Origin of the sequence: Komagataeibacter europaeus (genome assembly GCF_002173515.1) — a bacterium.
In the GTDB taxonomy this organism is placed as follows: Bacteria; Pseudomonadota; Alphaproteobacteria; order Acetobacterales; family Acetobacteraceae; genus Komagataeibacter; species Komagataeibacter europaeus.
Window position 1 is genome coordinate 2,875,001 of the sequence record NZ_CP021467.1, and the last position, 57,671, is coordinate 2,932,671.

40 protein-coding genes, 1 tRNA gene, 2 rRNA genes and 6 pseudogenes (1 of these 49 cut by a window edge) are annotated in these 57,671 nt (G+C 61.1%); 24 read left to right on the forward strand and 25 right to left on the reverse strand.

The genetic code is table 11. The annotated features are described in order from the left end of the window. The first annotated feature begins 265 nt into the window (after positions 1-265). From S101446_RS13315 to S101446_RS13330, 4 genes are all read left to right on the forward strand, one after another. Positions 266-3,004: ribosomal RNA gene (locus S101446_RS13315) — 23S ribosomal RNA — on the forward strand. A 114-nt stretch (positions 3,005-3,118) separates the two neighbouring features. Next, a 5S ribosomal RNA gene (rrf, locus tag S101446_RS13320) occupies positions 3,119-3,234 on the forward strand. Between the two features lie 21 nt (positions 3,235-3,255). Continuing rightward, positions 3,256-3,332 (forward strand) — tRNA-Met (locus tag S101446_RS13325). Between the two features lie 178 nt (positions 3,333-3,510). After that, a complete protein-coding gene (locus tag S101446_RS13330; protein WP_010511523.1) occupies positions 3,511-4,023 on the forward strand; it encodes a hypothetical protein in 513 nt (170 codons plus the stop codon). Here S101446_RS13330 and S101446_RS13335 read toward each other — a convergent pair. Next, a complete protein-coding gene (locus tag S101446_RS13335) occupies positions 4,020-4,643 on the reverse strand; it encodes a TetR/AcrR family transcriptional regulator (protein WP_010511521.1) in 624 nt (207 codons plus the stop codon). The genes S101446_RS13330 and S101446_RS13335 overlap by 4 nt on opposite strands. Positions 4,644-4,919: 276 nt before the next feature. Between S101446_RS13335 and S101446_RS13340 the strand changes: the two genes are divergently transcribed. The 4 genes from S101446_RS13340 to S101446_RS13355 all read left to right on the forward strand — a co-directional run bounded on the left by S101446_RS13340 (position 4,920) and on the right by S101446_RS13355 (position 11,746). Then, a complete protein-coding gene (locus S101446_RS13340) occupies positions 4,920-6,062 on the forward strand; it encodes an efflux RND transporter periplasmic adaptor subunit (RefSeq protein WP_087608556.1) in 1,143 nt (380 codons plus the stop codon). A gap of 6 nt (positions 6,063-6,068) precedes the next feature. Continuing rightward, on the forward strand, positions 6,069-9,194 hold the full coding sequence (locus S101446_RS13345; RefSeq protein ID WP_087608557.1) for an efflux RND transporter permease subunit: 3,126 nt from the start codon (positions 6,069-6,071) through the stop codon (positions 9,192-9,194). Then, positions 9,194-10,696, forward strand: coding sequence for an efflux transporter outer membrane subunit (locus S101446_RS13350; protein WP_087608558.1), 1,503 nt, complete (start codon positions 9,194-9,196; stop codon positions 10,694-10,696). The genes S101446_RS13345 and S101446_RS13350 overlap by 1 nt, the downstream gene beginning before the upstream one ends. Before the next feature lie 384 nt (positions 10,697-11,080). Beyond that, complete coding sequence (locus S101446_RS13355) at positions 11,081-11,746, forward strand: HAD family hydrolase (RefSeq protein WP_010511514.1); 666 nt, start codon at positions 11,081-11,083, stop codon at positions 11,744-11,746. A 140-nt stretch (positions 11,747-11,886) separates the two neighbouring features. Here S101446_RS13355 and arfB read toward each other — a convergent pair whose 3' ends face one another. Then, positions 11,887-12,294, reverse strand: coding sequence for an alternative ribosome rescue aminoacyl-tRNA hydrolase ArfB (gene arfB / locus S101446_RS13360; RefSeq protein ID WP_087608559.1), 408 nt, complete (start codon positions 12,292-12,294; stop codon positions 11,887-11,889). Positions 12,295-12,427: 133 nt separating this feature from the next. Here arfB and S101446_RS13365 point away from each other — a divergent pair, with 133 nt between their 5' ends. Genes S101446_RS13365 through S101446_RS13370 form a run of 3 tightly spaced genes read left to right on the forward strand, consistent with a single transcriptional unit; the run spans position 12,428 to position 13,163 of the window. Then, positions 12,428-12,712 (forward strand): hypothetical protein, encoded by a 285-nt coding sequence (locus tag S101446_RS13365; protein WP_010512245.1) that lies wholly within the window; start codon positions 12,428-12,430, stop codon positions 12,710-12,712. Between the two features lie 20 nt (positions 12,713-12,732). Next, positions 12,733-12,888 carry a hypothetical protein gene (locus S101446_RS18080; RefSeq protein WP_167376441.1) on the forward strand — a complete coding sequence of 52 codons (156 nt, stop codon included), beginning with the start codon at positions 12,733-12,735 and terminating at the stop codon, positions 12,886-12,888. Positions 12,889-12,917: 29 nt separating this feature from the next. Next, positions 12,918-13,163, forward strand: a complete 246-nt coding sequence (locus S101446_RS13370; protein ID WP_010512242.1) for a hypothetical protein — start codon at positions 12,918-12,920, stop codon at positions 13,161-13,163. Between the two features lie 123 nt (positions 13,164-13,286). Here the strand turns inward: S101446_RS13370 and S101446_RS13375 are convergent, their stop codons facing one another. The 4 genes from S101446_RS13375 to S101446_RS13390 form a co-directional block, all read right to left on the reverse strand. Then, on the reverse strand, positions 13,287-14,252 hold the full coding sequence (locus tag S101446_RS13375; protein ID WP_087608560.1) for a glycosyltransferase family protein: 966 nt from the start codon (positions 14,250-14,252) through the stop codon (positions 13,287-13,289). A 180-nt stretch (positions 14,253-14,432) separates the two neighbouring features. Next, entirely contained in the window at positions 14,433-15,233 is an 801-nt protein-coding gene (locus S101446_RS13380) for a glycosyltransferase family 2 protein (protein WP_019086658.1), read from the reverse strand. Further along, on the reverse strand, positions 15,230-16,798 hold the full coding sequence (locus S101446_RS13385) for a CgeB family protein (RefSeq protein WP_026018762.1): 1,569 nt from the start codon (positions 16,796-16,798) through the stop codon (positions 15,230-15,232). The genes S101446_RS13380 and S101446_RS13385 overlap by 4 nt, the downstream gene beginning before the upstream one ends. Positions 16,799-17,085: 287 nt before the next feature. Next, positions 17,086-17,805, reverse strand: coding sequence for a helix-turn-helix transcriptional regulator (locus tag S101446_RS13390; RefSeq protein ID WP_087608561.1), 720 nt, complete (start codon positions 17,803-17,805; stop codon positions 17,086-17,088). A 212-nt stretch (positions 17,806-18,017) separates the two neighbouring features. Here S101446_RS13390 and S101446_RS13395 point away from each other — a divergent pair, with 212 nt between their 5' ends. Then, positions 18,018-18,989, forward strand: a complete 972-nt coding sequence (locus tag S101446_RS13395) for a glycosyltransferase family 2 protein (protein WP_053323374.1) — start codon at positions 18,018-18,020, stop codon at positions 18,987-18,989. A gap of 10 nt (positions 18,990-18,999) precedes the next feature. Here S101446_RS13395 and S101446_RS18460 read toward each other — a convergent pair whose 3' ends face one another. Further along, on the reverse strand, positions 19,000-19,191 hold the full coding sequence (locus S101446_RS18460; protein ID WP_244184256.1) for a hypothetical protein: 192 nt from the start codon (positions 19,189-19,191) through the stop codon (positions 19,000-19,002). Between the two features lie 60 nt (positions 19,192-19,251). Here S101446_RS18460 and S101446_RS13400 point away from each other — a divergent pair, with 60 nt between their 5' ends. After that, a complete protein-coding gene (locus S101446_RS13400) occupies positions 19,252-20,196 on the forward strand; it encodes a hypothetical protein (protein ID WP_244184259.1) in 945 nt (314 codons plus the stop codon). Positions 20,197-21,506: 1,310 nt separating this feature from the next. Continuing rightward, on the forward strand, positions 21,507-22,709 hold the full coding sequence (locus tag S101446_RS13405; RefSeq protein WP_244184261.1) for a site-specific DNA-methyltransferase: 1,203 nt from the start codon (positions 21,507-21,509) through the stop codon (positions 22,707-22,709). Between the two features lie 147 nt (positions 22,710-22,856). Here the strand turns inward: S101446_RS13405 and S101446_RS13410 are convergent, their stop codons facing one another. Beyond that, positions 22,857-24,125 (reverse strand): histidine-type phosphatase, encoded by a 1,269-nt coding sequence (locus S101446_RS13410; RefSeq protein WP_244184264.1) that lies wholly within the window; start codon positions 24,123-24,125, stop codon positions 22,857-22,859. Positions 24,126-24,299: 174 nt separating this feature from the next. Here S101446_RS13410 and S101446_RS13415 point away from each other — a divergent pair, with 174 nt between their 5' ends. From S101446_RS13415 to S101446_RS13430, 4 genes and pseudogenes are all read left to right on the forward strand, one after another. After that, positions 24,300-24,977: a hypothetical protein gene (locus S101446_RS13415; protein ID WP_087608892.1), complete on the forward strand. Its 678-nt coding sequence runs from the start codon at positions 24,300-24,302 to the stop codon at positions 24,975-24,977. A 51-nt stretch (positions 24,978-25,028) separates the two neighbouring features. Further along, positions 25,029-26,486, forward strand: a complete 1,458-nt coding sequence (locus S101446_RS13420; protein ID WP_087608564.1) for a mannose-1-phosphate guanylyltransferase/mannose-6-phosphate isomerase — start codon at positions 25,029-25,031, stop codon at positions 26,484-26,486. Positions 26,487-26,727: 241 nt separating this feature from the next. Further along, complete coding sequence (pstS, locus tag S101446_RS13425; RefSeq protein ID WP_010507283.1) at positions 26,728-27,720, forward strand: phosphate ABC transporter substrate-binding protein PstS; 993 nt, start codon at positions 26,728-26,730, stop codon at positions 27,718-27,720. Between the two features lie 167 nt (positions 27,721-27,887). Continuing rightward, positions 27,888-29,590: pseudogene (locus S101446_RS13430) on the forward strand (OprO/OprP family phosphate-selective porin). 314 nt (positions 29,591-29,904) lie between these two features. Here the strand turns inward: S101446_RS13430 and S101446_RS13435 are convergent. The 6 genes and pseudogenes from S101446_RS13435 to S101446_RS13460 all read right to left on the reverse strand — a co-directional run bounded on the left by S101446_RS13435 (position 29,905) and on the right by S101446_RS13460 (position 39,053). Beyond that, complete coding sequence (locus tag S101446_RS13435; RefSeq protein WP_087608565.1) at positions 29,905-31,233, reverse strand: ATP-grasp domain-containing protein; 1,329 nt, start codon at positions 31,231-31,233, stop codon at positions 29,905-29,907. 53 nt (positions 31,234-31,286) lie between these two features. Then, positions 31,287-32,522, reverse strand: a complete 1,236-nt coding sequence (locus S101446_RS13440; protein WP_087608566.1) for an NAD(P)-binding domain-containing protein — start codon at positions 32,520-32,522, stop codon at positions 31,287-31,289. A 1,372-nt stretch (positions 32,523-33,894) separates the two neighbouring features. Continuing rightward, positions 33,895-34,913: pseudogene (gene holA, locus S101446_RS13445) on the reverse strand (DNA polymerase III subunit delta). A 5-nt stretch (positions 34,914-34,918) separates the two neighbouring features. Beyond that, entirely contained in the window at positions 34,919-35,776 is an 858-nt protein-coding gene (locus S101446_RS13450) for a hypothetical protein (RefSeq protein ID WP_087608567.1), read from the reverse strand. A 3-nt stretch (positions 35,777-35,779) separates the two neighbouring features. Next, positions 35,780-38,413 (reverse strand): leucine--tRNA ligase, encoded by a 2,634-nt coding sequence (gene leuS, locus S101446_RS13455; protein ID WP_087608568.1) that lies wholly within the window; start codon positions 38,411-38,413, stop codon positions 35,780-35,782. Positions 38,414-38,519: 106 nt separating this feature from the next. Next, the gene (locus S101446_RS13460; RefSeq protein WP_010507274.1) at positions 38,520-39,053 is read right to left on the reverse strand and encodes a DUF3576 domain-containing protein; all 534 of its coding nucleotides are present in this window, start codon (positions 39,051-39,053) and stop codon (positions 38,520-38,522) included. A 229-nt stretch (positions 39,054-39,282) separates the two neighbouring features. On the opposite strand from S101446_RS13460, the gene S101446_RS13465 reads away from it, so the two are divergent. After that, complete coding sequence (locus S101446_RS13465) at positions 39,283-41,310, forward strand: glycoside hydrolase family 3 protein (RefSeq protein ID WP_087608569.1); 2,028 nt, start codon at positions 39,283-39,285, stop codon at positions 41,308-41,310. 33 nt (positions 41,311-41,343) lie between these two features. Here the strand turns inward: S101446_RS13465 and S101446_RS13470 are convergent, their stop codons facing one another. The 6 genes and pseudogenes from S101446_RS13470 to S101446_RS13495 all read right to left on the reverse strand — a co-directional run bounded on the left by S101446_RS13470 (position 41,344) and on the right by S101446_RS13495 (position 48,204). Next, entirely contained in the window at positions 41,344-42,195 is an 852-nt protein-coding gene (locus S101446_RS13470) for a lytic transglycosylase domain-containing protein (protein ID WP_408884622.1), read from the reverse strand. Between the two features lie 241 nt (positions 42,196-42,436). Further along, complete coding sequence (locus S101446_RS13475) at positions 42,437-42,880, reverse strand: DUF1489 family protein (protein ID WP_087608570.1); 444 nt, start codon at positions 42,878-42,880, stop codon at positions 42,437-42,439. 19 nt (positions 42,881-42,899) lie between these two features. Continuing rightward, positions 42,900-43,967, reverse strand: a complete 1,068-nt coding sequence (locus S101446_RS13480) for a nucleoside hydrolase (RefSeq protein WP_087608571.1) — start codon at positions 43,965-43,967, stop codon at positions 42,900-42,902. Between the two features lie 109 nt (positions 43,968-44,076). After that, a complete protein-coding gene (hemW, locus tag S101446_RS13485) occupies positions 44,077-45,249 on the reverse strand; it encodes a radical SAM family heme chaperone HemW (protein WP_087608572.1) in 1,173 nt (390 codons plus the stop codon). 145 nt (positions 45,250-45,394) lie between these two features. After that, positions 45,395-47,394 (reverse strand): annotated as a pseudogene (locus tag S101446_RS13490) (potassium transporter Kup). 126 nt (positions 47,395-47,520) lie between these two features. Beyond that, positions 47,521-48,204 (reverse strand): YggS family pyridoxal phosphate-dependent enzyme, encoded by a 684-nt coding sequence (locus S101446_RS13495; RefSeq protein WP_087608573.1) that lies wholly within the window; start codon positions 48,202-48,204, stop codon positions 47,521-47,523. A gap of 70 nt (positions 48,205-48,274) precedes the next feature. Here S101446_RS13495 and S101446_RS13500 point away from each other — a divergent pair. The 4 genes and pseudogenes from S101446_RS13500 (at position 48,275) to S101446_RS13515 (ending at position 53,258) form a co-directional block, all read left to right on the forward strand. Continuing rightward, a pseudogene (locus S101446_RS13500) lies at positions 48,275-49,608 on the forward strand (RsmB/NOP family class I SAM-dependent RNA methyltransferase). Positions 49,609-49,668: 60 nt separating this feature from the next. Then, positions 49,669-50,346, forward strand: a complete 678-nt coding sequence (rpe, locus tag S101446_RS13505; RefSeq protein WP_053323381.1) for a ribulose-phosphate 3-epimerase — start codon at positions 49,669-49,671, stop codon at positions 50,344-50,346. 37 nt (positions 50,347-50,383) lie between these two features. Then, positions 50,384-52,056: pseudogene (locus S101446_RS13510) on the forward strand (heparinase II/III family protein). Then, positions 52,053-53,258 (forward strand): glycosyltransferase family 4 protein, encoded by a 1,206-nt coding sequence (locus S101446_RS13515; RefSeq protein ID WP_087608574.1) that lies wholly within the window; start codon positions 52,053-52,055, stop codon positions 53,256-53,258. Before S101446_RS13510 ends, S101446_RS13515 begins: the two are co-directional and overlap by 4 nt. A 60-nt stretch (positions 53,259-53,318) precedes the next feature. Here the strand turns inward: S101446_RS13515 and S101446_RS13520 are convergent, their stop codons facing one another. Both S101446_RS13520 and S101446_RS13525 read right to left on the reverse strand, forming a co-directional pair. Continuing rightward, positions 53,319-53,855, reverse strand: a complete 537-nt coding sequence (locus tag S101446_RS13520) for a hypothetical protein (protein ID WP_010507257.1) — start codon at positions 53,853-53,855, stop codon at positions 53,319-53,321. After that, positions 53,852-55,099: an aminopeptidase gene (locus S101446_RS13525; protein WP_010507255.1), complete on the reverse strand. Its 1,248-nt coding sequence runs from the start codon at positions 55,097-55,099 to the stop codon at positions 53,852-53,854. Before S101446_RS13525 ends, S101446_RS13520 begins: the two co-directional genes overlap by 4 nt. 121 nt (positions 55,100-55,220) lie before the next feature. Between S101446_RS13525 and S101446_RS13530 the strand changes: the two genes are divergently transcribed. Next, on the forward strand, positions 55,221-55,568 hold the full coding sequence (locus S101446_RS13530) for a Rieske (2Fe-2S) protein (RefSeq protein WP_235450371.1): 348 nt from the start codon (positions 55,221-55,223) through the stop codon (positions 55,566-55,568). Here S101446_RS13530 and S101446_RS13535 read toward each other — a convergent pair. The 3 genes and pseudogenes from S101446_RS13535 to S101446_RS13545 form a co-directional block, all read right to left on the reverse strand. Beyond that, positions 55,531-56,045, reverse strand: a pseudogene (locus tag S101446_RS13535) (DUF4186 domain-containing protein). The gene S101446_RS13530 and the pseudogene S101446_RS13535 sit on opposite strands and share 38 nt — an antisense overlap. Positions 56,046-56,056: 11 nt before the next feature. Continuing rightward, positions 56,057-57,304 (reverse strand): tyrosine--tRNA ligase, encoded by a 1,248-nt coding sequence (gene tyrS / locus S101446_RS13540; protein ID WP_167376461.1) that lies wholly within the window; start codon positions 57,302-57,304, stop codon positions 56,057-56,059. Between the two features lie 118 nt (positions 57,305-57,422). Then, positions 57,423-57,671, reverse strand: partial view of an alpha/beta hydrolase gene (locus tag S101446_RS13545; RefSeq protein ID WP_010507247.1) — the 3' portion only. It continues 417 nt past the right edge of the window; 249 of the gene's 666 nt are visible here — the last part of the coding sequence; its start codon lies off the right edge, out of view; its stop codon occupies positions 57,423-57,425.

The following is a 57,671-nucleotide window of genomic DNA, read 5'->3' on the forward strand; positions in this document are numbered from 1 at the left end:
TGCGGTCTGGTAAGTTTGCTCTTTGATAATGTGAATAGGTTGGTGCGTTCGTGGACGTGCCTTTGTCACGGGTTGGTCTGACCCGTGGATGGTCCGAGCAGTCGGGGTATCCATGCTAAGTGACGGAGGCGCATGCGTTCATGAACGAGTTAAGTGTTGAATTGTGCGATGCACTGCACTTTCTCTGTGCGGGTGTTGTTGCTCGATCTGCCGGCTGGTTATCTGGCTGGTGGCTTGAGTGGATGGCTCCTGTGCATGTGTGGGCAATGAGCGTGATAAGGGCATTCGGTGGATGCCTTGGCACCAGGAGGCGATGAAAGACGTGGCACGCTGCGAAAAGCCATGGGGAGCCGCGAGCAGGCTTTGATCCGTGGGTATCTGAATGGGGCAACCCACCCAGCGATGGGTATCATGTTCTGAATACATAGGGACATGAGGCGAACCCGGGGAACTGAAACATCTAAGTACCCGGAGGAAAAGACATCAATTGAGATTCTGCTAGTAGTGGCGAGCGAACGCGGAACAGGCCAGTGTTCATTTTTGAAGAAGCAGAACGGAATGGAAAGTCCGGCCATAGCGGGTGATAGCCCCGTATGCGTAGTGTCAGGAATGATCCTTGAGTAGGGCGGGACACGTGAAATCCTGTCTGAACATGGGGGGACCACCCTCCAAGCCTAAATACTCCCTGGTGACCGATAGTGAACAAGTACCGTGAGGGAAAGGTGAAAAGCACCCCGACGAGGGGAGTGAAATAGACCTGAAACCGAATGCCTACAAGCAGTCGGAGCCTCTTATGGGGTGACGGCGTACCTTTTGTATAATGGGTCAGCGAGTTTCTGTTTGCAGCAAGCTTAAGCCGTTAGGTGTAGGCGCAGCGAAAGCGAGTCTGAACAGGGCGACGAGTTGCTGGCAGAAGACCCGAAACCGAGTGATCTAGCCATGGCCAGGCTGAAGGTGCGGTAACACGCACTGGAGGGCCGAACCCACGCCTGTTGAAAAAGTCGGGGATGAGCTGTGGCTAGGGGTGAAAGGCCAATCAAACTCGGAAATAGCTGGTTCTCCGCGAAATCTATTGAGGTAGACCGTCGAGTATTACCCCGGGGGGTAGAGCACTGGATGGGCTAGGGGGGCCCAAAGCCTTACCAAACCTAACCAAACTCCGAATACCCGGAAGTATGAGCTCGGCAGACAGACAGTGGGTGCTAAGGTCCATTGTCGAGAGGGAAACAGCCCAGACCACCAGCTAAGGCCCCCAAATCGTGGCTAAGTGGGAAAGGATGTGGGGATTCCAAAACAACCAGGAGGTTGGCTTAGAAGCAGCCATCCTTTAAAGAAAGCGTAATAGCTCACTGGTCTAATAGAAACCCTGCGCCGAAAATGTAACGGGGCTCAAGCCACGTGCCGAAGCTGTGGGTGCATACTATGTATGCGCGGTAGCGGAGCGTTCCGTAGGTCTGTGAAGGAGACGGGGTGACCCTCTCTGGAGATATCGGAAGTGCGAATGCTGACATGAGTAGCGACAAACAGTGCGAGAAACACTGTCGCCGAAAGTCCAAGGGTTCCTGCGCAAGGTTAATCCGCGCAGGGTGAGCCGGCCCCTAAGGCGAGGGCGAAAGCCGTAGTCGATGGAAACCGGGCAAATATTCCCGGGCCTGCCAGAAGTGACGAATGCAATATGTTGTCGGGTCTTATCGGATTGATCCGGCTTTTGGCGCATTCCAGGAAATAGCTCTGGCATATAGACCGTACCCGAAACCGACACAGGTGGACTGGTAGAGAATACCAAGGCGCTTGAGAGAACGATGCTGAAGGAACTAGGCAAATTACTTGCGTAACTTCGGGATAAGCAAGACCCGTCAGTGGGCAACCATTGGCGGGTGGCACAGACCAGGGGGTAGCGACTGTTTAGTAAAAACACAGGGCTGTGCGAAGTCGAGAGACGACGTATACGGCCTGACGCCTGCCCGGTGCCGGAAGGTTAAGAGGAGGTGTGCAAGCACCGAATTGAAGCCCCGGTAAACGGCGGCCGTAACTATAACGGTCCTAAGGTAGCGAAATTCCTTGTCGGGTAAGTTCCGACCTGCACGAATGGCGTAACGACTTCCCCGCTGTCTCCAGCATCGGCTCAGCGAAATTGAATTCCCCGTGAAGATGCGGGGTACCCGCGGTCAGACGGAAAGACCCTATGAACCTTTACTGCAGCTTTGCAGTGGCATCAGAGACATTCTGTGTAGGATAGGTGGGAGGCTTTGAAACCGGGGCGCCAGTTCCGGTGGAGCCATCCTTGAAATACCACCCTGACTGTTTCTGATGTCTAACCGAGGCCTGTTAGCCAGGTCCGGGACCCTGCATGGTGGGCAGTTTGACTGGGGCGGTCGCCTCCCAAAGTGTAACGGAGGCGCGCGATGGTGGGCTCAGGTCGGTCGGAAACCGACTGTCGAGTGCAATGGCATAAGCCCGCCTGACTGTGAGAGTGACAGCTCGATCAGAGACGAAAGTCGGCCATAGTGATCCGGTGGTCCCGCGTGGAAGGGCCATCGCTCAACGGATAAAAGGTACTCTAGGGATAACAGGCTGATCTCCCCCAAGAGTCCACATCGACGGGGAGGTTTGGCACCTCGATGTCGGCTCATCACATCCTGGGGCTGGAGCAGGTCCCAAGGGTTCGGCTGTTCGCCGATTAAAGTGGTACGTGAGCTGGGTTTAGAACGTCGTGAGACAGTTCGGTCCCTATCTGCCGTGGGTGTTGGAGACTTGAGAGGATTTGTCCCTAGTACGAGAGGACCGGGATGAACATACCTCTGGTGCACCGGTTGTCGCGCCAGCGGCACAGCCGGGTAGCTAAGTGTGGACGGGATAACCGCTGAAAGCATCTAAGCGGGAAACCCACCTCAAAACAAGGTCTCCCCGAGGGCCGTGATAGACCATCACGTCAATAGGCCAGGTGTGGAAGCGCAGCAATGCGTGCAGCTAACTGGTCCTAATCGCCCAACAGGCTCATTCCATCGCCACATGACGTGGCAACATACATGCACAGCAGTCATCCACTCTTCAACACACCATAACAGCACCAACCCATCACATCCTCTCAGCCCCTCCCAAAGGGATGACTGGATGACCTGGTGGCCATGGCGGGGAATGATCCACCCGATCCCATCCCGAACTCGGCCGTGAAACACCCCAGCGCCCATGATACTGTGCCTCAAGGCACGGGAAAGTCGGTCGCCGCCAGGTCTTCCAGTCACCCCTCACCACCGCGGGGTGGAGCAGCCCGGTAGCTCGTCAGGCTCATAACCTGAAGGCCGCAGGTTCAAATCCTGCCCCCGCAACCAAGCATACGTGTCTGAAAAGACTAAGAAAAAGCCACCCAGAAGGGTGGCTTTTTTGCGTCAGGTTTAAAAAATACCGTATACGACCAAATGCAGCCCTGCCTAACGATTTTGCGATCTCCTGCTCTCCATTTCCTTACAGTATCCTAACGGCAGGTATGTGTGGGAAAGGGGAAGCCACATGAATCAGACATGGGGAGATTTTCAGGCGATCGTCCAGCTATCGGCTGGCCTGAACGTGGCGATTCTCAGCTTTGTGGATATCAGCCTGCCGGCCATAAAAGAGCGTCGGCGCGTCTTTGCCAAGGCGCAGCAGGAACTGGACATGCATCGTTCCGCCCCTGGCAAGCTGACCAGCGCGGCACAGCTGGAACATGATTGCCAGGTCGATGAAATGAACGAAAAACTATACATGCTGTGGAAGGAGTCATCCGACTTCAGCAATGAAGAAGACTCCCTTATTCATTCTACAGGCATTCTGGGTTTTCTGGGCGCTGTTCTTAGCATGTTCCTGCTGTGGTATTCAGCAGAATATTATGATGTCGTTATTGGCATGACGGGTAAAATAGTGATTTCCCTGTCATTCTGCTCGCTTATCGGGGCCTTCATCATCAATTTCATGACGGCATCACAAGCCAGCGTCTTTACCAAGAAATGCAACGCGATCCGTCAGGAAATGCGCCAGAACCTCTAGGGAACTGGGCTGTCGGACCGATTGCAGTCCTGCCGGAAACCAGCCAGGAAAATCCGTGCCGCATGGTGAAAGCGCGGCCGCATGTTTTCTTCAATCCATGTTGATTCGGATGCGCAGGCCAAGCTCTGCAGCATCAGGTCGCCTATGGTCATGCCGAACAGCATGTTGCTGTAAATACATATATCGCCTTCCACAACATAGTGGTTCTGGCGCACATAACGGTCCAGCCAGCTGGTCAGCACGTTTCCCTTTCCGCCGGCACGCAGGCTGGTCAGGATCTGCCGGATATCCGCTGATTCCTGTGATTCGGTAATCAATGCCCGGATCAGGCTGATACGGTCGGGCCGGAGAATGATCCGACCAAGGTTCATCAGCAGTTCGGTCAGTTCCTCCGCCGGGTTCTCTCGGTAGTGGCATTCGTCTGGCGTGACATTGAACAGCCTGCTGTTGATCAGGGTATGGAACAGGTCCTGCTTGGAATGGAACATCTGGTACAGCGTGCGCTTGGACATGGCGGAATGCTGCGCCACCTTGTCCATCGAGGCCGCATGGTAGCCGCATTGCTGCAGCACCTCGCTTGCGGCGTCCAGAATCCGTTCCCGCCGTTCGCATTCTTCCATTTCTGGCGGTCGGCCTGGCCCACGCCTGCGGCTGTCGCAATCGTGCGACGCAGATGCGGGGGCTCCATGTCCATTCTTGCTCATTCGTAATATGCTCCGACCGCTTTTGTACGGGTGTCCTGCTTGACCGGCTTATGGAGACGATATAGTTTTCTATTCATTGAAAACCAAATGGTTTCGTTATTTGGCTTTCTTATGGCGGCCATGTGCGGGAAACGGCACACCCGTGATTCAGAAACATTTTATATATAACGGCCTACAAGCCGGTTGGTGACCATGATGCATTATTCCCGTGTCGTAGCCCCGGCGGCTTTGATACTTGCCCTGGCGGCATGCCAGCGGCATGCGGCTTCCCCCAAGCTTCCGCCACAGCCGGTCAAGGTTGTGACGCTCAAGACGGCGCCGGTGGAAATCCACACGATGCTGCCGGGGCGTACCGAAGCCTTTGAAATCGCGCAGGTCCGCCCGCAGGTCAGTGGCGTCATCCAGCAGCGCCTGTTTGTCGAAGGCACTGATGTGCAGGCAGGGCAGCAGCTGTACCAGATCGATCCCCGTATCTATCAGGCGGCAGTGGACAGCGCGCAGGGCCAGCTGCTGCACGCACAGGGCAGCGAGGTCACCGCCCGCGCCAAGCTGAACCGCTACGGGCCATTGCTCAAGGCCCATGCCGTCAGCCAGCAGGAATATGATGACGCGCTGGCCGCCGAACGCGCGGCACAGGGTGATATCCTGACCGCCAGGGGACAGCTGGAACGCGCCACGGTTGATCTGGGCTATACCCACATGAATGCGCCGATCACCGGGCGCATTGGCCGTTCCATCCTGACCGTTGGTGCGCTGGTAACCGCCAACCAGACGAACAACGTCGCGATCGTCACCCGGCTTGACCCGATTTATGTGGACGTGAACCTGCCCGCGACCGAACTGCTGCGCTTCAAGCGTGAACTGGCGCAGGGACGGCTGACGCGTGCGGGTGATAACGCCGCCGCCATCACCATTTCACTGGAGGACGGCACCACGTACGAACATTCCGGCCGCATGGAATTTTCGGAAGTGAATGTTGACGAATCCACGGCCACGGTTGTGGTGCGTGCCGTCATGCCCAATCCCGATCGCCTGCTGCTGCCGGGCATGTATGTCCATGCCCAGCTGGCCGAGGGCACGGACCCCACCGCCCTGCTGGTTCCGCAGCAGGCGGTGCAGCGCAATTCCCATGGTGACCCGCAGGTATGGGTGGTTGATGCCGATAACAAGGTGAACCTGCGTGCCATCACCGTCAGCCAGGCTATCGGCACGGACTGGCTGGTGACGGGCGGGCTGAAGGGTGGTGACCGCGTGGTGGTCGAGGGCCTGCAGAAGATCCATCCCGGCGATACCGTGGCCCCGGCGGATGTGTCCGCCCCGCCCCAGGCAGGATAAGCCCCCATGTCTCTGTCACGCTTTTTTATTGACCGGCCCGTTTTTGCGTGGGTGATCGGGCTGATCATCATGCTGGTGGGCGGGGTTTCGATCTTTCGCCTGCCCATTGCCCAGTATCCCAGCATCGCCCCGCCACAGATCGCGATTTCGGTCACCTATCCCGGCGCGTCCGCGGATACGGTGAACGATACGGTCGTGCGTCCCATCCTGCAGCAGATGTTCGGGCTGGATCATCTGGAATATATTTCCTCGCAGTCCTACGCATCGGGACAGATGGAAATCGACCTGACCTTTGCTCAGGGAACCAATCCCGACATTGCGCAGGTGCAGGTGCAGAACAAGCTGCAGCTTGCGCAGCCCAAGCTGCCGCAGGAAGTGACGGCGCAGGGGCTGAGCATCACGAAGGCCGTCAAGAACTTCATGATGGTCATCGCCTTCATCTCGACCGATAACAGCATGAGTGGTGCGGATATCGCCGATTACGTGGCGTCCAACATCTCCGATCCGCTCAGCCGCGTGACGGGTGTGGGCGACCATACGCTGTTCGGTTCGGAATATGCCATGCGCATCTGGCTCGACCCGTCCAAGCTGTACAAGTACGGCCTGACGGTGGGCGATGTGCAGACCGGCATCCAGACACAGAACATACAGGTCTCGTCCGGTGAGCTTGGTGGCGTGCCCGCGGTCAGGGGCGCGCGTCTGGACGCCACCATCATCGGGCCGACACGCTTGCGCTCGCCCGAGGAATTCGAGAAGATCCTGCTCAAGGTACAGCAGGACGGATCGCAGGTGCGCATCCGCGATGTCGCCCATGTGGAACTGGGACCGCAGACCTACAACACCCATTCCTTCTACAACAACATGCCCGCATCGGGCATGGCGCTGAAACTGGCGCCCGGGGCCAACCAGCTCCAGACCGAAACGGCAGTCCGCACCCAGATCAAGGAACTGGAACAGTTCTTCCCGCCCGGGCTGAAGACCGTCTATCCGCTGGATACGGAACCCTTCATCGTCCTGTCGATCAAGGACGTGATCATCACGCTGATCGAGGCGATCGCACTGGTGTTCCTGGTGATGCTGGTGTTCCTGCAGAACTTCCGCGCCACCCTGATTCCGACCATCGCGGTGCCGGTGGTGCTGCTGGGCACGTTTGGCATTCTGGCCGCCCTTGGGTTTTCCATCAATACGCTGACCATGCTGGCCATGGTGCTGGCGGTCGGCCTGCTGGTGGATGACGCCATCGTGGTGGTGGAAAACGTCGAGCGCGTCATGACCGAAAAGCAGCTTTCCCCCAAGGAAGCCGCCCGTCAGTCGATGGATGAAATTTCGGGCGCGCTGGTTGGCATCGTGCTGGTGCTGACGGCGGTATTCCTGCCCATGGCGGCCTTCAGCGGGTCAACCGGGGTGATCTACCGGCAGTTTTCCATCACCATCGTCGCGGCCATGTGGCTGTCGGTGCTGGTTGCCATGGTCATGACGCCCGCCCTGTGCGCCACCATGCTCAAACCCGGCAGTCATGAAAAGACCACGGGGTTCGCAGGCTGGTTCAACCGTCATTTCACGCGCCTGACCAAGGGCTACCAGAAGGGCGTGACCCGCGTGCTGGGGCATGCCGGTCTGTCCATGCTGGTGTTTGCGTTGATTACGGTGGGTGTCGGCTGGCTGTTCATGCGCCTGCCCGGCGGCTTCCTGCCCGATGAGGATCAGGGCCTGATCTTTGGCCAGGTGACCATGCCCGCCGGTTCCACGCTGGAGGAGACGGCAGCCGTCAACCGCAAGGTGGCCGACTACATCCTGAAGACCGAGGGCAGGAATGTCGAATCCGTCTATTCCATGAACGGGTTCAACTTCGCCGGGCAGGGGCAGAGTGCTGGCGCCTTCTTCATCCGGCTGAAGGACTGGGACGAACGCCCCGCCGCCAGCCAGACGTCGGCCGCGATCGCCATGCGCATCATGATGCATTTCTGGATGGACCCGGTGGCGCAGATCTTCGCCATCAACCCGCCCGCCGTTCTGGAACTAGGTAACGCCACCGGTTTTGACCTTGAACTGGAAGACCGTGGCCACCTTGGGCATTCCAAGCTGCTGGAAGCGCGCAACATGGTCCTGGGCATGGCGGCGAAGGACCATCGCCTGACGGCCGTGCGCCCCAACGGCATGGAAGACGCGCCGCAGTTCCACCTGAACATCGATCGTGAAAAGGCCAATGCGCTGGGTATCACCATCGCGGATATCAACACCACGATCGAAGGCGCGCTGGGGTCGATCTATGTCAACCAGTTCCTGCGCGATGACCGTGTGAAGCAGGTCTATATCCAGGGCGAGCCGGATGCCCGCATGATCCCTGATGACCTGAACAAGTGGTATATCCGCAACGCAACGGGCGGCATGGTGCCGTTCAACGCCTTCGTGTCCGGCGAGTGGATCATGGGACCGCAGAAGGTGGAGGACTATAACGGCCTCAACGCCTTCGAAATCCTTGGCCAGCCGGCAGCGGGCTACAGTTCGGGTGATTCCATCGCCGCGATGAAGGAAATCCTGGCCAAGCTGCCCAAGGGCGTCGGCTACGAATGGACGGGCCTGTCCTTTGAACAGATGGCGTCGGGATCGTCCACCGGGCCGCTTTATGCGCTGGCCATGATCGTCATCCTGTTCTGCCTTGCCGCCCTGTATGAAAGCTGGGCCATTCCCTTTGCCGTCCTGCTGGTCATCCCGCTGGGCGTACTTGGTGCGATTGTCGCAACGCTGGGGCGTGGGCTGGCCAACGACGTGTATTTTCAGGTCGGCCTTCTGACTACCGTGGGGCTGGCGGTCAAGAACGCCATCCTGATCGTGGAATTCGCCAAGGCGTTTTTCGAAAATGGCGCAACGCTGGAGGAATCCGTGCTGGAAGCCGGGCGTGAACGCCTGCGCCCCATCCTCATGACCTCCATTGCCTTCGTGGTGGGCGTGTTCCCGCTGGCGATCGCCACGGGGGCGGGGTCGGCGGCGCGTATTGCAATCGGCACGGCGGTTGTGGGCGGCATGGTGACGGCGACGTTGCTGGCCGTTTATTTCGTGCCGCTGTTCTTTGTGGTTGTGCTGCGCCTGTTCCGTGTGCGGCGCATGTCCGAACGGGCAAAGGGAGAATAATGCAGATGACCGTTCTCCCTACAATCCGGCGCGTGGCCACGGCAGGCATGGCGGCAGTGCTGCTGGCGGGATGTACGATGATCCCGCATTACAGGCGACCCACGCCCCCCCTGGCCAAGGCATGGCCGGCCTATGCCAATACCGGCGATCCGGTGCAGGAAAACCCGCTGGCGGCCAATCTGGGCTGGTCGGAATTCTTTACCGACCCCCGGCTGAAGGCGCTGATTGCCATCGCCATTCGCGAAAACCGTGACCTGCGGCAGGCGGCGGCCGATATCCGCCGTGCGCAGGGGCAGTACGATATCCAGCACGCCACCCTGTTTCCCGCCATCAGTGGCGGGGGCGAGGCAATGTATCAGGGACCGTCGGACGCCGCCGGTCTGAGCTTCGCGCCGGGCCTGGATACCGGCAACCCGCCCATGTTCAAATATTACCAGATGGGCATTGGCGTCTCATCCTACGAGATCGACCTGTTCGGACGTATCCGCAGCATGTCGCGGGAAGCCGCGGAACATGCGCTCATGCAGCGCGAAAACGCCCGTGCGATGCTGATCAGCATCATATCGCAGGTGGCCTCGACCTATATCTCCTGGCTGGGGGATCAGGCGCAGCTTCGCCTGTCGGATGAAACCATGGCGTCCCAGCAGCAGACACTGGACATGGTCAAGACCCGTTTCGCGCATGGTGAGACGGATGAAATGAATGTGCGCCAGACCGAAACGCAGGTTGCGCAGAGCGGCGCCTTCCGTGATGAGTCGCGCAGGCATGTGGCGCAGGATGAAAACCTGCTGACCCTGCTGATTGGCCAGCCCATTCCCGATAACCTGCCCCCCGCGCACCCGCTGGGGCAGCAGACCATCATGCAGGACCTGCCGCCCGGCCTGCCGGCGGATGTGCTGGAACATCGGCCCGACATCATGGCGGCCGAACATGACCTGCTGGCGGCCAATGCGGATATCGGCGCGGCCAAGGCGGCGTTCTACCCCCGCATTACGCTTACGGCGTCGGACGGGATCAGCAGCCTGCAGCCGCACAAGCTGTTTACCTCGGCCGCGACGACATGGGGTGTGTCACCCCAGTTGCAGGTTCCCCTGCTGAACTGGGGCCAGAACAGCGGCAACCTGAAGGCGTCGCGCGCCATGCGGGCGTCCAAGGCGGCGGCGTATGAAAAAACGGTGCAGTCCGCCTTCCGTGAAGTGGCGGATGCACTGGCCGCGCGTGATACCTACCGTGACGAAACCGGGCAGATGGACCGTTATGTCTCCACCACGGGGGATGCCTACCGGCTGGCCATGCTGCGATACAATGCAGGGACGGATTCCTACCTCACGTCGCTCGTCTCGCAGCGTAACTACCTGCAGGCGCAGCAGTGGCAGATATCCATTGCCGTGTCGCGTTACCAGAACCTTGTGACATTGTACCGTGCGCTGGGTGGCGGCTGGACCGAGCATACGCCCGTTCCCCAGCCAGCCAAGGGGCAGAAGGCCGCGCATAAGGGATAGGACGCGGTATTCAGGATGTGCATATTCCATTACGGCCCGGACATGTTGGATTCATGCCGGGCCGTAATGTTATTTAAGTAAAATAAAAAAATATTGAATATTGAAGTCATATTTACCGGTAATATAAAATAAAAATCTTAAATAAATTTAAAAAATAAACAAATAACATAAATATATTTTTGTTAAATTGATTACGAAAAAATGTAAATTTTGTTCTTCCAATATGAAAAATCATCCCATATCCTTAATTCATGGCTTCTGGCGCAATATGTTTTTGTTTCGGCGCACAAGAAGTGCATGAAAGGTAGGGTCTGAACTTTGAATTTACATAGCAAATCCGATAATCAACTGCCCGCAGCCGTGCGTCCCGATGGGAAGTTGCGCATGGTTATTTTCGATTGTGATGGCGTTCTGGTCGATGGGGAATACCTGTCCACCTGCATCATGGCGCAGGAAGCGCGGAAATATGGCTGGAACATTACGGACGAGCAGGCAAACAAACTGTTTACCGGCGGCGAACTGGCCAAGATCCGTGACCGTATCGCGCATGAAAGTGGCAAGACACTGCCCGATGACTGGGACATGCAGGTTCAGAACCGCATTGTCACCATGATGAAAACCGACGCCCAGACCGTTGACGGCGCGGAAGACATGCTGAAGGCCACACTTGATCTGGGGTTGCCGGTGCGTATCGGGTCCAATTCATCCATGGCGGAAATGGACGCAAAATTCAGCAGTACGGGTCTGGACCAGATGCTGGATGAAGACCGTATCCATTCCGGACGTGACTTGAACATGCCAAAGCCCCGCCCCGACCTGTATTTATATGCGGCCGAACAGGACAACATTCCGCCGGGCAACTGTATCGTGCTGGAAGATTCGGACGCCGGTGCCGAAGCCGCCCGCCGCGCGGGCATGGCCTGCGTGTTGCTGCGTGACCTGTCGCGGCCTGCGCCGCAGTGGCCGGGATTGATCCGTATCGGGCACCTGTCGGAATTCGTGCCGCTGCTCCAGCGCATCAGGGCGAAACAGAAGCAGGCAGTGGCATAAGGGCCTGTTTGAAAATAACGTCCGATAAAAACCATAAAAGTTTCTGGATGCCGCCTTTTTAAAAAGGCGGCGTTCTTTGAAGCTTTACCAAAAACATCTTTGCGTTTTGCGGAATACCTTTTTGTGCTGCTTATCCGTCTTCAATCCGTATAACGGCCGCTACGGCCCTGCTTGACGCGGCTGCGATGCTGTTTGTTGTCCATCCGTTTTTTGCGCTGCGTGCGGGAGGGACGGGTGGGCACGCGGTAAGCCTGCACCGCACTGGCCTGTGTGATCATGTCCTGCAGGCGGGCGACCGCGTCCTCGCGGTTGCGGGTCTGGCTGCGGAAACGCCGGGCCGTCAGCACGATCACGCCATCGGCTGTCATCCGGCTGCCCGCCACCTCGGCCAGCCGGTGCTTGACCCGGCCCGACAGGGTGGGGGAATTGCGGGCGTCAAAACGCAGCTGGGCCGCTGTCGCGACCTTGTTGACGTTCTGTCCGCCCGGTCCGGACGCCAGTATGTAGGTCACATGTAATTCATCATCGGGTATGATGGGGGATGACATGGCGGTTTACGGTCCTGTTGGGCGGAAGGTATATCGTAAGCTTATGGGCCGCCCTGCATGGGCAGCATTGCTGTGCTGGCCGTTTGCTATCACCATGCCTGCCGCATGATGACAAGAGCGGAGTAACACAATCATGAATGATGAGGCGGTCACGGACCAGTTGCGCAAGGCCCTTGCGCAGGCAGCAGGGGACGCGGCGCAGGCCAAGGTGATGCCCGTGGTCAAGATGATTGCGGCCCAGCAGCTTGTGGTCATGGATCTTATGCAGATGCTGGTCGATGCCAAGGTGCTGCATGCGGATGAAATTGCAGCACACATGCGTCATCATATCGATCATACGGATGCAAAGGACATGGCGGCGCGGACCCTGTTTGAACAGGTGCGCGCCCGGTTTGCGTCCGGTGTCAAACCCTCCTGATATCATAAGGAAGTGTGCAGATGGCTGATCATCCCCCTGCCCTGCGGGCAGAAATCGCGGCGCTGAAGACGGAACTGGCGCGTGTGCGTGACGAACTGGCCATGGCGCGCAAGACGATACAGGACCTGAACCTGAAACTGCGGCGTGAACAGACACGTCCCTCCACCGCGCGCTGACGCGGTGCGATGACAAGGTATTTGCCACCATGAACGAAGAACGCGATGCAGCCGGTCGGGCTGTGGTCTATCCTACCGTCAGTTGCGGGGCGGAAGCCGTGCAGGATTCCATCGTGGTCATGGACCTGTTCATGGCGACATCGCCCGAACACATGCCCAAGGGCAACAAGCGTGTGGTGACCGTGCTGCCGCCGGAACTGGCCCTTAACCTTGCCGAACAGCTACGCAGTGCGGCCGAGCGGGTGCAGGCGGCGCGCGCGGATAAAAAAGGCTGAAAGAACAATAAAGGTTTCTGGGTGTCGCCTTTATTTCAGAAAGGCGGCGTCCTTCGAAGCTTTTGAAAAAATCTGCGCCTAAAGCGTCCTAATGATAACGGGATGTTTCCCGGGCGGAGTTTTTCAAACAGTCTCTGACCTGTTGCGCTGGAACTGGCGCATGCCGGCATAACGCAGGTTGAGTGCAACCTGCCGACCCTGGACCGTGGGAATGGTCATGGTGTTTTCCAGCGCGCCGCGCATGGCCTTCTGGGACGCCATGTGCACGATCCCCACGGGCGGATGGGGAAAGAACAGGTTGGCCAGTTGCCCGGTGGTTTCATCCACCAGCCATGGGCCAAGGTAGTTATGGCCGTTATCAAGAAAGGTGACGGGCTGGCCATCAATATACACCGCCAGCGCCATGCATAGCTGGTCCTGTGTAAACGCCATGCCCCGCCGGGGTAGGATCAGCGCCTGCCATCGTCGCAGTACCGGCCAGATCGTGGCATTGCGATGCAGGCAGAACACGCCCGCGTTCAGCAGGGGTTTTGCGCCAATACGCTTGCGGATATGGAACGGCAGCCGGGCGCGACTGGCGTTCTTGTATAAAAAGGAACGGATCTGCATCCACCCCGGACAGATCCAGCGCACCCCCAGCAGGTTGGCGATCTTGGCGCCGATTTCCGGTACAATGGCCAGCGTGCCGCTTTCGCCCGCGGCAAACACCTGTTCCATCGCCCGCCCGTCCTGCACCCATGTATCGGCATCCAGCCACATGATCAGGTCGAATTCCGGCAGCATCTGGTCCAGCCACAGCTTGCTTATGTTTATGGCAAGGCTGGGTCGATTCCGGATGGCGCGTCCGGGGGCATAATCAGGGATATAGGGGGTGATGATCCGTATGCCCTGTGCCTGCAGCCGTCCCGCCTGTTCCGGCGTCATGCCGCAATCGATGACCCCGATGGGCGTATCGGCATGATCGCGTATGGAGGCGACCAGTTCGCATACCAGATGAAAATAGGTGTGATCGCATCCGGTGACGATGATCCGGCGGCTGGTCGCAGGGGGTATGGCGCAGGGGGCGTGCGGTGTCATGCCCGGCATCATAGGGACAAGGCAGGCCCACGGAAATATCCCTTTGTCAAAGGCTGTTTCCTTCACCTGCCTTGCAATATCAGGTGCGGCCGTAGAAAGTTTTTGATGAAGCTTTTTTCAAAAACCTTCAGAAGAACACTGCCTTTTTGAAAAAAGGCAGCACCCTAAAAACTTTTATTATCCTTTTATCCCTTACGCCTTCACATCAGGCAGCAGTTGATAGCGCGCGCTGAGTTCAGGGTGCCGGAAGGCCATGATGGCACGCAGGCTTTCATGGGCGGCCCATGCATCGTTCGTGGTGCGTGAATTGCCATGCATGCGATAGCGGCACAGGATTTCGGGAACGTAGGCGGCCTCGAAACCATGGTCGATGAATTTCAGCCAGAAATCATAATCTTCCCAGCCCTGGTCAATATGGCTGTAGCCATCCACGTCCGTCCATGCCTGCCGACGGATCAGGGCCATTACATCAACATAGTTCTCCCGCGCCATCTGGGCGGGGTCCCATATGTCGGCAGATCCGATGCGCTGTTCCTTGCCAAAATATTCCAGCTGGCTGTACGTGGCGTCAAACCCGCCATCGCGTGCGGCTTCGTGTAGCCGGGCTATGGCGCGGGGATAGATGGTGTTATCCGCGTCCATCACGAACACAAACGCACCGACGGCATGCTTGAAGGCAGTATTGCGGGCTTCGGACGGCCCCTGGTTGCGCGGATGCACGATCAGGGTGCAGCGCCAGAAGCGTTCGCGGTTTTCCTCCATCCATGCGGTGATCAGGGCGACGGAATCGTCTTTGTCCGAATGGTCGTCCACCACGACCAGATCCAGGGCCATATGGGTCTGGGCGGCAATGGAATCGAGGGCTTCGGGAATATACCGGCCGTAATTGAAATTGGTGACGCATATGCTGACAAGGTCCGCCGGTTTCTTGCGGCGGCTGCGGAATGTGAACGCGGTCTGGCCGGTGGCCATCCATGGGGCGGTGATGCTCATGCCTCCGGCGTGCTCCATACATGCGAAATGAACCCGCGTATCCGCGCGCAGCGCGCACGGTTATGGGCAGGGGTATCGATGGCCCGCATGGCGGCCAGGCGCACGTCCTCGGCCTTTGCCTGGCCATCGGGCGTGTTCAGCAGCCATTCGATCAGGTTGGGAATGTGGCGGCCGCTTTCTTCAAGGAAATGCACGTTCGGGCGAAAGACCGGATGCGGCAGGCAGGGTTCCGATACCACTACGCTGCCATTGGCCATCGCACCCTTGACGATGCGGTGCCATTCAAAAAAACCGTAATCGTCACGGTGGATGTTAAGCGCAATACGGGAATGCCCCGCCACATGCGACGCCAGGCGTGACAGGGGATTATCCCGCGGGCTGCTATCTATGGGCGTGGTGAATTTGCGATAATAGAAATAATTGCGAAACTGCGCGAAGAAACCGGCATTGCAGGCAAAGAATTTCTCCCGGTGTGCCGACAGGCCGCCAAAGAAACTGATATCGAGCTGCCGGTCGGCAAAGGGGGTATGCCGGTCGGGATGCCTGCGGCATGCAGGCGGCAGGATGCGCACCATGGCATGCTGCATGTCGCCTTTTTGCAGGTAGTTGCGTTCAGTGCCGACATTGGGGGTGAAGTGGATGGCTGGCAGCCCCGCCTGCCGGAAGCTTTCCGCCATCTGGTGACAGATGTCGATGACACCGGCCGCCATGAGCAGGAAAGGAATGCCGCGTTCAAACCACAGGGTCTGTGGCTGTTCGGTATTGAACATGATGGCGTCACGGATAATGGCGCCAGTGGCCCAGTCCTGACCCTGTCCCAGATGGAAGAATTCATGCGGGGCCACGAAAATGCACAGTTCGGGCCGGTCATCGGGGTTGCCGGTTTCATCCAGCAGGACACAGTTCAGCCCGCTCTCACGCAATGTCGTGCAAAGGTCCGATGCGATTTCGTGAATGAATACATTGCCGTTGGAATTGTAATAGACCCCGATACCATCCGGCACCGCGCCATCAGCGACCATATAGTCCGCATCATCCAGCCCCTTGGCCGCGCACAGCGCACCCAGCGTGCGCGAGACATGCAGGGCGCCGAAAATGCGCCGCCCTTCCGGCACGCCATACAGCAGGGCATGTTCGGCCATGTCCGTGGTCGTGCGTTCGATGTCACGATTGATGTCGTGATAAAGATCGGGGGTGAAGAACGGCAACTGTTCCAGCGTTCGTGCGCCAATGCTCAGGTCTTCCAGATGGAAGCGGGGCAACAGCCCATGATGGGCGATATGGCAGCCACCATGCGTTTTCAGGAAATGAATGAAGGGGTTGCGGTTGCCGGCATCCGCATCGGGATACTGGCGCAGGTATGACGCGGGGCGGAAATTGCGGTTGGGCTGGCGTCCTTCCCGGAAACCGTATTTGACATAGTGGATCAGGGGATCAATTTTCGACCCGGCAACGTCCTGATGCACCGAAAGGTAGAAATCGGCATCGAACAGGCCTGATTCCTCTATGGTTTCAAGATCCTGCTGCTCGGTCGGGGTCAATGTCAGGAGCAAGTCCGCGGACAATGTCTTCACCTTGGCTGGGGCGGGATGGAATAACGGGTGGCAGGGCCACCTGTCGGGCGCGCACAGTCATTCTGCTAGGGCAGATCAATTAATAATTGATTATCCGGCCTGCTTATTTTTACCCGGATTGCAGGTGAAGCGTGGGGTACAGGGCGTATCCTGTACCAGCATTGCATAAATCGCCCTGTCGGGATGCCGCCATGCCCCCAGCCAGCCATCCCGTGCAGGGGGCAGGTGGGCATGGGTGGTCATGGTCCCGTCAGGTAACGGCCCTGACGGGCAGAATGCTAGATGACGATCAGGCCAAGCGAGATGGCCTTGAGCACGGTCGTGACGCGGTTGGTGCAGTCCAGCTTGCGCTGCGCATTCTTGAGATGGAATTTTACGGTATTTTCATTCAGCTTCAGGATATCCGAGATATCCACCGTGGTCTTGCCATTCGCTACCCATGACAGACATTCGCATTCACGCTGTGTCAGCACGGGAAGTTCAGGTTCCGGCGGCGTCGTCAGGTAATGGTAATGCTGATAATACTGCATGGTCAGCATTGAAAGGGCCGCCTGGACGCGTCGCGATATCGCCTTGCGTGCAAGTTGTCCGAAATTGACCACGAAGACCGAAGAATCCGGTCCATGGATCGGCATGACAAAACCGTCCTGCAGGCCAAGGTCATGCATGTCGGTGACCAGTGCTTTTTCCTGCTTCTGCACCGGGTCGCATGCATGCCATCCGAACCCTGTATGACTGGTCATGGCGCGGCGCAGCACCGGGTCCACCTGCCCGTAACTGCGGTTCATGTAGTGCGTGGTCCAGTGGACAGGGTAGCTGGATGTCGTCGGACGCAGGCCGCCGGGCTGGAACTTCTTGATGATACCCGCGACACAGTAGAAATCACCGATCTGGCTGACAGCTTTATGAAACTGGGCGGCCAGTTCGTCCACGGTGCGCGTGTTCAGCATCGCGTCCAGCGTATCCATGACCCTGCTGTTGAAAAGGTCGCGATTCAAAAACCGTATCCTGTATCAGTCTCGCTGGTTATGGAACTATCTTCCTTGACAGGCCTATCATATCCGCGGGCACGGCACCAATGCCCCGGTGACATGCAGCGGGAAAACCGGCACGGCATGCAGTCTTCTTTTTTGACGCTGCCGGAAATTAATTCTAGAAATATCCGTTTATGAATTTAGCCATTTGTGCTGTCGGTTTCAGGTCAGGTCATATGAATTCCCAGTCGCCTTCTCTACCTCGTCTTGCCATTGTTGTTCCCTGTTACAATGAATCTGAAGTCTTTTCTTATTGCCTGACGGAACTCGGCGGCTATCTTGGCCGGATGATCAGTGACGGGATGATCAGTCCCGCCAGCTATCTCCTGTTTGTGGATGATGGCAGCCGTGATGACACATGGCGGCAGATCAGTGCCGCAACCAAAAGCCATGCCCATGTCCGTGGCCTGAAACTGTCATGTAACAAGGGCCATCAGGCCGCGCTGCTGACGGGTCTGGCCAATGCCGACAATGCCGATGCCATTGTCAGTATTGATGCCGACCTGCAGGATGACATCAACGCCATCGGGGAAATGGTGAAGTCCTATGTCGCCGGGCATGATGTCGTGTATGGGGTGCGGGCCTCGCGCCAGACGGACACGGCCTTCAAGCGCATGACGGCGGAGGTTTTTTACCGCCTCATGACCATGATGGGGGTCAAGCAGGTCTTCAACCATGCGGATTTCCGTCTTTTGAGCAGCAGGGCACGGGATGCGCTGCTGGAATATCATGAACGGAACATCTACATTCGTGGCCTTGTCCCGCTGGTCGGTTTTCCGTCGGCAGAAGTCTATTACGACCGCAGGGAACGTACGGCGGGTGTTTCCAAATACCCGCTGCACAAGATGATGGCGCTGGCGCTGGAAGGCATTACTTCCATGACTGTCATGCCGCTCCGGATCATTACGCTGACCGGCTTTATTATCAGTGCTGTCGCCATCCTGGCAATCGTGGTGGTGCTGATCAACAAGATGATTGGCAATCCCATTCAGGGATGGGCTTCGGTTATTGTCGCCCTGTTCTTCATGGGAGGAGTGCAGATGCTGTGCCTCGGGATCATCGGGGAATATCTGGGCAAGATATATCTGGAAACCAAGCGGCGTCCCCGGTCCCATATCGAGGAAAAAGAGGGTTTCGGCAGTCCGTAATCATTATGTGTCAGGGAAGAAGTAATATATTTCCATCGCGTAAACAGCCGGGGAAAACATGAAGCGCCATTTTCTGGATTTCAGGGAATACATAGACAGGAATAACAGAGCGTTTCTTGTTTTCATTTTTGTGCTGTGCAGCCTTAATTTCGGTTTTCTTTCCCTGGTGGCCCATTTTTCCCACTACGGCGATATCGCGCATGCGACATGCCAGTGGGACTGCAGATGGTACACGGGCATTGTCCGCAATGGTTACGACAGGTTGCCACGGTTACAGGGCAGTGATGGCCTGACACAGGCGGACTGGGCATTTTTCCCGCTTTATCCCCTTGTGTCCTACGCCATGCAGGTGGGCCTGCATATCAGCACGTTGTGGGCGGAACTGTCGGTCAACCTGATATTGTGGCCGGTGCTGATTTACCTGTGCTGGAGGGAACTGGCGGCACGCGCGATCAATGTGGACCGGATCGGCTTCGCCCTTTTCTGTGTCCTGTATCCTTTCAATATCTGGTACACGTCACAGTATTCGGAAGGGGTTTATGGTGTGCTCCTGATCAGCACGCTGATCCTGCTCCGGAAAAACCACATATTATGGGCGGCACTTGCCTGTTTCCTGCTTGGTTTTTCCCGTCCGACCGGTTTTCCCACCGGGGTCATGATTGCGGGCTGGTGGTTTTTCAGGCGTACCGGCATCACGCTGCGGACACGTTCCATTGTCCGGGGACGTCTGGCCGTGCCCGCACAGGAAAGTTTCCTGCTGATTTCCGCCGCCGGGGCGGGGCTGTCGGTTTTCGTGCTCTATCTTTACAGTCTTATGGGGGACGGGTTTGCATTTTCGCATGTGGAGGTGGGATGGGAAAAGCATTTCAGCTTTTTCCTGACCAATTTCATTGATTCGTTCCTGCAGGCGAAGAAAATAAAGCTGGGCATTTATTTTATATTTTCCTGCTATTTCATTTATGGAATGCTTTTAAAAAAGTGGTACCTGAACTTTGCCATCATGGCGTTCATTGCGTTGATGGTGGGATCGACCGGTCTGGAATCAATCGAACGCTATGTCTTTTCTAACCCGCTGATGATTGAATTCCTGGCCTTCCTGACGCTGACGCAGGCACGGGTAAGACGCTGGTCAATCTTGACGCTACTTCTGGTCCTGCATATCGTTGTTATTGAATTATGGTTCCACGGACATATTGCTCTTATTTAAATGAAGAAATATACGTATCTTTCAATCATATTATTTGCGTTTGATATATTTGCGTTCGTTCTGGGTATGAAACCCCAAGTGTCGCCTGATTATCGGCATTATTATATCGACCATACCATAACCATGGAAACATACGTCCGGCATATGCTGACCCGATAGCATGCGGGTGGCGGTGCCGGACGGGGATTTCCATGCACGGGGAAAGGGTCGTACCTTCCCTGCGTGGTGCCATCCGGCACGGTGGTAAAAGAACATCTGGCCATTCAGATAGCTGGACCGGAAGTGTTTCGGGTGACCGGTCATCAGGCAATGTATAAAACGGCGGCGGCGGCCCTGGTGTGATGCCTGTCCTGATTTCTTACGGATGTTCATGATCCACGCCATCTAATCCGGTGATATCAATGCGCTTCTTTCCGTGTCGGGAACGGGTGCGCTGGGGCATGGGGTGGATGCCCGCTGGCATGATATGCACCCGTCATCCCATGCCTGATGGGCGACGGGGCTTAGAGACTGTTTGAAAACAAATCATTGATAAAAAATAACAAGAGTTTTTGGGTGCTGCCTTTTTTAAAAAGGCGGCGTTCTTCGAAGCTTTTTGAAAAAAGCTTCATCAAAAAACTTCTTTATGATTGCGGAATATTTTTCCGGGTTAACTTTTCAAACAGTCTCTTGTGATCACTTCAAAACCGAATTGATGTCGACCGTATGCCTGCATGATGGGCTTCCGTAGCAGGTGGCATTGTCCGACGCGGGTTGGATAATTGCCAGTATTTTGTGCGGATGGGGGCGTTGTAGAGCCATGGAACTGTAGGGCGTCAGGGACATCGCAACGCTGGCGCTGCCGAAGCACCAAGGGACGCGGATTGCAGGTTGTGGAAATATCCTGCCCATGACCCCGGTACGCCAGTAATCGGCCTGCTGACTAAACGCATCGTGTGTATCCCGATGACCCGATGGTCAGGAAACAGGGGAGGGCAGCGGCAGGCTACGCGTCCTGTGTCATTGCCTGACTTGCACGTGGGTATGTGTGTTCAGGCCCAATCTGTTATTATCGACTGTAATATATATGGAAAAAGAACTGTCCAGATCCGGGTATGATCCGTCTTCGCCGCGGCGTGCATGCGGGTCTCCCTTTCTGGCGCGCATTGCGGGATAGTGGGGTCGACAGGGGACAGGCAAGGAACGGGAGGACACGTGGCCACGCTGGAATGGGAGGGCAAGCGCGCCGTTACTGCCTGTCTGGAACGGATGCGCGCGGGGTATTGCAGGTTGATCCTCACCTGTGCCGCGGGGCGGCGGAGGGGCGGGACATGATCATCTTGGGGGATAACCTGGCAGCACTTGATGCGCTCATGCCCGATCATGCGGGACGGGTGGACATGGTGCTGATCGACCCGCCCTATAATACCGGGCGGCGCGACTGGCTGTATGATGACAGCGCCAGCACCCCCGCCGCCCTGCACTGGCTGGAGGCGGTCCTTGGACCGGGGCAGGCCGGTCGCCTGTCACGACAGGACCGCTGGCTGTGCCTCATGTATCCGCGTCTGCTGCAACTGCGGCAGCTCATGGCGGAAAATGGCGTGATCGCCTGCTGTATCGATGACCGCGAATATCCCCGCCTGCGCCTGTTGATGGAGGAGGTGTTCGGGCCCGCGAATTTTCTGGCGACGTTCGTATGGGTCAATACCGGCAATATCGACAACCACAGCCGGATCAAGACCAACCATGAATATGTGGTGGTGTTCGCACGCGATGCCAGGCGCTTCGTGCCCGGCCGCGTTCTGGCCCCGCAGGTGGGTGCGCGCAGCAAGCTGCGGCGGCCGGTCATCCGCAACACCATCATCAAGAATGGACCGCGCAACCCGGTGTCCGACCTTGTGCTTCCGGTGGGTTTTCCCGCCCGCGTTGAGGATGGCGCCATTCCCGTTCCAACCGATCCCGGCTTCTGGCCGCGTTTTGACGTGCCGATTGTGATCAGGGACGGTCGTCTGGCGCAGGCCGTGACCCTGCGTAGCGGGTGGAGTTCCCGCCGTCAGTGCGCGGCCTTCATCGCGGCGGGGTTTGACGACATCATTGACAGGCAGGGCCTGAAAACACGCTTTTACCTGACGTCCAGCGGTGCGGTTTTCATGGAAAAGGACCGGCTGGCGCAGCCCAGCCATATCCTGACGGTGCTGGAAGGCATGGGAACGGTGCAGCAGGCCGCGACCGAACTGGCGCAATGTGGCGTGCGCTTTGACTATCCCAAACCGCTTTCACTGGTGACCTACCTGCTGCGCGCGTTGTGCCCGGATCCCGCGGCCGTGGTGCTGGATGCCTTTGGCGGTTCGGGCACGACGGGGCAGGCCGTCATGGACCTGAATGCGGAAGATGGCGGCACGCGCCGTTTTATCGTGATGGAAATGGATGAACATATCGCCACGACCGTGACCCAGCCCCGCCTTGCGCATGTGCTGGCACGTCATGCCCGACCGGGGACGGGTTTCCGGTTCTGCCGATTGGGAATGTCCTGAATGATATCGCTCAGGAATGCATTGATTAAGATAAAAGTTTTTGGGTGCCGCCTTTTTGACAAAGGCACCACCAGGAATTTCCCTGATTTTCAGGGTATTTCACAGGCAGGCTTCTGGAATATTTTTCCGGTTGCATGACAGGTGCCGTCATTTGTGCTGGTAAGCATCAAGGCGTTTGGTAAAGGTCCGCGTGAAATCGCCCAGTGCGCAACTGCCATCCTGTCCGGGGTGGCAGGCCGACAGGGGCAGGGTTTCAGGCTGTGCCGTCACAGGCTGTTCCATACGCAGCGCATCCATTCCCTGATGGAATATCACGGCCCGCACCCGGCGCTGGCCATCTGGCATGCGCCATGTCTCGAACCCCAGCGTGGTGTCGGGGCCGGTGGGGTCCGGCAGGTCGGCAAAGGACCAGTCCAGGCCAAAAATCGCCGCCAGCATGTCCAGCGTGCTGTCATGTCCCGCAAATACGATAACCGGCGTGGTGGCCGCGATCATGTCGCCATTGGGTTCACGCACGGCCTGCCCCGCGACCAGATCCACGATCATGCCCGCCAGGATATGCCCGCGCGGAAAGGCCAGGGCGGGCAGGCGGCGCACCAGTCGGCTGGCATGGTTGTGGGCAGGCTGCAGGGTATCAATGACATGGCGCATGTCCGGATATCCCCAGCCAATCGCCGTGTACGGCATGCCCTGCGCGTATTCCAGCAGCATGTCTTCCGCCACATCCGCCGACTGTGACAGGCCGCCGGACAGGTGCGGGGCGCCCTTGTGCCATGTCGCCCTGTCCGGCTGGGTGAAGCAGGGCATGCCCGTGGTGCATCCGGCAGGCTGGATCACGGCCTGCGCCGTCGCCTGCGCCTTGCGCACATCGGCCGGACGGGTTTCCCGGTCATGCGCCAGCGTGGCGGACAGGTCGGTCATGATGGTGTGTTGCAGCGCGGGACTGGCCTGCATGGGCAGGTCATTGAAGACCGGGTCATGCGTGCCGGGGGGCAGGCTGCCGGGCGTGACCGGGCAGCCAGGTATCAGGGAATGGGCCATGATATCCCCGGTCTGCAGCGTGCGCTGGTCCGCCGCATCGGACCAGACCGCCAGTTGTTCCCCGGTCCCGCATCCGTGTGCGGGCAGGACGCCTGCCTGTCGGTAATGCAGTCCCAGCGCCGTTCCCATCAGCGCCAGGTCACGCTGCCCATGCTCGGTCAGTTCACCCGGGGCGACGGGCCACGCCTGCCATTGCCGGTGGGTATGGGCATCGAGTTCCGCAATGGGATGGGTGGGGCTGCGTATGCCGTGGCGCGCGACCAGCACCACGCGTTCCAGCACGGGGGCGGGGGGCGCAGGCGTCGCCCCCTGCGCCCCCACTGCCTGCAGCCAGATGCAGGACAGGATAACAAGGGCGCGGAACAGGCGGGACATGCGGGCACGATCCTGGTCGGGGGCAGGGAATATATCCCTGCATGACAGCAACATGCGGGTTCTGCTAGTATGCCGGTGCAGAAAAACGGCCTTGTCTGCAAGGAGCAGGAAACTGCCTGACGCATGATGCATTCCTGTCAGGGCAGGGCATACACAGTCAGGGAGAACCGGTGGATGATGATCTATCATCCGGTGCGGGCACTGGAGCGCACGGGTATGTGGGCGTTCATGATACGGCACTGGTGGATGTGCATGGCCCTGCCGGTCCTGCTGTGCCTGCTGGCTGGCTTTGGCGGCTATCTAAGCTGGAGCAGCCAAAGCGATGCCAATTTCGCCAGGCATAATGTCCTGATGAAGCATTCGCAGGAAGAAGCCGCCTACGCCCAGCAGCTTGCGCAATATGATGCGACGATCGTACGCGACCGTCGTGTTTTCCTTGACATCACGCGCGCCGAATTCGCCCGTATTGCCCCCCCGGTACAGATGGCGTGGCTTTTGCAGGAATATCGCAAATTCGATATCAGCCGCGTCAAGGTCTATGACGGGCATGAAACGCGTCCTTTTGTTCCCTCCCCCTGTTCCGTGCCGCTGTGCTTCGTTCCGATCTTTGTCGAGGAACTGAATGATGATCCCGTCACGCACACCAAATACATACAGGTGGGTGCGCTGGAGGACATATCGCGCACGCTGATTGTGGATGCCGAGCAGTTCTGGCGCCTGCGCAAGCTGGTCATCCATGTCGATGCCATCCTGTTCGCCGCCCGACGGCAGGAAATAGCCGATTTCGAAAAGATAATGCAGCTGCGTGCTTCGCTGGACGTTCTGCGTGCGACAGCACAGAAGGTCCGCTAAGGATTCCCCCGGGCCCTGCAGGCCCCGACAGCCGGTTTTTCAGGAGCGAGAATGGTCATTTCCGTCACGCATGCAGCATCGCAGCCTGCCTCTACGCCAGTGATACCCGTGATCCTGTCTGGCGGTAGTGGCAGCCGGTTGTGGCCCGTCTCGCGCAGTTCATTTCCCAAGCAGTTCTGGCCGTTGGTCTCGCGGCGTACGATGGTGCAGGAAACCGCGTTGCGCAGCCAGGGGCCGGGATTTGCCCAGCCCATTATCGTCTGCAACAACGAACATCGCTTCGTCATGGCGGAACAGCTGAAGGAAGTCGGCATTACCGCGCCACGCATCCTGCTGGAACCGGTTGGCCGTAATTCGGCCCCGGCCATTGCGGCGGCGGCCCTGCTGGCGGCTGAAACCGATCCCGACGCCGTGCTGTGGGTCATGGCGGCGGATGCCGCGATCCAGAAACCCGAAAATGTCGGGCCTGCGCTGGATCTTGCGGTCAAGGTGGCGCGCGCGGGCCGGATCGTGACATTCGGCATGACGCCCACCAAGGCGGAAACGGGCTACGGCTATATTGAAAAGGGCGCGCCGCTGGCCGGATATGATGGGGCCTGGAACGTTGCGCGCTTTGTTGAAAAACCCGATGCCGCGAATGCCGCCCGCATGCTGGAATCAGGGCAGTTCCTGTGGAATTCCGGCATGTTCGTGTTTACGGCCCGCACCATGCTGCAGGAAATGGAAAAATATGAACCCGCCATCGTAAGCGCGGTGCGGCAGGCCGTGCAGGATCGCAGGTCGGATATTGACTTTGAACGGCTGGATGCCGCGGCCTTTGCCAGTTCGCCCGATATTTCCATTGACTACGCGGTGGCGGAGCGCACCGGCCTCATGACCGTGATCCCCGGTGATTTCGGCTGGTCCGATGTGGGAAGCTGGGACGCATTGTGGGAACTTGGCCCGAAAGACGACCATGGCAACGTGACCATTGGCGATGTAGCGGTGTTCAACACATCCAACAGCTATGTGCGCACCGATGGTGTCCTGACGGCCGTGACCGGGGTGGAAGACCTGCTGGTGGTGGTCAATGACGATGCGGTGCTGGTGACGCATCGCGACCACGCGCAGGATGTAAAGGCCATCGTGTCGCGGCTGAAAAAGGATGGCCGCAAGGAAGCGACCACCCACAGCCGCTGCTACCGTCCATGGGGTTTTTACGAGACCCTGATCGAAGGCAACCGTTTCCAGGTCAAGCGGATCGTGGTGGAACCGGGGGAAAAGCTGTCACTGCAGAAGCACTATCATCGTGCCGAACACTGGGTGGTGGTGGAAGGGACGGCGCAGGTAACACGCAATGAGGAGGTGATCCTCGTGCGTGAAAACGAAAGCGTCTACCTGCCGCTCGGCGCCGTGCATCGGCTGGAAAATCCCGGTCGCATTCCCCTGACCCTGATCGAGGTCCAGTCCGGCCCCTATCTGGGCGAGGATGATATCGTCCGGCTTGAAGACGCCTACAGCCGTACCTGACCTGTTCTTCCAGTACTGATGTATCGGGGCATGGGATGGCTGTGGTCATTCCATGCCTTTTTATTTTTTGGCAGGGGCAGCCGGACAGGGAATTTCATGAATCCTTCATAAAACTGTCATGGACATATCATTGTTATTTGTTCCGGCATTTTTTTAATGTCCCCGCATGTCTGATGGATAGCCAGACACGTCTGTCTTCTTCATGTCGGAGAACATGAGTATTATGTACTTTCCTGCTCGAATGCTTACATGTGCCCTGCTGGCGACCGCATTGCCGGTCATGGCGCATGCTGCGGATATTACAGGTGCCGGCTCCAGTTTTGCCGCGCCCATTTACGGGGCATGGGGGGCTGACGGACGGAGCGCGGCTGGCGTCAACCTGAATTACCAGACCGTGGGGTCCAGCGCCGGACAGAACCAGATTCTGGCAGGCACGGTTGATTTCGGTGCATCCGACGTGCCCATGGATCGCCAGAAGCTGGAAAATGCCCATCTGTTCCAGTTTCCTACCGTCATGGGCGGGATTGTGCCGGTCATCAACCTGCCGGGTATCGCCGCCAATCAGATCCAGCTTGATGGTCCGACACTGGCCGCGATCTATCGTGGCGAGATCGAACAGTGGAATGATCCGAAAATCGCGGCCCTCAATCCCGGGCTGAAGCTGCCTGATACCGCCATTGCCACCGTGCACCGTGCGGACGGGTCGGGCACGACGGCGGTTTTCACCGGCTATCTGGCCCGTGTTTCCCCCGAATGGCGCGAAGGGCAGGGGGCTGGCGCTTCCATTTCATGGCCTGGCGGGATCGGGGCACGCGGCAATGATGGCGTGGCCGCGTCCGTGCGCAATACGGAAGGGGCGATCGGCTATGTCGAATATGCCTTCGCCGCCAATGCGCACATGACCACTGTCAAGCTGAAGAATCACAGCGGCGCCTTTGTCGCTCCGGGCATGGACAGTTTCAGCCGTGCGGCGGAAGCCGCGGACTGGAAGGATGCATCGCATTTCGCCGTCGACCTGCTGGACACCAGCGGCGCGGGGGCATGGCCGATTGTCTCTCCCACCTATGTGCTGGTGCCGGTGCCGACGGGCAAGACCGAACATGGCCCGGCAGTCCGCAAATTCTTTGGCTATGCGCTGAAGAACGGGGACGCTGCCGCCTACCGTCTTGATTATGTGCCGGTGCCCGCGAATGTGAAAACCGATATCCTGCAGCAGTGGGATGCAGCCAAATAATATAATTCCACAGTTATGATTTTACAGTAATGACGGCATGAAGCCGCCCGGTTTCCGGGCGGCTTTTCTGTATCATGGACTGTCATAAATCCTTCATAAAACTGTATCGGAAACATAACACACAAAACTGTGCGCCCATTCTAAATGAACTCATCCTTCATTACGGAATGATTAATATGATCCGCCGGTCCGCTGTTTCGCTGTTGCTTGGTTCTTCCGCCCTATGGGGTGCGTCATCCTTCCATCAGGCCCATGCAGCATCCGCGTCGGATGCCCAGCAGATCCAGGCCCTGCAGCGTGAAATGCAGGAAATGCGCCGGGAAATGTCCGGTCAGATCAGCATGCTGCGCCAGCGCCTGGTCCGGGCCGAAGCCCACAGCAACACCCCTGCCGCCAACGCGGCACAGGCCCGTCGGGTTGCAGCCAGCAAGGGTGAGCCGCTGCCCGACAGCTACGCACGTGATATCCATATCGGTGGCGATAGCGGGATGGGAACCGGGATGGGCAGCCTGATGAAGCGGGCCGATCTGGGCACGCCCCCGTCCGACCGTGGCGTGACGTCGTCGTGGGAATCGTTCCGTGCCGCGACCGAGAAGGACGAAGCCCTGCATCTGGGTGGCATGATGGTGGGCTTTCCCGGCGGGCGCCCGACCATTTCGTCTGATGACGGCATGTATGCCATGTCCATCGGTCTGGCCTTCCACGAAGATATTGGCGGTTTCATGGGCATGTCCCCCGCGCGGGGGAAAAGAAGGGCGATTATGAAGGCCTGACCGAAAATGCCCGCCGCCTGCGTATCCCCATCTCGTTCCGTTACAAGAACTGGATTGCGAACATCACCCCGGATTTCGGGTCATCCAATGCTGATGGTTCGGCCACGCTGTATGAAGCGAACCTGAACTATGCCGGTTTCCACAACACCGTCATTACCGCGGGTTATTTCCAGCCGCGCGTGACGGAAGAAGACTCCGAAAGCTCGAACGAATTCGAGATGATGGAACGTCCCGCCATCACCGATATCGTGCGTAACATTGCCGCCGGTGATGCCCGCATGAGCGTGGGCGCCCTGCATTATGGCAAGCGCTGGTGGATTGCGGGTTACCTGACGGGACAGAGCTATGGCAAGCGGGCCGCCGGCTATGACAGCCAGACGGGCGGAACCTTCCGTGTCGCGGGCCGCCCCTATGTGTCCAAGGATATCGATGTGCATGTCGGCGTATCGGCGATCAGCGCCTTCAAGGTGGCGCAGGCGACGGCTTCGGATGACCGTTCCGCGACATTTGCCGAACAGCCGGAAGTTGACCTGACCACCACCAAGCTGCTGAGTGCGACCGTCGGCAACGTGGGCAGCATCTGGTCGGCCGGCCCGGAACTGGGCTTCCGCTGGAAGCGACTGGTGCTGAAGGGTGAATATTACAATATCGGGGTCACGCGCGGAAACAATTCCGGTGGCAGCGCCGCCGACCAGGGCACGGTCAACTTCACCGGTTACTATGGCGCCGCCAACTACACCATTTTCGGCAAGCCGCGTTCCTATAACATCAAGGAAGGCGCATTCGCGGCGCCCGGCGTGGATCATGCCTTTGATCCCGCGAATGGCTACTGGGGCGCGCTGGAAGTCTCCGCCCGGTACAGCGTGACCGACCTGAACAGCAATCTGAATTCGGCCAATGCCATCCGTGGCGGCCAGCAGACGGTCTGGTCGGCCGGGCTGAACTGGTATCCCAACCGTCACTTCCGCTTCATGCTTGATTTCAACCACTTCATTGTCAGCGATGACAACAAGGCAAGCAGTGGCGGCACCGCGCTTTATGACATCATGGGCCGTCACGGCAATTCCGTCGCCGGGCGTATTCAGGCAGCCTTCTAAGGCGGTTGCCCGCAAGCATCATTTGAAAACAAACGAACGATAAAAAATAATAAAAGTGTTTGGGTGCCTCCTTATTTCAAATAAGGAGGCGTTCTTCGAATCTTTCTGAAGAAAGCTGCCTTATGGCTGCAGGATGTTCCTGACCTGACTTTTCAGGCAGCCTCTTGGGCACGGATACCGGCAGGCCATATTTTGACGGGACGCAGAATTCCCCACGCGCATTAAATATAATTCTTAAAAAACAGATCATTGATAAATGAAAATATCCGGGTGCCGCTTTTTCAAAAAGCCGACGCCCGGATATTTTTGATAGTTTACAGCGCGGCCACCGGCATGTCCGTAATCATGCCCGCCTGCAGCAGCGTGGACAGCTTGCCCAGTGCTTCGCCCCTGTCTACTGACTTGCCATAAGGCATGTTGGGCCGCAGGCGTTCCTCCAGCCGCGCGACCGACCCGCGCCGGGACCATGGGCGGCGCAGCAGTTCCTCCACCAGTTCAGGGTATCGCCATGGAATGTCGATCCATGCGGCCGTACTGTTCAGTGTCTGGGGCTCGGTTCGCAGGATCTGTGGGAACAGGGCGATCATGGTGCGTTCGTGCAGTTCCATCGCGGCGGAGGGTACGGCCACCTGCGCCCTGCCGCGCACATGCTGCAACAGGCGGCGGATCAGGGTATTGCCACCATGGCATAGATGCCCGATCTGGGTCAGGCGGGGGTTCATTTCTATGAAATGATAGGTGCCGGTTTTTGCGCAACGTACAAAATCCAGGCCAAAAAAACCCGACAGTTTCAGTGTCGCGCCGGCCACCCGTGCCGCGCGTTCCATATCGGCGGACTGTGTGATCTCGATCACCGTCGCCGCCCCCGTGCGCCCCTGGTAGGACACGACATTGACCCCCAGCGTGGCAAGGACTTCCCCCTCCCAGCAGGCCACCATGATATTGGCGGGCATGCCGGTTACATGCGCCTGTGCAATGACAGGCAGCGGGCGGCGCTCCGTCGCTTCCATGAAGGAATAGATATCGCGGTCCGCCAGCAGCACGCGCAGGGCACAGACCATCCGTACCGGTTGCGACAGGCGGTGGAAGCCGGCTTCGGCCTCGTGTTGCGTATCGGCGATCACCACGCCGGACCCGCCCCAGCTACGGTCACGCTTGAACACCCATGGTCCGGGTGTGGTGGCGCACCACCGTCTGGCATCGTGCAGGGTGGCAAGGTTGGTGGCGGCGGGTGTCGGGATGCCCTGTTCGCGCAGGACATCGATCAGTTTGAGCCGCGTCTGCGCATAGCCAAAATATTCGTGCCGCCCCAGTGAGCGTTCGATCGTGTCACGACACAGGCGGCCCATGGCAGTTGCGGGATTGGCCTCGTTGTAAACCTGGTGCAGTGTCACGACCACCCGGTCATCCGCCGGGATGATCAGGTCGGGCCGCAGTTGCGCAATGGCGCCAGCCAGTGTCGCGGTTGGCGCGACATATGGATAGTTCCGTATGCTTTCGATTGCCTGCAGGCAGCGTAGGGAATGTCCGGCCGGGCAGATGGCATGGACCGTCACCCCGCTTTCGATGAATTCCACCGCAGCACGTGTAATGGCGGACCACCACACGGAGGAGATGATGAGAACTGTAAAATCGTTTTTCATGATCCAGGACTTTCCAGCTCATGTCAGGATGCAGGACTAGGGGCGCATGGGTGTCATGACGCGAATGCGGGCTGCGGCACGGGTTGTGACACGGGTTGCCGTCCCAGCCGGGCGGTGACACGGCGCGCGGCAAAGCGCGCGCCCCAGGCAAAGCGTAGAAGGGGGCCAAAACTGCCTGCCGCCATGGGACCGATGACGTAAAGCCCCGGCACGCTTGATTCAAAGCTGCGCGACAGGGCGGGCATGTTGTCTTCGGTACGGATGGCGCGCGCCAGCACGCGGTCAAGGAACGGGATGCGTTCCATGTCCACCCTGACCCCGGTGCCCAGGAAAACATGATCGACATCCACGACACGCGGGCAGCCTGCCTGTGTATCCCTGAATTCCAGATGCACGACGTTATTGCGCATCTGTGCGGATTGCAGGTCAACGTTAAGCCATATCGGGACCTTGTCGCGCACGACCTGGCCCGTTACCCACCCCGCCGCCGGGCCCAGATGGCCGCGCGTGATGCGCAGGCGCAGGCGTGCGGGCAGCATGTGAAACACATCCGGCAGGTCACAGGCCATGCGGGAACGCCAGCCCGTTCCCAGACCTGAAACGGGTTTCTTGATCCGGGTCCACAGCAGTTTCAGGCCACGGATCCTGTGGGGGGGATGATTGATCCATATCTTTGGCCTGCGGGTACAGATGAAGGTCTGCGCACCCACGTTATGCAGGAAACACGCCGTATCCACAGCCGACGACCCCGCCCCGATCACGGCGACCCGCTTGCCCGCGAAGCGTTCGAACGTGGTCTCGTCGAATGTATGGCTGACCCGGTCGGACGGCAGGCCACGCACGGGCGGGGGCGTGTAGGCGAAATGTTCGATCCCCACCGCCATGACCACATTATGCGCCATGACGGTTTCCCCGTTATCCAGATGCATGACAAAGCCGTCCAGCGTGCGCGACAGGTGCGTGACCATGCATGGCTGCAGTTGCGGTACATGGGTTTTCTGGAACGTTTCACCGTATTCCGTGAAAACCGCGGTGGGAATGGGCTCCCCGATCGGGGCGTAGGGATATCCCCGTTCCCTGCAGAACCGTGCAAGCGTTGACCGGCGGCCGGGATCGAACAGGTCCAGTGCGAATCCCTCTGCCTTCAGTCGCAGGCTGGCGGGAACATGTTCGCGCCAGAATCCCATCGGGCGTCCGAAGATACGAAAGTTTACCCCCCTGTCACGCAAATGGGCCGCAAGGGAGAGTCCATAGGGGCCAGCCCCTATAATGGCTACGTCGGTATTCATCAGAAATCCACCAGCCAGTAAGTCCGAGAGCGGAGCGTTATTTAGCAAGGAACAGGAAACGCAGGTTTTTATTTGCGGTATGGAACGAAACACGCGCACGTTTCTTGTTTCAGGCCTGTCAGGACCTGAAGATGCTCAAAAACGGACATTATGTTCCGCCATATCTTAACCATACATTTACCGTATCTCGGACAACAATCACAAAAAAAACAGTTCAGTCTAGGAATGGTGGGGTTGGTACAAATCACACACTTTCGATGGTTTTCCATGCGGAAATCGGAACACGAAATATTTTCGTTCATAAATTATTGTATCCATGAAACTTTTTTCTATCCGCATGCTTCCCGCAAACAGTATGTATTTTGTCCTCTATGAATTGACTGTTCATGGAATGGAATAGAAATATTTTGTTATTTTTTATAATGTCTCGATGCTGTTTTTGTTTTCGTAATATTTCATTTGTTATTTTATTTTGCTAATTTAATGAATATTGGCATTTATCATCGTGCCATTTATAGAATTTATTGTATGTGAATTGGCAAATTCAGAATAATTGTCATATGGATCATTCATGAATGAGGAATGATTTTGTTAATTCTGCTTTTTGAAGACTATTCTTCAGAATGCGCGGGACATCTCATGGGCTGTCTCTCAAGTTACCGTGGCAGGCCCGGAAACCCGGAACAGTAGCATCATGCCTTATACCGCATCCCGGGACCGGATGGTCTGGTCCCGGGCAATCCGGTCGCAACGCCCCTTGCCGGATGCAGTCTGCCGCTGCACGGCATTGGCGCATGTGGATTCCCCCGGGACGCGAGAAAAGCCACGGCATACCGTATTCAGCGCCGTAGGGCGGGTCGCAAACAGGATGTGACAGGACGGGATGTGGTTTCGTCCGGGGTGGGATGCCGAACGACCTTTCGCATGGCGGCGGGACACCACATGTGAAAACCGTTTTCAGGGTTCAGGAGGCACCACATGATAATGTGGGATGTGTGGTGTCCGCGGCGGGATTCGAACCCACGGCCCCAGGATTCGTACCACTTCGGCTTTCACCGCCGCCATAGGGGTATGGCGTTCGTGGTCTGGACTGTCCCTTCACCATAAACCGCATGCGGTTGACAGGTGCTGCCCATCCAGTCTCTACACCTTGCCGGAAAACCGGCCTTGGCTCGGGATTGGCACGGCATTTGCCAGAGCGTTCCCCGAATTTGAGCAGATCCGCCACGTGGTTTCCCGTCGTGACGCCCAATTGCAAACCAGGAATCCTGTGCTCTATCCGGCTGAGCTACGCGGACACACCCGGGTTTTCTAAACGAGGCCCAGGCGCGCGGCAAGATGTTTCACGAAGGGGAGGGGAATATTTCGCCCCTCAACGTCGCCTGCGCATCTGCTGTGCCTGTGCGCACAAACGGGCGACATGGCGCAGGCACAGCACGACATCGGGGCTGCCGGTCTGCTTGCAGGCCAGTTCCAGTGCCTGTGTTTCCTCCGCCGCGTGCAGCAGGGCGCTGGCCGACCATATCATCATGGCCTGCCCGAAGCTGTCGGTGCGTTTGAAAAAGACCGGGGGCGGAGTTGTCGCATGGCGTCCGCCCGGCTTGCCCCCCCATCCACCGCAAGGCGTGCCCGGCGTAGCCGGTGGATATGCGACAGCAGCACGCGCGTCAGGGCGATGGGACTGCTGCCATCAATGGTCAGCGCGCGCTCGGCTGCGGCATCTGCCCCCCTGCGGTCGCCCGCCATGGCGGCAAAGGCGGCATCTTCCAGTGATACGCCCGCCGCGTCACCAACGCAGGCACGGACATCCTCCAGCCCCAGCCTGCCACCCTTGCCTGCGAACAGGGCCAGTTTCTCCACCTCGCTGCGTGTTGCCGCGCGGTCCGGGCCTGCGCGTTCCACCATCCATCCCAGCGCATCGGGGTCGATACCGACATCCTGCGCCGATAGCATCTGCCGGATGGCGGCTTCCAGCGTCCGCCCTTCCTCGGGGTAACAGCCGATTATCCCGCACTGCCTGTCCTTTTCCGCAAAGGCCCGCAGTTTCGAGCGCGACGCAAGCCCCGGCGCTTCGATGATGACCAGCGTATCGGATGGCCGGGCCAGGCTGTGCTGCAATGCCGCCAGCACGCTGTCGCCCGCGTCACGCAGCCAGACCACCCGCCGCCCGCCCGTCAGGGCGAGGGCGGCTGTTTCCTCCTCCAGCCGGTCATGGTCCTCACGGCCCAGTATGGCAACGCGGAATGGATCATGCAGGTCGGGACAGACCGCTTTCGCCGCTGTCGTGGCCCGTTCGCGGATCAGGCCTGCATCGTCCCCATGCAGGATGATGGCCCGCAGCGCGCCGGGTGCCTGCAGGGTGGCATTGGTGGCGCGGGCATCGATCTTCACCGGGCCTAGTTCCCGCCGCCTATGCTGATGCCCGAACCGGGGACGGTATCGTTATCCGGAGCCGTGGCGCCGGAGTGCGACGGGCCCTGGCTGCTGCCCGTGGTGGATTGCGGCATGTTGTCCATCGGCCCGCTTTCGGTGGACAGGCTGTCGCCTTCGTTATTTTCCTCGTTCAGCTGGGAATCGGTCCGGCCTGTCGCCAGCGCGGGCAGGCCATCCGCACCCGGCTGCTGGGACGGCATCTGGTTGTTGGGATTGACGATGCTGTTGGGATCGACATAGCGCGGCTGGTTCTGGCCCGCGACCGACCCGTCCACCGCCGGGGTGGCGTGGGTCCGGAACCATGTCGCCACCTGCTGGGTCACCTGATCGGCCATGTTCTTGGCCACGCGGGTGCGCACGGTTTCCAGGTTCAGCGTCAGGGCGAAATACTGTTCGTATGTATTGTTGGTCCCATCCACGACCGAGGCATCCCCGCCCGCCAGCAGGCGCGGATTATCCCCCAGCAGGTAAAGCTGCCAGTGGGCGAAGGCGGTTGTCCGCGTGCGGCCGCTGGTATTGTCCGCATGGATATCCACGGCTTCGTTCATGAGATAGGTGCGGATCTGCAGTGCGTAGCGGGTCGGGTTTTCCGGTGATGTCCCGCTCAGGTCCTGCTGCAGGAACTGGCGCAGCTGCTGGCCGTACCGTTCCTTGATGATCGGAACATATACTTCCTTCAGTTCCGCCAGCACATCGGTCACGGTGGGCTTGCCATCCGCGCCGATATGCTTTCCCGTCGTCTTGTACATGGGCGAAAAGCCGCATCCCGCCAGCAACAGCACGATGCCCAGAACGGCAGGGTGACGGACGGGGTGCGCCATGGATTACTTCGCCACCACGAAGTTGACGATCCGGCCCGGCACATGGATGCGCTTGACGATCCGCGCACCGTCCAGCAGGCGCGCGACATTCGGCTCGGCTTCCGCCATGGCGATCACCCTGTCCGCCGGCAGGTCCGGCGCCACTTCAATGGTGCCGCGCAGCTTGCCCATGATCTGCACCGCAATGGTCAGTTCATTCGCCTTCAGCAGGTCGGCAATGGCAACCGGCCAGGTGCGTTCCACCACCGGCTGGCCACCGGGTTCAAGCTGCGCCATCATTGTTTCCGCCTGATGGGGCACCATCGGCGCGCACAGCAGCGCCAGCGTGGTGGCGGCTTCACGCCGGGCGAATGCCATGCCGTCCTCGCCTGCCGTCTTTTCCGCTTCGGCAAGGGCGGAGGTCAGTTCATGCAGGCGGGCGACCGCCACGTTGACACTGAAGGTTTCCAGCGCATCGGTCACCGCCGCGATGGTACGGTGGGTGGCGCGGCGCAGGGCGTCCGCATTGCGTGACAGTGTCGCGGGACACGCCGTGCCCGCCGGGACCTGTTCCGCCACCGTGCGGACGATACGGAACAGGCGCTGCAGGAAGCGCGCGGCTGCAGCAACACCGGATTCCGTCCATTCCATGTCACGTTCCGGCGGACTGTCGGACAGCACGAACCACCGCGCCGTATCCGCGCCAAAGCGTTCGATGATGGCGACAGGGGCCACCGTGTTGCGCTTGGACTTTGACATCTTTTCCACGCGCCCGATGGTGACGGGCTGGCCATTGTCGCGGCGTACGGCGGAATCGGCCTTGCGATCAACCTCTTCGGGATACAGCCAGTTGCCCTGCGCGTCGCGGTAGCTTTCGTGGTTGACCATGCCCTGCGTGAACAGCCCGCTGAAGGGCTCATCCACATGCAGATGCCCGGTTTCATGCATCGCGCGGGTGAAGAAACGGGCATAGAGCAGATGCAGGATCGCATGTTCGATCCCGCCGATGTACTGGTCCACCGGCAGCCAGCCATCCGCCGCCGCAGGCACGGTGGGCGTGGGGGCGTGTGGCGCGGTAAAGCGGGCGAAATACCATGAACTGTCCACAAACGTGTCACAGGTATCGGTTTCGCGCAGGGCGGGCTTGCCACAGCTGGGGCAGGCCACGTGCTTCCATGTCGGGTGATGTTCCAGCGGGTTGCCAGGACGGTCGAATGTCACGTCATCGGGCAGCTTTACCGGAAGCTGGTCATCGGGCACGGGCTGCGCGCCGCAATCGGTGCAGTGGATGACGGGAATGGGGCAGCCCCAGTAACGCTGGCGCGAAATGCCCCAGTCACGCAGCCGCCAGTTGATTACGCCCTGACCGATTCCCATGCCTTCCAGCCGGGTAATCGCTTCCTTCTTCGCGGCTTCGGTATCAAGCCCGTCCAGAAAGCCGGAATTGAACAGCGTGCCATGCCCGTCACACGCCCTGTCGGTCATGGTGAAGGTGCCCGCTTCAGCCCCCGGCGGCAGGATGACCGGGGTAACGGGCAGGTTGTACTTGCGCGCGAAATCAAGATCGCGCTGGTCCCCGCACGGGCAGCCGAATACGGCGCCCGTGCCGTAATCCATCAGCACGAAATTCGCGATCCATACCGGAAAGGATCTGTCGGGCATGAACGGGTGACTGACCCGCAGGCCGGTGTCGAAACCGCGCTTTTCCGCTGTTTCGATTGCTTCTTCCGATGTGCCCAGGCGCTGGCATTCGGCAATGAATTCCCCTGCCGCCGCATTTTTCGCCGCAACCCTGGCCGCCAGTGGGTGATCCGCGGCAATGGCCAGGAAGGACATGCCGAACAGCGTGTCGGGACGGGTGGTGAAGACCTCGATCGAATCAAGGTCGGTGTCGAAACCGGCAGGCGGTTCATGCAGGCCGAAACGGACTTTCACCCCTTCCGAACGGCCGATCCAGCGTTCCTGCATGGTGCGCACGCGTTCGGGCCAGCGCGACAGGGTGGACAGGCCATCGAGCAGTTGCGGCGCGAATTTCGTGATTTTCAGGAACCACTGCGACAGCTTCTTCTGTTCGATCAGCGCGCCCGAACGCCAGCCGCGCCCGTCCACCACCTGCTCGTTCGCCAGCACGGTGTTGTCCACGGGATCCCAGTTGACCCAGCTTTCGCGCCGTTCGACCAGCCCGCCCTTGAGCATGTCGAGGAACAGCTTCTGCTGCCTGCCGTAATATTCCGGCAGGCAGGTCGCGATTTCCCGGTCCCAGTTGAATGAAAAGCCCAGCCGCTTGAGGGTCGTGCGCATGGCGGCGATGTTGTCCATCGTCCACTGGCCGGGATGCACGCCGCGTTCGCGCGCGGCATTTTCCGCCGGCAGGCCAAAGGCGTCCCAGCCCATCGGGTGCAGCACGCTGAAGCCACGCGCACGCTTGTACCGCGCCACCACGTCACCCAGCGTGTAGTTGCGTACATGGCCCATGTGCAACTGGCCCGACGGGTACGGGAACATCTCCAGCACATAATATTTGGGCCGGTCGGCGGGCGGCACGTCGGGGACATCGAAGACGCCTGATGACGCCCAGCGTTCCTGCCACTGCGGTTCGGCCGTGTGGAAATCATAGGCGGGGGTGGCGCTGTCCGGTGGGGTGCTGGTTTCGGTCATCTTCTTCTGGTTCGGTATGCGGTGGGCGGGGCCGTGCCCGCCGGAAAGATACGGGCCACGCGTTCACGCGCCACCCGGTGGATGGATAACGGGTCGGGCAGGGGAGCTAGTGCTGTCCGCTATCGGTGCGCAACTGGCGCGCGCGGGTCAGGATACGCGCGGTGATGTCGGATACGGTATTGGCCGCGACCGGGGTATCGACCCACTGGTTGTCCTGGAACACCTGACGGAACACCGATACGCGCACCGCGTCTGAACGCAGGCTGCGCGACAGGATGAAGCAGGTGATCTTGAAGCGTTCATCCTTGGTCGCGGGGGGCGTGTACCAGTCCGTCAGGATCACGCCGGCCACCGCATCGGCGGATGCGAACGGCATGAAGGACAGCGTATCCAGCGCACCACGCCACAGGAAGGCGTTGACCCCGTTGCTTTCCAGCGGGGTTGAACCGCCATTGGCGCCCCGATCTTCCTTCAGCAGGCGATTCTGGGGTATGGCCAGCCCGCTTTTGTCGTGCTGTGGCGCGCTGCCGCAGCCAGCCAGAAGGCTTACGGCCAGCAGGGCTGGTGCCGCCGCGCGCGGCAGCAGGTGGCGGCCCATAGGGGCGGCGGGAGGGGCAAAACTGGGCGGACGAAGGGTCATGATGCCTCTATGGACGCCGGGGATGGCCCCCGCATGTGGTAATCCAGCCATGCGCCTGAACTGCCGGCCATGCCGGGCAGGGTGCGTTCTGGCCTGTCGCGTTATCCGTTCTTCATATCCTGCCCCGCCTGTCCCGCCAAGTCGCACGGCCACTTTACCCTGCGTTGCGTGACAATCCGGGCCCACAGGCGCAAAAATGGCGGCATCTTCCAACAGCAACGGGACATGAATGAGACATTCAGCCACATGCTTCATCACCGCCCTGTGCATGGGCATGGTTTTCCTGCCGCTGTCGGTCATGCCGTCCCACGCGGCCGGGGTGGCGGGCGGCAGCACGGGGGCGGCCCACGCGGCGGACATGGCCATGCGCATGCAATCTGCCGAACAGCAGGCCGTCCTGCAGGCCCGTCCCGCCCCGACGCCGGGCACGGGGGGGGCGGGCCTGCTGGCATGGCCGGGCGTGCCGCGGCTTGGCCTGCCGGTGCTGCGCATGCCCGATTTCGCGGTCGCACCTGACGATGGCAATGCCCGCCCGCTGCTGCCCTGGCTGGCGCTGGCCGCGACATGGGATCCCGACCTGGCCCGCCGCGCGGGCAATGCGCGGGCACGGGCTGAATGGCAGCAGGCGCGCGCGGTGCTGCGTGTGGGCGGCGTTGACCTGCTGCCATCGGGGCGCCTGCAGGCCGGGGAGGATCAGGTCCTTGCCGGAAGCATGGCGGGCATGATCGGCGCGGGACTGCTGGCGGGACATGTGCTGCCGGTCTTCGGTTCTGTGGTGCGGGAGGAACACGCCCGTGCCGATGGCGCCGTGCCCGACCGCACGACGCCGGTACCCGCGGCCCGGCTGGCGTCGCAGGGGTTGCTGGGCGTCGCCATGGCGCTGGAAACGGCCCGTGGGGGCGCCATACTGTGCGGTGGCCTGGCGCCCTGCCAGACCGTAACCGGGCTTGGGGGCATGGTGCATGACGCCTGGCGCTTTCCCGGCATGATCATGGCGCTGCCCGGCGGGGCGGGCGCGATCAGGGATACGGACATTGCCCCCACGCTGGCCGCCGTGGCGGCCGGGGTGGACATGGAACAGGTGGCGCCGGGCGAGGACGGCCATGATGTCCTTGGCGCGGCCCTGCGGCAGGCCGTGCGTGAGGGAAGCGTGAAACCGGCGCAGGTTCAGGCCATGGTCATGCATATCCTCGCCTCGTTCTACATGTCGGGCAGCCTTGACCATCCGCCTGCCTTCGCCAGTGCGCATGAGGGTGCGCAGTCCGCATCCGCCGATACGCTGGTGGCGGATGTAGAGGCGCAGGGCGCGGTCCTGCTGCAGAATGAAAACAGGGTCGTGCCATTTGATCCCGCCTGGGGGCCAGTCCTGATGCTGGTCCGTCCCGCATTGCGCCCGGCCGCTGAAAAACTGGCGGACGCCCTGCGCCATGCGGGGCTGAACGTGACGTTGTCCGTTACGACTGCTGGGGCGGGCGCCCCCGGCACCCTGCCGCCCGCTACGGCACAGGCCGCCCGCACGCTGGTGCTGAGTGACAGCAATGACGACAACCAGATGATTTCCACCCTGGCGGAAATGGGCGGCCATGTCGCCGTCGTGCTGGTGGCCGATGATCCCGACCGGCAGATGCCATGGCTGGATACGGTGGACAGCGTGGTGCAGGCATGGGCATGGCGCAATGAATATGCCCAGCCGCTGGCGGCCCTTCTGTCGGGACAGCAGGATTTTTCCGGTCACCTGCCGGTCACGCTGACGGGTGGCTTCTATCCGCCGGGCATGGCGGATGCCGACTATCGTGCGTTTGCGCGCGCCCATGTGGTGCCGCTGTTCCCGTTTGGCTACGGCCTGTCAACGCATGGACACGTGACGTTGGGCGACCTGCGTGTCGTACGTGACGGGAACCATGTGAGCGCAAATTTCTCCATCACCAATCCCGATGATACGCCGGTGCGTGCGGTGCCACAGCTTTATGTGGAAATGCCCGACGACCTGCCGGGTGCCGCACGTCGCCTGGCTGGCTGGCGCAGCGTCATGGTGGCGCCGGGCCATACGGTACGGCTGAGCGTGCCGTTCAGCCTGCGGCTGGTGGGACAGTGGAACCCGGCGGGAGGCAACTGGAATGTGGCGGCGGGGGATTATACCCTCTCGCTCGGGCTGTCGTCCGTCATGATGGTGCGGCATGCAACGCTTCACCTGCCCGCGCTGCATGTGCCCGGTGTGCTGGACAGCACGCCCATGCCGGCCGTAACGGCTGAATAGGCGGCAGGATGATCTGCCCCACCGGCCCCGTGCTTACTGTCCCGGCCGGATCACGGTGCAGGGCAGGCCCTGGTTCTTCAGCGTGGCGCAGGCCTGCGTGGCGGTCGCCTGTGACAGTCCGGCAAGGCGCGCGCGATAGATCACGCCGCCTGCGGGTTTGTTGACGGGAATGACCATGCTGCGCGCGCCCTGCAGGGCGGCGAAATCCCCCTGTCGGGCCATGGTGGTGGCGAAGCGGGCCTGCCCTTCCGCGGTGAAGGCCCCGACCTGCACCATCCATGCGCCGTAACCGGCCCCGGCGCTGGCCGCCGGTGCGGCCGCCGTGCGGGCATCGGTATGGCATGTGGTATTGGTGGGATCATACGCCAGATTGACATCCTGCACGCAGGCGGTGCGGTGCTGTATGGGGGCGGGCGGGTTGAGGGTGGCGTACTGGACATAGGTATGGTCGGGCTGGACCCTGGTATTGACCGGACCAAGTGTGGGCGGATTGGCCGCTACGCGCTGGCCAGCGCCGCCATAGACCGCCAGCGGGCCGCTCAGTGCGACCTCGTTGCCAAGGTTGGGGGTGATGATGCGCAGGTAGCGCACCGTCTGGCTGGGCAGTGGCCGGCCGTTTTCAAGGTAGTCGTTCAGCCGCTCCGTGCCCGCGTTATAGGCTGCAAGAAACCCCGGCGCGCCATATAGCCCGTACAGGATGCGGATATAGGCCGTGCCCGCAAGGATGTTGTCATGCGGGTTGTACGGGTCGGAACCAAGGTGGTTGCGGCGCTGCATGTCGGCATAGGTCGGTGGCATGAGCTGCATGAGCCCGATCGCCCCGCTGGCTGAACGGGTCAGGTGCCCGTCCATGTATTCATGACCGCCGGACTCCTTCTGGATCACGGCGCGGATCCATTCCTGCGGCACGGAAAAACGGGTGGAGGCATCGGCAATGTAGGGCTGCCACGGATCCGTCTCCGGTCCCGGCGCGCGGTAGGCGGCCTTGCCCTGGTAATAACTGTTGTAATGGGACGTTTTGCCCCCCCCGCCCCCGAGCTGGCGCAGGCGGCCAGGCCGAGGCCGGTCAGGGCCAGCAGGCCAAGGCGCGTCATGCCCCGGAGTGAGGGAAGGGTCATGGGCATGTTCAGATCAGGCACAGTTCCGCCAGTTCGTTGCGTAGGGCTTCGGGCAGCACGTCGCCCGTATGGCTGTTGGCCAGCAGGTCCGGCGGCGCGTCCGCGGGCCGCAGGTAGCGCCACCCCTGGAACGGGCGCATGGCGCGGGGCTGGACGGGAATGATGTCGGGCGCCATGACAACCAGCGCGCATGGCGTGCCATCTTCACGCGTATCGGGCTGGATGGCGGTAATGCGCTGGCGGCACAGGATGCGGCCAGCGATTACGCGGTAGATCGATCCCCCATCGAGTATTTCCGCAGCCCGGCGGGGATACATGCGCGTGCGGAACCATGGCATGCCGGCGGCACTGGTGCCGTCCAGGTCATCGACCGGCGGGGTCTGGAGGGACTGGCGCGCGGCCAGATCCTCGATGGACTGGATGCCAACCGCCAGCTTGACCATGTGCAGCATAGGGTGCGTGCCCTCCCCTTCAGTGTCCCTGAACCGGCAGGTCGGCCTGCGCCTGCCGCGCGAAGGTGTCGCGGAAGCGGTCGGCATCAATGCTGCGTACGATATGCATGGTGCGTATCGGGCTGTCATGCGGGGCAAGCGAATCGGGCACGACGAAGGCATGGCCGTAATGCGGGCCACGGCTGGTGTCGATATCCATGCGGGCATCCACGGCCGATGTCACCAGCGTGGGATCGGCTGCGATGGCGGTCGTCATTTCATCCCACATGGGCAGGGGGTCGTAATATTTCCCGATATAGTCGGTCAGCGGCGTCTTCTTTGCCGTAAGCTGCGCCAGGTACTGTTTCGACAGCATGAGGTCGTTCGACACGCTACCCACCACGGTAATCTTCTTCCACGGCGCGGTCAGGGTGATATGGGCGGCTTCGGGATCAAAGATCATGTTGAAATCGGAGGCAAAATCCGCATTGCCGGTAATGGACATCATGCTGGTGTCCAGCATGCCGCCCATGAACACAAGCTGCTTCGCCGTTTCGGCAAAGGTCGGGTCCTGACGGATCGCCAGGGCAAGGTTGGTCAGCGGGCCCGCCGCGACAATCGTGACCTCATGCGGGTGGGCATGCACCTGCTCGATCAGGAACTGCGCCGCACTCTGCGCCACGGGGGCGAGGTGGGGCGCGCCTTCCTTCATGGCCGGAATGGCGGGCTGGATATCGGGCGCCCCGTCGATCGAGCCCAGCGCCCCCCACGCGCCTTTCCACGGAATGGAGCCATACTGCTGTTCATGCAGCTTCATTTCCGCGCGCGTGTTGACCAGTGGATAGACCGCGCCATCGGCCACGGGCACGTCGGTGCGGCCCATGATTTCCAGCAGGCGGCGCAGATGGGCTGATTCGGCGTTTTCCCATCCATCCCCGGTTACGACCGTAAAGCCCAGCACGCGCACATGCGGGTTGGCCAGCAGTGGAATGGTGGAAAGCTGGTCCGACCCGCCCGGACCCAGGAAATCATTATCCTCGATCACCAGTTCCGGCCCGGCGGTTGCGGGGGCAGGGGCGGCAAGGGCGGTGGCGGTGACCAGCACCATTGCCGTGGCGCATGCGGCAAGCCGCGCAGTCAGTGAAAGAGCGGATGAAAACACGCGGCGTACTCCATTGGCGCTGGGGAGGCGGGAAGCCATCGTATTGCCAAAATTCCTAAAGCACCAGCGCGGCCAGCAGGCTTTCCAGCCGCAACCGGCCCGCGGCCGTGGCCCGCAGGGTGTGGTGGATGGGATCAGGGACCAGATAGCCTTCTTCCACCGCCGCCGCCATGATGTCTGCATCGGTCGCGTCCTGTACCGTCATGCCGGTGCGGCGGGCGAAGCGCGTGGTGGAGATACCTTCCGCCAGCCGCAGCCCCATCAGCAGCATTTCACGCGCCCGGTCACGGTTATCCAGCCGTTCTTCCGCATGCGCGCCGGTGCCGGTGCGTTCCACCCTTTCCGCCCATGGTTCGGGCGCGCGGTGGCGGCGCGTGGCACAGGTCACGCCATTGCGGGTCAGTCGCCCATGCGCCCCCGGACCGATGCCCAGATAATCGCCATACCGCCAGTAGGTCAGGTTGTGGCGGCTTTCGGCGCCAGGACGGGCGTAGTTGGATATTTCATACCCCAGCAGCCCGTGGCGGGATGCGACCTCGGCGGTCAGTTCATACAACCGGGCCGCATCATCCCCATCGGGCAGGCGAAAGCGGCCCTGACGGTACAGGCTTTCGAATTTCGTACCCGGCTCGATGGTGAGCTGGTACAGCGACAGGTGATCCGACACCAGCGACAGCGCGGCCTCCAGTTCGGCACGCCATGCGGCGGCATCCTGCCCCGGGCGGGCATAGATCAGGTCGAATGAAATGCGTTCGAACAGGCTGCGTGCCGTCTCCAGCGCCGCAATGGCCTGTGGCGCGTCATGTTCGCGCCCCAGAAAACGCAGGGCCTCGGCATCAAGGCTCTGGATACCCACGGAAATGCGGTTGACCCCCGCATCACGGAAGGCGAGCAGCCTGCCGGTCTCCACGCTGGTGGGATTGGCTTCCAGCGTGATTTCGACATCATCCGTCAGGCCAAACAGGTCCCGGGCATCGTCAATCAGCCCGGCCACCGCATCCGGCGCCATGAGGGACGGCGTGCCGCCACCAAAGAAAATGGAGCCTATGGTCGGCCGTTCGCCCTGGCTTTCGCCCATGCGCGCCGCTTCATGCGCCAGTTCGCGCCGCAACGCCGCGCCGAAGCGGGCGCGGGGAATTTCATCACGCACATGGCTGTTGAAATCGCAGTAAGGGCATTTGGACAGGCAGAACGGCCAGTGCACGTACAGTGCCAGCGGTTCCGCCATGCCGGACAAGAGGCTGTCTGAAAAGCCCGCCAATGAAATCCCTTGCAAACCAGAAGAAGTTTTTGGTGAAGCTTTCTGCAGAAAGCTTCAAAGGGAATGTCGCCTTTCTGAAAAAAGGCGACACCCAAAAACTGTTATTGTTTTTTCAGATCGCCAGCCGCACGCCCAGTTCCACCACGCGGTCGGGTGGAATACGGAAAAACTCGGTCGCCGGCGTCGCGTTGCGCGCCATGAACAGGAACAGCGACATCCGCCACCGCGACAGCTTGGGCACGGAGGAACGGACAAGCAGTTCGCGGCTGGTGAAGTAGGAAGCCTGCAGTGCATCGAAATCCAGCCCGCTGGCCTTCAGGTCCTCCAGCGCGCGGGGCAGGTTGGGCATTTCCATGAAGCCGTAGCGCAGGATGATGCGGTAGATGTCGGGGGCCAGTTCCTGCAGCGCCACGCGGTGGCCATGATCGGCTTCGGGCTGGTCCAGCGTCTGCACGGTCACGAACAGCACGTGGTCATGCAGCACCTTGTTGTGCTTGAGGTTATGCAGCAGGCAGGCCGGCACGAAATCCGGGTTCCCGGTCATGTACACCGCCGTGCCCGGCACGCGGATGATGCGCGACTGCGGCAGGCGGGCCAGGAACGAGTTCATCGGCATGCTGTCCTGCTTCTGCCGGTTCATGATCAGCTGGCGGCCCTTCTTCCACGTCGTCATCATCAGCGTCAGCACGATGCCCAGCAGCACCGGCACCCAGCCGCCCTGCGGGATCTTGAGCGCGTTGGACGCAAAGAATGTCGTATCAAGCAGGAAAAAGCCGCCGAACGTTGCGATCGCGGCGGGCCGCGACCAGTGATACAGCCTGCGGAACACCACCATCGCCAGCACGCAGGTGCACATGAACGTGCCCGTCACCGCAATGCCGTAGGCCGAAGCCAACGCGTCCGAACTGCGGAAGGCCAGCACCAGCAGCAATGCGCCCACCATCAGGAAGCGGTTGAATTCCGGCAGGTAGATCTGGCCTTCCTCCTCCGCATTGGTGTGGGTCACGCGCATGCGCGGCAGGTAGCCCAGCTGGATGATCTGGCGGCACAGCGAGAACCCGCCCGAAATGCCCGCCTGGCTGGCAATGACCGTGGCGAAGGTGGACAGGATGATCATCGGCACCTGCAACCAGTGGGGGCCAAGCAGGAAGAACGGGTTGGCCAGCGCCTTGGGGTCCGAAATGATCAGCGCGCCCTGGCCCAGGTAATTCAGCGCAAGGCAGGGCAGCACGCAGAACAGCCACGCATACCGGATGGGCTGGCGGCCGAAATGCCCCATGTCGGCATACAGCGCCTCCGCCCCCGTGACCGACAGCACGACCGACCCGAGGGCAATGAACGACAGCCACCCGTGATAGACAATGAACTGCACGGCATAGGTGGGCGATATCGCCAGCAGCACCGCCGGGTGATGCAGGATCTGCAGCCCCCCAGTATGCCCAGCAGGCTGAACCACACCAGCATGATCGGCCCGAACACGGTGCCCACCTTGCCCGTGCCATAGCACTGGACCGAAAACAGGCCGACCAGCACCAGAAGCGCTATGGGAATGACCAGGTCACGGGCGGCGGGGAAGCTGACCTCCAGCCCCTCCACCGCCGAAAGCACGGAAATGGCGGGGGTGATCATGCCATCGCCAAAGAACAGGCAGGCGCCGCCGATTCCCACCATGCCCAGCGCAATGCGCATGCGGTTGCTCGGCGCCACGCGCTGGGCCAGCGACATGAGCGAGATGATCCCGCCTTCGCCATTATGGTCGGCGCGCATGATCAGGATGACGTATTTGACCGTCACGATCAGCAGCAGCGACCAGATGATCAGGCTGAGGACGCCCAGCACCTCCCACGGTGCGACGCGGTGATGCTGCGAGACGACCATGATGGTCGAGCGCAGGGCATAGATCGGGCTTGTGCCGATATCGCCAAACACCACGCCCAGCACGCCCAGCAGGGCGGCGAAGCCCACGGGGTTGGCCGCGTGTTCGTGCTGGTCCGCGCCGTATTCGGTAATCTTGGGCGTGGTCGTGGCCTTGTCCACGGCAGTTGCGCGATGACCTGCGCCATCCGGCGTCGTCGGGGATCCGGGGGCAGAAGGCCCCGTGGGTTGCGTCATGTCGTGACGGCTCCGCGGCAATGAAGACAGAAAACCGGCGTCACATCGCGACCGGATAGTCTCGCATTACCGCCTTGCCCCATGCGCAGCAAGGGTCGTCTCCGCTCAGGTGCCATTCAGGCACGTTCAGGCATGGGCCGGACGGGCGCCGAAAATCGCGCTGCCCACCCGCACCAGCGTGGCCCCACAGGCGATCGCGCGTTCGAAATCGGCCGACATGCCCATGGACACCACCGGCAGTCCATGCCGCGCCGCCATGTCCGCCAGCAGCCGGAAATGCGGGATCGGGTCCTGATCGTGCGGCGGGATGCACATGAGGCCACGCATCCTGTCCCCAAACCGCGTCATGCTGGCGGCGATGAAGGCATCGGCCTCTTCCAGTTTCACGCCTGATTTCTGGGTCTCGTCGCCCGTGTTCACCTGTACCAGCAGGTCTGGCAGGCGGCCTGCCTTTTCGGCCGCGCGCGCGATCGCGTCCGACAGGGAAGGGCGGTCGAGGCTTTCGATCATGTCCGCGATCCTGACGGCCTCCAGCGCCTTGTTGGTCTGCAGGCCACCGATGATGTGCAGCCGCAGGTCGGGCCAGCGCGTGCGCAGGCCAGGGAATTTCGCGGCGGCTTCCTGCACGCGGTTTTCACCGAATATCCGCTGTCCCGCCTCCAGCGCCGCGATGACGCTGGCCTGTGGATGGAACTTGGAAACGGCCACGAGTTCGATGGTGGAAGGGTCGCGGCCCGCCGCCCGCGCGCTGGCGGCAATGCGGGCGTGGATACCCGTCAGGGCATCCGCTATGGATGTGGATGTTGACATGGCTCTAGGCTTGGCCTGAATACCTCCCCGGTCAAGCCCCCGCATGTCGCAGCTTTCAGGTCAGGATTACATGAAGCCTTCCCCGTCCCCGTCACCCCGCCCCACTGGTCGCCGTCCCGACAAAGGTCGCCCCGACCGGCGTGGTGGCAAGGCCGCCCCTGATCCGACGCGCGACATCGCCTTTGACATCGTCGAAGGGGTGATCGTCCACCGCCGCATGCTCGATACGTCGCTGGACCACTCGGTCGCCGCCCGCACGGCTGAACCGCGTGACCGTGCCGCGGGCCACAGGCTGGCCGCGACCGTGCTGCGGCACATGGGCACCGCCAATGAAGTGCTGTCCCCGTTCCTCAAGCGCGAGCCGCCCGAACCCGTGCGCGTGGTGCTGCTGATCGGGGTGGCGCAGCTTCTGTTCCTTGACACGCCGGCGCATGCCGCCGTGGCCACGTCCGTGGCCCTTGCGCGCAGGCGTGGGCTGGTGCCGTTCGCGGGGCTGGTCAACGCCGTGCTGCGCCGCGTGGCCGCGGGCGGGACCGGGGCGCTGGACGGTCTGGACCAGGCGCGGCTGGATGTGCCGCCGTGGCTGTGGCAGTCATGGGGAAGCTTGCGCGTCCCATTGCCCGCGCGCTGGGCCATGAGCCGCCGCTGGACCTGACCATCCGCCCCGGCGCCGAAGCCCCGCCGGGGGGCGAGGTGATGCCGGGTGGCAGCGTGCGCTTCGCCGCGGGCACGGTAAAGGTCGTGGACCTGCCCGGCTTTGCCGAAGGCGCGTTCTGGGTGCAGGACATGGCGGCCAGCCTGCCCGCGCGGCTGCTGGATGTGAAGGCGGGCGAACGCGTGGCCGACCTGTGCGCGGCACCCGGTGGCAAGACCGCCCAGCTGGCCTTTGCGGGGGCGGAGGTGTTCGCCATCGAACGCGAAGGCCGCCGGATCGAACGCCTGCGCGCGAATCTGGCCCGCCTCGGGCTGTCGGGCGTGCAGGTGATCCATGAAGACGCGGCAAAGTGGCGGCCCGACGCCCCGCTGGACGCGATCCTGCTGGACGCGCCATGCTCGGCCACCGGTACCATCCGCCGCCACCCTGATGCCATGTGGATCAAGCGGCCGCGCGACATCGCCACCATGACCGAAGGGCAGGACCGGCTGCTGGCCGCCAGCCGTGACATGCTGCGACCGGGCGGGCGCGTGGTCTATGCCGTATGCTCGCTCCAGCCCGAGGAAGGTGAGCAGCGCGCGCTGGCCGCCGCCGCGATGGGGCTGGTCCCCGATCCCTTCACGCCAGACGAACTGGCTTTCCTGCCGCAGGCCCGCACGCCGGAAGGCTGGCTGCGCACCCATCCCGGCATGCTGGCGGATCTGGGCGGCATGGACGGCTTCTTCGCCGCGCGGTTCCGGCGCGCCTGATATGGACGCGGGGATGAGGAAAGATTCGCGTTAGTCATTGATTGCTGTTAAAAAACAGGCATGGCTGCTCTCGAAACTCCCCTTATCGCGCCCAGTGTCCTGTCGGCTGATTTCTCCCGCATGGCGGAGGAAGTCGCCGCCGTCGAACGCGCTGGTGCGGACTGGCTGCATCTGGATGTCATGGACGGGCATTTCGTGCCCAACCTGTCCATGGGGCCGCAACTGATCAAGGCGCTTCGCCCGAAATCGAAGCTGCCGTTTGACGTGCACCTGATGATCGCGCCGGTCGATCCGTATATTGAAGCCTTTGCAAAGGCCGGGGCCGATCATATCCACCTGCATGTGGAAGCCGGTCCCCATACCCACCGCTCGCTGCAGCATGTGCGCGACCATGGCGTGAAGCCCGGCGTCGCCATCTGTCCCGCCACCCCGCCCGAAGCGGTGGGCGAAGTGCTGGACCTGGTGGACATGATCCTGGTCATGACGGTCAATCCCGGTTTTGGTGGCCAGAAATTCCTGACCAGCCAGCTGCGCAAGATCGAAACCCTGCGTCGCATGGCTGATGCGACGGGACGTGACATCCGCATTGGTGTCGATGGCGGCATCAACCCGCAGACCGCGCCGCTGGCGGTTGCCGCGGGTGCTGACATGCTGGTCGCCGGCACGGCCGTGTACGGGCAGGATGATTATGCCGCGGCCATCAGGAACCTACGGACCGGGACGCATAACCCGGCGTGAGGGTATGGTCCCTGATGTGTCGGAGGGATAAGGCCCCATGCCGCTGAAGCGTCTGGCGCGGGGCGCGCGCCTTTCCTTTGCGCGGCTGCCCCTGCTGGGGGTGGCAGGCGGCTGCCTGTCGCGCCCGTCCATAATGTGCGTGACCTGTGGCCGGGCGACCCGGCGGCGGGTGCGCAGCTTGCCCGTGGCAGCCTGACATGGGCGGGCTATACCCATCCCGTCGGGCCGGGACAGTGGGATTCGCCGGATTTTGAACCCGCGTTCCGTGAAGGGCTGCTCAGTTTCCGCTGGTTGCGTGACCTGCGCGCGGTGGGCACCGACGCCGCGCGGCTGAAGGCGCGCGCGCTGGTTGATGACTGGCTGCACCATCCGTCGCAGGATCCGCTGGCGCTGGAATGCGGCGTGATTGGCGCGCGGGTCGCGGCGTGGCTGGGGCATTATGATTTCTTTGCCGCGTCGGCCAGCGATTCCTTCCGCCAGCGCCTCATGGCCCGCATCCTGGTGGAAGGGCGCACCATTGCCGCCCTCATGCCGCCGGAACGGCATGGCTGGCAGTCCCTGACCGCGCTGAAGGGGCTGCTGGCGGTGGCCGTGGCCATGCCGGAATATACCGGCTTCCTGACCCGGTACCGCCGCTATATCGATAACGAGGTGGAAAGCCAGATCCTGCCCGATGGCTGGCATATCGAACGCAGCCCGGAAGTACAGCTGCGCGCCGTGCGGGAACTGGCGGAAATGCGGGCCATGATGCAGGCGGTGCAGCATGCGCTGCCGCATGCGGTCGCCATCGCGCTGGACAAGATGTGTCCCGTGCTGCGGGCCATGCGGCATGGGGATGGCGGGCTTGCCCTGTTCAACGGCAGCCATGAACGCAGCGCAACACTGATCGAGATGGTGCTGTCGCAGGCCACGCGCACCCGTGTCGTGGCCCATTCCATGCCGGATGGCGGTTTCATGCGCATGCAGGCCATACGGTCGCTGCTGCTGGTGGATGTAGGGATTCCGGCGCCGCCCGAATATGACCGTAACGCGCATGCGGGGACGCTTTCATTCGAATTTTCCTGCGCGCGCCAGCGCCTGATCGTCAATTGCGGGGGCGGCGTACTGCCCGCGTGGAAGGAGGCCCTGCGCCAGACGGCCGCCCATTCCGTCGTGGTGGTGGAGGATATGTCGTCGTCCGAATTCGGGCCGGACGGCACGGTGCGGCGCAGGCCGGCCCATGTGGGCGTGGACCATGCCGTGGCCGAAGGGGCGCACTGGCTGAACCTGTCGCATGATGGCTATCACCCCTCGGCGGGGGTGACGTATTACCGCAGGCTGTATCTGGGTGGTGATGGCGAGATCCTGCGCGGGGAGGAAATGCTGGAAGGCGAACGTGAAGTGGCCTTCGTCCTGCGTCTGCACCTGCATCCATCGGTCAACGCGGTTGATGCGCAGGATGGTTCCATCCTGCTGGAAGCGGGCGAACAGCACTGGCGTTTCCGTGCGGCGGGTGGCGAAGTCGCCATTGAGGACAGCGTCTATTCCGGCGGTCAGGTGCCGCAGCCGACCCTGCAACTGGTCGTGCGTGTCGATCCCGCACGCCGCCAGCACGACGCGGAAGAGGGTGGCGGCACGGCCCTGCTGACGCAGGCTGACGGGCCGATGGGCAAGGTGCGACAGGTGGTACGCTGGGCGTTCAGGCGTGAAAAGCTGCTGCTGCTGACATGAAGATCCTTGAGATCACGAATGTTGATTTCTCGTTACGTCAGTTCCTGTTTCCCCTTATGCTGGCATTGCGCGACGATGGACATGACGTGGTCGGGGTCTGTGCCGATGGTCCCCTGCTGGCGGACGTCCGGGCATGTGGCCTGCGGGTCGAGACCGTGCCCATGTCACGCACCCTGTCCCCCTTTGCGCAATGGCGGGCATGGCGGGGGCTGGTGCGCCTGATCCGGGCGGAAAAGCCCGATATGGTCCATGCCCACATGCCCATAAGCGGCCTGCTGGCGCGTTTCGCGGCATGGCGTTGCGGCGTGCCCTGCATTGCCTATACCTGCCACGGTTTTCTGTTCAACCAGCCGGGATCGCGGGTGCGTCGCGGCGTGGCCCTTGCGCTGGAATGGCTGGCTGGCAGGGTGACCGACATCTACCTCACTGTATCGGACAGGGAGGCCCGCGATGCCCGCAGGCTGCATATCCACCCCCGTGCCACGGCCATTGGCAACGGGCGCGACCCGGCCACGTTCCATCCCATGCCCGAACAGCGCGCGGCCCTGCGTGCGCGGATGGGGGTAGGGGCGGATCAGGTTGTCATCCTTGCCGTTTCCCGCCTGGTGCGGGGCAAGGGCTATCCCGAACTGCTGGCGGCCATGCGTGCCCTACCTGATAATGCGGTGTTATGGGTGGTGGGCACGCGCCTGCCCAGCGACCGTGGCGAGAACCTTGGCGCGTGTTTTGCTGCGGCCCGTGCGGCACTTGGCGCGCGGCTGGTCATGTTTGGATACCGTGCGGATGTGGCGCGGGTCATGGCGGCTGCGGATATCTTTGTCCTGCCCAGCCATTTCGAGGGCCTGCCGATGAGCGTGATCGAAGCCATGCTGTGCGGCCTGCCGGTGGTGGCCAGCGACATTTCCGGCCCGTGCGACCAGGTGGTTTCCGGTCAGACCGGCCTGCTGGTGCCACCGGGCAATGTGCCACGGCTGGCTGCGGCGCTGGAACATCTGGTGCATGACGGCGCGTTACGCCAGCATATGGGCGAAGCTGGACGGATGCGCGCGCTGGCCTGTTACACACAGGCCGAAATCATGGCGCGCACCGTGCCCCTGCTGACGGCGGGGCATCCAGCCGTTGCAAAAAATGCCCTGCAAATCATGAAAAAGTTTTTGGTGAAGCTTTTTTCAAAAAGCTTCAGGAAGATGCCGCCTTTCTGAAAAAAAGGCGGCATCCAAGAATTTTTCTTTTTTATCAGCAGGTTGTTCTGGACTCTTCCCTTAACGTCCCGGGGCCTGCTGCTGCTGGCTGTCGCCACCACCCATGATCTGGATCAGCGCCTGCGTCTGTGCCGCATGGGACTTGAGCAGGCTGACATTGTCCGGGTTCAGCGCGGGCATGGACCGGCTGTCCTGTGACGGGTGCTGCATCACGGCGGCGGTCATGCCGAAGGTGGTGATGCCCATGACGAATTCACGCGCCGTCATGTGTCCCTGCTTCAGGATCGGTTCAAGCTGGGGCATGGCTTCCGTGCGCTTGATGGTGTCTTCGAGTGACATGTTCGGTGTCTCGGGCGGGGAAATGCGCGAGTTGCGGATCTGTTCCATCACCGGGGTCATGCGCGTGAAGAAATCCTTGGGCAGCTTGTAGCGCGCCACGGTTTCCATGTCATGCTGGATGGCGGCCTGCTGTGCCGCGCTGGGGGCCTGCTGTGTCATCTGCTGCGTGGGCTGCTGGGCCATGGCGGCGGAAAGAGGGGCCACGGCAAGGGCGCACGTGGCGGCCAAAAGCGTCTTGCGCACGAAGGAAGATATCATGGCTGGTTGCTCCATTCGCCCTGTCTCATCAGGGGTTCGCGGGTGCCGTCATGGTTGACGGCGTCCACATCGATCTTGCTGGACCCGATCATCCAGTCAATATGGATAAAGCTGGTATTGGCGCCCTGCTGCGCCAGATGGGCTTCGGTCAGGTTGTCGGTATCCAGCATGCACTTGGCATAGGACTGGCCAAGGGCGATGTGGCTGGCCGCGTTTTCATCAAACAGCGTATTGCGGAACAGGATGCCGCTTCTGGAAATGGGGGACGACGCGGGAACAAGCGCCACTTCACCCAGCCTGCGCGCGCCGTCATCGGTATCAAGGATTCGTTCAAGCACGTCCTGTCCCGTGCGGGCATGGGCTTCGGTAATGCGGCCATCCTCGAAACGCACGGCGATATCGTCAATCAGCGTGCCCTGGTGGAACAGTGGCTTGGTCGCGCGCACCGTCCCGCTGACCTTGCGGGCGTGGGGGGTGGTGAATACTTCCTCGGTCGGGATGTTGGGGTTGCAGATGATGCCGTTGCCCGCGGGTTCCGCGCCCCCGGCCCATGCATGCCCGTCAGCCAGCCCTACGGTCAGGTCCGTGTCCGGACCGCTGAAATGCAGGGCCGCGAAACGCCGTTCGTTCAGCCACGCCGCGCGTTTGCGCAGGTGGGCGTTATGGGCTTCCCATTCGGCGACCGGGTCATTCACCATGACGCGGGATGCCTGGAAAATCGCATCCCACAACCGGCTGACCGCCGCATCCACCGACAGGTCGGGAAAGACCTGCTGCGCCCATGCGGGCGTGGCGAAGGCCACAATGTTCCAGTTGATGGCGAAACGGGTGATCAGTTCCATGGCCGGACGCCCCGCGCGCGATGCGGCGCGGCCAACGCGGGAGACGCGCTCGGCCTTTTCATTGGCCAGCAGCACGGGATTGGCCCCCGTGATCGCCATGCGCGCGGCCCCCTTGCGGTAGGCATTGGCCATGCCGTCCTGCAGCCAGTCGGCGGCGGTATCCAGCGTATCATCGGCGGCATGGCGGAAGCGGGCAAGCGTCGCCACGTCATCGGCATAGAACGGCGTAACCAGTGATGCCCCGGCTTTATACGCGTGTTCCGTGATGCGGCGCACCAGTGGCACGGCATCCAGCGGGGCCGTGATCAGCAACTGCTGCCCATGCGCGATATTGACGCCAACCCGGACGGCGACTTCAGCCAGACGGTCCAGAAGATGTTCATGCTGGGGGGAAAGAACCATGCGTCATCATATCCTGATTAATGTTGACCGTTGTACCGCTCCATACATGCGCGAAGCGCAGGCACGATAGACGACACACCCCATTCACGTAAGATGGTAACTGCGCAGCAGGGGGGAAGGCATGAGTTCAATGAAACAGGCGTTACCGGGTTCCCGTCCCCTGTGCGCGGTATCCGCCGCACGCGCGGAACCCCAGCGGGTCATGTGCGATGGCCGCGCGCTGGTGGTGTGGATGGTGGAGGACGACCGCCCCGCCGTGCTGGATGACCGCTGCCCCCACGGCAATGCCCGGCTTTCCGCCGGTTACGTGCTGTATGGGCGCATTGTCTGTCCGCTGCACATGTGGACCTTTGGCCCCGACGGGCGCGCGCAGGCTCCCGGTGGGCGGATGGAGGCGGCGGGACCGATGCCGCGATCCCATGAATGCTGGGTCAGCGGGGATCAGGTCTGGGCGCGGATTGCGCCATAGGGGCCGCTGCGTCCCGTCTGATCCATTCCTGTATGACCGACAGGATATAGGCCTGCTGTCGTGCATCCAGCGCCTGCCCTGCGGGCATGGCGTGCCATTTGGCGACACAGCCCCGGCAGCATGTGCCCGTTGCATGCTGGGCGATGAAGACCGGATGGCCCCGCCACGGGGTCTGGCGGCCGTCCTTGTCCGGGTGGGCGGGCGCGAGTCGGGTGGCGATGAAATCCGCCGCGTGCGTCATGACTTCCGGCAGGCCCCGCGTCGCCAGATAATCGCGTTCCTTCGCCCCGAGGTGGAAGCGCGCGCGGAAACGTGAGTAGGCCAGCCGTTCCCACAATTCCCCGGCACGGCGGGTAATGAGTGCAGGTCCGGCATGGCCGGGCGGGGGCTTTCTGGCGGGACTGACGGCGTGGCGGGCGCGAACAGGTCGGGCTGTCGTGCCTGCGCCCTGTCCCGGCCTGGCCGCCTGCGTGTCATGGCCGTGCCCTTCAGGCGGGCTGGACCAGGATATGACGCTTGCGGCCCGATGACAGCTTGAGCGACCCGTCAATCAGGTCCCTGTCGGACACGACCTGTGCCTCGTCCTTTATCACCACGTCATTCACCCGCGCGCCCCCGCCACGGATCAGGCGACGGGCTTCCCCGTTGCTGGCGGCGAAACCGGCCTCCACGAACAGGCGAAAGGCGGGCACGCCTTCGGACAGCAGGGCGGCGGGCAGGTGGACGGTGGGCAGGGCGGCAGCCGTTACGGCCCCTTCCTCAAACGTGCGGCGTGCGGCCTCGGCGGCTTCCGTGGCGCCGGCGCGGCCGTGGCACAGGGCGGTGGCCTCGGTGGCGAGGATTTTTTTCGCTTCATTGATTTCCGCGCCACCAAGGGCGGCCAGACGGTCACATTCCGCGATCGGCAGTTCCGTGAACAGCCTGAGGAAGCGGCCGACATCCGCATCCTCCACATTGCGCCAGAACTGCCAGTAATCGAATACCGGCAGCCGACGCGCCGACAGCCAGACCGCACCCTGTGCCGTCTTGCCCATCTTTGCGCCGGAACTTGTGGTCAGCAGCGGCGTTGTCAGCCCGAATACCTGCGCGCCATTCATCCGGCGCACAAGGTCGATGCCCGATACGATGTTGCCCCACTGGTCCGATCCCCCCATTTGAAGGGTCACGCCATGACGGCTGTTGAGCTCCCGGAAATCATAGGACTGGAGGATGGAGTAATTGAACTCCAGGAACGTCAGGCCCTGCTCACGCTCCAGCCGCGACCGGACCGAGTCGAAGGACAGCATGCGGTTGACGGAAAAATGGATGCCCACATCACGCAGCAGGTCGATGTAGGACAGTCTGTCCAGCCAGTCGGCATTGTTGGTCAGCAGCGGATCGGTGGCGCCCGTGCCCAGCGGCAGGAACTGCTTCAGGCAGGCTTCCACCCCGCGCAGGTTGGTGGCGATGGTTTCCGCCGTCATGAGCTTGCGCGCTTCCTCGCGGAAGGACGGGTCGCCGATCTTCGCCGTGCCGCCGCCCACCAGGGCCACGGCGCGGTGGCCGTGGCGGTGCAGCAGGCGCAGCATCATGATCTGGATCAGGCTGCCCACGTGCAGGCTGTCCGCCGTGGGGTCGAAACCGATATAGCCCCCCACCGGACCGGCCTGCATGGCCGCGTCAAGCGCGTCCATGTCGGTGCACTGGAAAATGAAGCCGCGTGCTTCGGCTTCCCGGAGGAATTCACTCTTGGGCATGATCTGTTCCGCGCTGTGATGGGCATCGCTGGCCGGGCCGCCCCGGCGCGGACCAGCCTCTAGCATGTTCACGGCCCATGATGGAACAGCCCGGCCCGACCGGGATGGGTTATGGGCGTTAGTCGGCAGCCAGCGCCAGCGCCTTGCGGTTCATGACCGTGCTGACGTGGTCTTCCAGCGCCTCGGCCACCTGGTCCGCATGGTTGGCGAAGACGTGGTCGGCACCCTTGAAGATGCGGTAGTCTACGGTCACGCCCTTCTGGGTGTTCAGCTTGTCCACCAGCTTGCGCACGGCCGGTTCGGGCACGAGTTCGTCGTTTTCCCCCGCGATCATGAGCCCGCCACACGGGCACGGCGCAAGGAAGCC

What these genes read in the sequence shown, in the direction of transcription:
- S101446_RS13350 (WP_087608558.1), top strand. Translation starts at nt 9,194, where the DNA reads ATGCAGATGACCGTTCTCCCTACAATCCGGCGCGTGGCCACGGCAGGC.
- pstS (WP_010507283.1), top strand. Translation starts at nt 26,728, where the DNA reads ATGCTTACATGTGCCCTGCTGGCGACCGCATTGCCGGTCATGGCGCAT.
- S101446_RS13520 (WP_010507257.1), bottom strand. Translation starts at nt 53,855, where the DNA reads ATGATATCTTCCTTCGTGCGCAAGACGCTTTTGGCCGCCACGTGCGCC.
- S101446_RS13370 (WP_010512242.1), top strand. Translation starts at nt 12,918, where the DNA reads ATGAACGAAGAACGCGATGCAGCCGGTCGGGCTGTGGTCTATCCTACC.
- S101446_RS13415 (WP_087608892.1), top strand. Translation starts at nt 24,300, where the DNA reads ATGATGATCTATCATCCGGTGCGGGCACTGGAGCGCACGGGTATGTGG.
- S101446_RS13330 (WP_010511523.1), top strand. Translation starts at nt 3,511, where the DNA reads ATGAATCAGACATGGGGAGATTTTCAGGCGATCGTCCAGCTATCGGCT.
- S101446_RS13475 (WP_087608570.1), bottom strand. Translation starts at nt 42,880, where the DNA reads ATGCTGCACATGGTCAAGCTGGCGGTTGGCATCCAGTCCATCGAGGAT.
- S101446_RS13515 (WP_087608574.1), top strand. Translation starts at nt 52,053, where the DNA reads ATGAAGATCCTTGAGATCACGAATGTTGATTTCTCGTTACGTCAGTTC.
- hemW (WP_087608572.1), bottom strand. Translation starts at nt 45,249, where the DNA reads ATGGCGGAACCGCTGGCACTGTACGTGCACTGGCCGTTCTGCCTGTCC.
- S101446_RS18460 (WP_244184256.1), bottom strand. Translation starts at nt 19,191, where the DNA reads ATGCGCGATATCGCCGTAGTGGGAAAAATGGGCCACCAGGGAAAGAAA.
- S101446_RS18080 (WP_167376441.1), top strand. Translation starts at nt 12,733, where the DNA reads ATGGCTGATCATCCCCCTGCCCTGCGGGCAGAAATCGCGGCGCTGAAG.
- S101446_RS13405 (WP_244184261.1), top strand. Translation starts at nt 21,507, where the DNA reads ATGATCATCTTGGGGGATAACCTGGCAGCACTTGATGCGCTCATGCCC.
- S101446_RS13495 (WP_087608573.1), bottom strand. Translation starts at nt 48,204, where the DNA reads ATGTCAACATCCACATCCATAGCGGATGCCCTGACGGGTATCCACGCC.
- S101446_RS13380 (WP_019086658.1), bottom strand. Translation starts at nt 15,233, where the DNA reads ATGAGCATCACCGCCCCATGGATGGCCACCGGCCAGACCGCGTTCACA.
- S101446_RS13525 (WP_010507255.1), bottom strand. Translation starts at nt 55,099, where the DNA reads ATGGTTCTTTCCCCCCAGCATGAACATCTTCTGGACCGTCTGGCTGAA.
- S101446_RS13460 (WP_010507274.1), bottom strand. Translation starts at nt 39,053, where the DNA reads ATGACCCTTCGTCCGCCCAGTTTTGCCCCTCCCGCCGCCCCTATGGGC.
- tyrS (WP_167376461.1), bottom strand. Translation starts at nt 57,304, where the DNA reads ATGCCCAAGAGTGAATTCCTCCGGGAAGCCGAAGCACGCGGCTTCATT.
- S101446_RS13395 (WP_053323374.1), top strand. Translation starts at nt 18,018, where the DNA reads ATGAATTCCCAGTCGCCTTCTCTACCTCGTCTTGCCATTGTTGTTCCC.
- S101446_RS13465 (WP_087608569.1), top strand. Translation starts at nt 39,283, where the DNA reads ATGAGACATTCAGCCACATGCTTCATCACCGCCCTGTGCATGGGCATG.
- S101446_RS13480 (WP_087608571.1), bottom strand. Translation starts at nt 43,967, where the DNA reads ATGGTGCTGGTCACCGCCACCGCCCTTGCCGCCCCTGCCCCCGCAACC.
- S101446_RS13440 (WP_087608566.1), bottom strand. Translation starts at nt 32,522, where the DNA reads ATGAATACCGACGTAGCCATTATAGGGGCTGGCCCCTATGGACTCTCC.
- S101446_RS13365 (WP_010512245.1), top strand. Translation starts at nt 12,428, where the DNA reads ATGAATGATGAGGCGGTCACGGACCAGTTGCGCAAGGCCCTTGCGCAG.
- S101446_RS13530 (WP_235450371.1), top strand. Translation starts at nt 55,221, where the DNA reads ATGAGTTCAATGAAACAGGCGTTACCGGGTTCCCGTCCCCTGTGCGCG.
- S101446_RS13340 (WP_087608556.1), top strand. Translation starts at nt 4,920, where the DNA reads ATGATGCATTATTCCCGTGTCGTAGCCCCGGCGGCTTTGATACTTGCC.
- S101446_RS13450 (WP_087608567.1), bottom strand. Translation starts at nt 35,776, where the DNA reads ATGGCGCACCCCGTCCGTCACCCTGCCGTTCTGGGCATCGTGCTGTTG.
- S101446_RS13420 (WP_087608564.1), top strand. Translation starts at nt 25,029, where the DNA reads ATGGTCATTTCCGTCACGCATGCAGCATCGCAGCCTGCCTCTACGCCA.
- S101446_RS13345 (WP_087608557.1), top strand. Translation starts at nt 6,069, where the DNA reads ATGTCTCTGTCACGCTTTTTTATTGACCGGCCCGTTTTTGCGTGGGTG.
- rpe (WP_053323381.1), top strand. Translation starts at nt 49,669, where the DNA reads ATGGCTGCTCTCGAAACTCCCCTTATCGCGCCCAGTGTCCTGTCGGCT.
- S101446_RS13355 (WP_010511514.1), top strand. Translation starts at nt 11,081, where the DNA reads ATGGTTATTTTCGATTGTGATGGCGTTCTGGTCGATGGGGAATACCTG.
- S101446_RS13410 (WP_244184264.1), bottom strand. Translation starts at nt 24,125, where the DNA reads ATGTCCCGCCTGTTCCGCGCCCTTGTTATCCTGTCCTGCATCTGGCTG.
- S101446_RS13435 (WP_087608565.1), bottom strand. Translation starts at nt 31,233, where the DNA reads ATGAAAAACGATTTTACAGTTCTCATCATCTCCTCCGTGTGGTGGTCC.
- leuS (WP_087608568.1), bottom strand. Translation starts at nt 38,413, where the DNA reads ATGACCGAAACCAGCACCCCACCGGACAGCGCCACCCCCGCCTATGAT.
- arfB (WP_087608559.1), bottom strand. Translation starts at nt 12,294, where the DNA reads ATGTCATCCCCCATCATACCCGATGATGAATTACATGTGACCTACATA.
- S101446_RS13335 (WP_010511521.1), bottom strand. Translation starts at nt 4,643, where the DNA reads ATGGAAGAATGCGAACGGCGGGAACGGATTCTGGACGCCGCAAGCGAG.
- S101446_RS13375 (WP_087608560.1), bottom strand. Translation starts at nt 14,252, where the DNA reads ATGATGCCGGGCATGACACCGCACGCCCCCTGCGCCATACCCCCTGCG.